Source organism: Planktothrix sp. PCC 11201 (assembly GCF_900009135.1).
Classification (GTDB): domain Bacteria; phylum Cyanobacteriota; class Cyanobacteriia; order Cyanobacteriales; family Microcoleaceae; genus Planktothrix.
In genome coordinates, this window is record NZ_LT797708.1 from 1 (window position 1) to 57,671 (window position 57,671).

A 57,671-nucleotide genomic window follows, 5' to 3' on the forward strand; every position below is an offset into this window, starting at 1 on the left:
CGCTATAGGTAAATACTTACTGTGAGCAGCTTTTAGCTTTCAAGAATGTCCTAATAGATGTGGCGACTGCTATATAGCAAGTCTAAATCAGTTGTATTAAGGGTTTAAAATTAATTCATCGTAGGGGCGAGGTCACCTCGCCCTTACAGGGGAATCTCGCCCTATTTTTAGAATGAATTGTCTTGACACTTTTTTGTATAATTCATTTAGACTTGCTATAGCAGTATATCCATAAACCGTTAATGTTAAGAATTAGTATTGAAAACGTAGGAGACAACTTGAAAGATCTTTTAGAAAGAGTAGCTCAAGGTGAAGAAATCATCTTAGACAAACTTTGGATGCTTTGCATTTAGCGATCGCATTTTATTATAAAATTTCTTTAATAACAGCAGATGAAGGTTTAGCTGCGAGTGCCAAGGTATCAGGAGTTCCAGTCCAAATTTTAAGACTTTAGCGGGATCACTTTTATTGTTTGAATACAGGTTAATAATAAAAATGTGATCGCATTTGCTAAATAATTAACAATTAAACCGTAGGGGCGGGTTCCAAGACCATCTGCAATTATCAGTAATTATCTCCCAAAACCCGCCCCTGCAATTTGTTTTAGATATGATCCGGTCTGTCTCTATCAGACTAGAGTTTGATTACCAAAGGTGGTAGTTCCAAAAACAACATAACTCTTGCCTATGGTATTATCAAATAAACTGCCTGGTGCGCCGATGAGGATATCGTTAACGCTATCTTGGTTAATATCCCCGGCACTGCTAACGGCAATTCCTGATAATTCATTTTCGGCAGTTCCATTTAAGAAAAAGCCCTTTTCACCATTTAAGTCTGAACTATTTAAACTAGCCGGAAATCCTTTCTGACTACCAAAAACTACATAGGTTTTTCCGGCGCTTTTAATTCCATTTGCAGTGGCTCCTGAAGCACCAATGATAAGATCATCAATCTTGTCTCCATTGATATCTCCCGCGCCTTTGACGGAACCTCCTAATAACTCATCGGGTTCTACTCCATTAATCACAAATCCGTTATTTCCATTCAAAGTAAATAGGTCTATTTGTTGAGTAAATCCGGCTTGAGTTCCAAATACAACATAGGCTTTCCCAGCATTGGTTTGATTGTTGCCTGGAGACTGAGAAACACCGATAATGATGTCTTTTAAACCATCAGCATTAATATCTCCTGCACCGCTAACGGATGAGACAGAATAGCCATCACCTTTGATTGTAAATCCATTAGTTCCGTCTAAGTTGGAAAGAGAAAATCCCTTTTGATATCCTCCATCTTTGCCAAACAAAACGTAGGTTTCTCCCGCTTTAGGATTGCCTTCAAGTGAGCCCTGTTCTGCACCGATAATTAAATCATCTATTTGATCTCCGTTGATATCCCCTGCGTTACTAACGGTGGTTCCTGCTAACCCGTTATTATGATTAATTACCATACCGTCGTCCCATTGTAAATCCGTTGGGTTGAAGGCGGGAGGAAAACTGTTAAGACGACCGTAGACAATATAAACTTTACCCAAAAAGGTATCAATTCCAGCCGGGGCAGCAACGGCTAAATCATCTAATCCATCATTGTTGAAATCTCCAGCACTACTGACAGCAAGACCAGAATAATCTAAGGGTTGATTACTGTTAATTACAAAGCCATTATTGCCATTGAGATTAGCCAGATTAAATCGAGTTGAGAAGGCTTGTTTTGAACCTAAAATAACGTAGGTTCGACCGGAATCATTAAGACTATTGGAATCCGAGGAAAAAGCACCAATGATTAAATCTTTTAGCCCATCCCCATTAATATCTCCGGCTGAACTAACAGCACCTCCACTAAAACTTTCAGTTTCAAATCCTTCGATAATAAATCCATTAGTACCGTTGAGGGTAGACAGGTCAAAGTTAGCTGGAAATCCTTGATTTGTTCCAAAGACAACATAACTTTCCCCCGTAGCATTAATATTATTAGGATCGGCTGCAAATCCTCCCACAATAAAGTCATCAATGGTATCTCCATTGAAGTCTCCAATATTACTGAGAGAACTGCCAGCAAAGTTCCCGGCTGCACCTGTTACAGTAAAACCATTGTTACCATTAAGAGCGTTAAGGTTTATGGCAGGAACAGTAACGGTGATAGTTCCTGTTGCGGTTTTTTGATCATCAGCAATGGTATAATTAATGGTATCAATGCCGACAAAATTAGTCGGGGGAGTATAGGTCAGTTGATCATCAGTTTTGTCATCGGGAGTACCGTTATTATCGAGTTGAATCGTGCCCCCTTTAGCGCTGGTTTGATCATACCCAGTTAAGGATAGGGGAATTCCGGTGGTAACGATATCGTTAGTGAGGGGATTAATTTTAACGGGGGTATTGGCAAAGGTACTGATAAAATCAGCTTTTGCTTCGGGGTCAACTCGAATAATTACGGAACTTTCTGGGGATGGAACATTGACGGTGGCTTCAATAATTTCGGGATCGAAATTGGTGAGAACTAAATCAATAATTGTGGATTCTCGGATGATGGGATCGGTAATGCGATCGCCAATTAATTCTTCTGCTTTTGCAACATCGGCGGGGGTTAAATCGGAGATTTTAACTTTCTGGCGAGGGTAATTTTGCAGGGTAAAGGTGTTGGTGTTTTCACCTGGTTGGTAGTCGAATAAAGACTCCGCTTGATTGACTCGCCAGCTATCAGCATATTCGCCATATAGTTGTTCTGGAGAAATAGGAGAAGTTAGGACAGTTCCGTCGGGTTTTGCTAGGTCATCTTTGGGGTTTTTGTTGAAATTTCCAAGTAGTCCTTTGACTTTGCCTTCGCGTTCATCTTTTAAGTAAACCTCGACATTGACGCGACTTCCTACCTTTGCAACTAATTGATCGCCTGTAGGATAAACAACGGTATAGGTATTTCCTTCACGATAGATGCGACCCTCTCCAATGGCAAGTGCATCGTCGTTGGCAATTTGGGTTGGTTGACCATCAATTAAAAGTCCTTGGTCTTTGTAAATTCCTATGCGTTTTCCGCCCAAAACTGTTGCTACGGCGGTGTTATCGGATACATTGCTGCGGGGGTTGTTGTTAATAGGTTGTTGTCGGACTTGAATTTTTAGGTCGCCAGTTGTTGATTCAATTAAGGTGAATTCTCCGGCGGCTTGGAAGTCGTGATATTGTTTGTCAATGGTGATGATGCGGGGGTCATTGTAGGTTTTGCCTCCATTTTTGGGCTGTTCGGGTTTTTGGTCGTTGTCGATGATGATCCCTGTTGCATCAATTGTAGACACAGTATCGTTTGTAGCAAAACTTGAACCATCAGATTTTTTCAGTTTAACTTTAAAAGTTTCGGTTGACTCTGGTTTGTCATCCCCGGTAGTTGGGACAGTAATATCAGCACTAACTTGTCCGGCTGGAATTGTTACTGATCTTTGACCAGGGAAATAGTCTTCACCTGCCTTTGCTGTGTCGTTTTCATATTCAAGTACCAAAAATACTGGCTCATTTGACGGTTCATTACGAGATACTGTGAATACTAGGTTTTCTCCCTCATCTGCACGCGCATCTGAGATGGAATATGGGAGGTTGTAAGGAATCTGATACTCAACCTCAATTTCTAAATCTTGGTTGGAATTTTGATCGTCATTCTTGCCATCTAATGATACGGTACGCAAAATCTTAAATAAAGGATCGGGTTCGTTAGGCTTGTTAGGATTAGGAGGACTGCCGACGAGAGCAAATGGGTCTGTTGCAAAACTATCTTTGGGTAACTTTCCTTGGAAAAGAGGACCTAGTGAAACCTGCCCCTTAAATCCTAGTGGATCTCCTGGTATTGGTACTTGACCCGCTACTGCTATCTGAAGAGCTTTATAATCAAAATAGGCTTGTCCAATAGGGCCAATGTTGTTTTTTGCTTCTCCGCTTAGCCTATACTTGGCTTTAACTTTTACGACTCCAGAACCCTGAGAAGGCGCTGTAAATTTAAATTCGTTATTTTCTTTGCCAGCAACTCCGTTTTGTTCCGGTTGCCCTTCCACTGACATCATTACTTGTACTTTGTTAGGATCAAAAGTAAAATCTTGCTGAAATCCGAACCCTGCATTGAATTTGAAATCAAAAAGATCGCCATTTGCTGAAGCTCTTACTCTTTCCGCATCTGCTAGTTTTTTTGAAACTTCTCCCATCCTTTCAAATAGTTGAGCAGAATTTTCTGTAGTGTTGGCTTCCTGTTGAGCTATTTCTGCTTCTTGTCGTGCTTGTTCTACTTGGGGAGCCAAAGTAAGACCTGATGTTTCTTGTAGTCTCTGTAACTTTTGCTGTGCTTCTTGCGATCTTTTTTGTGCTTGATTTGCTTTTTCGCGTGCTTGTTCTGCTCTCCCTTCTTCTTCAGCGGAACTAGGAAGATTAATCTCAAAACCGAGTCCTTTTAGTTCAATACCTAAAAGCTTTGCTTCTATCTGCGCCACCTTATATCCAGGAATCAATGACAAGGCTAAGTCATCTAAATCAAAGGCAGCATTCAAAAAATTATTTGTTTTCCCCTTGGCAGCAATATCAGGCAGTTCCACATCGCTAGTATCACGAGCTTCTACAGGTTTTATCTCTCCTGCTTCTATTGTCGGTTTTTCAACTTGGACATTACCTAAATTGAGAAGTTTAAGTAATCTATTACCCTCTGAAGAAGCCCAATTTAATACATCAATACTTAGCTCTGCTTTTCCAGGGCTAATATCTATACCATCTATTTTTTTAGGATTTTTTCCTGGTGATGCTAATGTGATGTCTTTGAGTTGAATTCCTCCTACATTCAACTCAAACTTAACTCCTGCATTTGGCAACTCAAACCCCTTAGTGGCAATTGAATCGAATGAAGCCGATGAATTCTTAATTACTGAAAATGGTGTAATTTTGATAGTTTCACCAGAGTCTACTTGCTTAGGTAATTGAGCCGTTAAATCGATGGGATATGTGAACTGGGCATCTCCGAAGGTATCCAATTTTGCAAAAATAGAAAAATCCAAACTGGATTTAACTTCACGAGTAAATTTCAAGAAGCCGAAATCTTCGGTTTTAGCTGGTAGATCGAAGTTGCCATCTTTTTGGCTATCAATGAATTTGTGTTCAAATTCTTTACCAAATATTCCCTCACCCCAATCTTTAATTCCCCCAGCAAAAAAATTAAGCGTGTCTTTTTGAGTCGTCATCTCAGCCTGCTCAATACTCACTCCTTCCCCACCCCAAACAACGATCGCACTATCATCCTCACCCCACAACGCCAATATTTCCGACTGACTCAACCCCTTACCCAGAACTAAATCAGCAAAAAGTTCTCCTTCATCCCCAGGAGAATCGATCGCATTGAGTTGAGCATCCAGATAATGACCATATTCTTCTAATAAAACCGATGCGATCGCCCCTACATTCCCAGTATTTTCATTCACTAACTCCTGGGATAAATAAATCGTATTCGTAGCAGCAGCAAAAGCACCTCTAGCATTATTAATTTCAGCAGCAGGACGAATTTCAATAGCCGGAAAATCAATTAAATCCGTTGTTTCCCAATTTCTCTGATTCCCTAATGCTATTTGCATCTGAGTCTTAAAATCCGCAGATGAAGCAAAATTATTGAGTTGATTTTTAGCAATTTGTAACGCTTGTTGTACCGGAGAAGTTTCCGTTATTTCCAAAGTGTTGAAAGTTTTCATAGTGTTAATGATGGTTAAGGGTTGATAGTGGGTCAGAAACCGGGTTTTTAACAAAAGTTGGTTTTCCACCCGTGAGCTTTGGGGAAAAACCTGGTTTCTTAGCTAGTTGCAGATTGTAAACCTCGCCTCTGTCTCAAAAAAACTCCACAGCATGGGTATTTTTTGCCAAAAGACAAAGACTCGGTGCGATGTCCAAAAGTCGAACTATTGTCGAACAAATTTGATCATGGCAACAGACTACCAGCCACTCAGGAAAAAAAAGTTGCCAAAAAGTGACGATTCTGTTGGAATAAAGTGACAAAAAGTGACAAAAGGTGAATCAAGCGGTCTAAATCCCGACACCAAGGGGAATAGACTCTGTTTCAATTCCTATTAATTAATTCCCTGTTATGCAATGGATCATGAAGAAATTGTTGCATCTATCAAGTTGATTGTTTATCATAAAAGAAGTGTTGAGGCGATCGCATTTAAGAGGGCGGGTTTAGATAGGTTATGGGTTAGAATTAAATATTATTGCGGAACCCGCCCCTACAGTTTGTTAAAAAAATGTGATCGCATTTGACAATAATTAACAATTCAATCGTAAGGGAGGGTTCTGAGATGATCTTTAATTATTAGTAATTATCTCCCTAAACCCGCCCAATTCCTTTGGAGTTATTACCGTTGGTTATAGAATTAATTGCCAAACATTATGCCAGGGCTTAAGATAAGATAAACTAGGATTAATATTCGAGACAAGACCCATTGAAACAGGAGTTTTGAATTCATGTGTGGAATTGTTGGTTATATTGGAACTCGAGTTGCCAGCGAAATTTTAATGGCTGGGTTAGAAAAATTGGAATATCGAGGTTATGATTCGGCCGGTTTAGCAACAATTTGGGAAGGGAATATTCATTCTGTTCGGGCTAAGGGAAAGCTCTATAACCTGCGGGAAAAATTAGCCCATGTTGAGATGCCCTCTACTATTGGTATTGGTCATACACGCTGGGCAACCCATGGCAAACCGGAAGAACGGAATGCCCATCCGCACCTCGATCCCAAAGAACGGGTAGCCGTTGTCCAAAACGGGATTGTGGAAAATTATCGGGAATTACGAGAAGAATTAAAAGCCAAAGGTTATGAGTTTAAATCCGATACGGATACGGAAGTGATTCCCCATTTGATTGCTGATTTTTTAGCGACTTCAACTACTAAAAAAATATCTTTTTTAGAGGCTGTGCGTCAAACGGTTAACCGTTTAGAAGGAGCCTTTGCGATCGCAGTTTTATGTGCAGATTCTCCCAATGAATTAATTGTTGCCCGTCAACAAGCTCCTTTATCCATTGGTTTAGGTCAAGGAGAATTTTTCTGTGCTTCCGACACCCCGGCTTTAGTTCCCTATACCCAGGCAATTTTAAGTTTAGAAAATGGCGAAATTGCTCGTTTAACCCATTTGGGTGTAGAGGTTTATAGTTTTGCGGGAGAGCGTTTACATAAAGTTCCTCGGATTCTTAATTTGAGTCCGACTTTAGTTGAGAAGCACGCCTTTAAACATTTTATGTTAAAAGAAATCCATGAACAACCGGGAGTTGTTCGGGATTGTTTACAAGCCTATTTAGATGCTGAATTGGAGTTGGAACCGGAAAAAATCACCGAAAAATCTAAAGCCAAAAAACGACCTTCACCCATTCATTTAAGTGTTCCCTCAAACTGGTATCAAGACTTAGAACAAATTGAAATTCTAGCCTGTGGAACCAGTTGGCACGCCAGTTTAGTTGGGAAATATTTGTTAGAACAAATTGCAAATATTCCTACGGTGGTACAGTACGCGTCCGAGGCTCGTTACGCACCGACTCCCCTGCGACCTAATACTTTAACTATTGGGGTTACGCAGTCAGGAGAAACGGCTGATACCTTAGCATCCTTGGCAATGGAACAACAACGGCGGATAAATGCCCCGGCAAAATACGCGCCTAAACTATTAGGAATTACCAACCGTCCTGAAAGTTCTTTAGCCCAATTAGTTCCCCATATTATTGATACCAGAGCCGGAATTGAAATTGGGGTGGCTGCAACCAAAACCTTTGTCGCTCAATTAGTTGCCTTTTATTTATTGGCTTTAGATATTGCTTGGCATCGTCAAAGTTTGCCCGAATCTCGCTTACTTGAAATTATCAAGGATTTGCGACAACTTCCGGCTCAAATGGAACAGTTGTTACAGGGTCAAGAAAAATATATTGAGGAGTTAGCCTCTGATTTTAATGAGACCCAAGACTTTATCTTTTTAGGGCGCGGAATTAATTTTCCCATTGCTTTAGAAGGGGCATTAAAATTAAAAGAAATTAGTTATATTCATGCGGAGGGATATCCGGCGGGAGAAATGAAACATGGCCCCATTGCCTTGTTAGATGAAAAAGTGCCCGTAGTGGCGATCGCAATGCCGGGAACTGTGTATGAAAAAGTGATTTCTAATGCCCAAGAAGCCAAGGCGCGAGATGCTCGTTTAATTGGGGTGATGCCCTCAGAAGAACTTGAAGCCAAGGAAACCTTTGATGATGTTCTAGCCGTTCCGATCGTGGATGAAATTTTATCCCCGATTCTAACCGTAATTCCTCTGCAATTATTAGCTTATTATATTGCAGCCCGACGGGGTTTAGATGTGGATCAGCCTCGGAATTTAGCCAAGTCAGTAACGGTTGAATAAAGCTCTATAGCAATCCTAAATCAATTGTGATAAAAATCTGTAGGGGTTGGGTCTCCCAACCCTCTTTGCGCCTGGGTTGGGAGACCCAACCCCTACGATAAAATGTTACAACCTATTTAGGATTGCTCTAGTGAGTCATCTGTGGATGTAAAAACCAAATAAAGTTCTATACCAGAAAATAATATTGTATACTTCTGGTATAGGGCTTTTCTGCCGATTGCTATAGTTTTTAACCCAAATCCTGGGTAATATTTTGAAATAACCAATAATCCTGATATTCTGATAAAATAAACTCCATAGCCTCCTCAAACTTGATCTCTAAATCATAATTTTGAATATCTAGGATCATTTGATAAAACAACTCAAATAAAACTCTATGGTCTGGATTCCAAAGCATTAGTTTTCCATTTTTAGAATGTTGAAGTTTTTCTAGCTCAAATAGGCTTTTCTCACCACTAATGGGATAATCGCTTTGATCTCGACATAGAATAAATTTAAAATTGGGTTTCAAAAGCAATAATTCATTCCAGTTTTTCATCCGATGAAAAAAGGGTGCTCCAGCTAAATGTAAAAATCCGACGACAAAACTATGGGTTTTAGTTTGAATAACTAAATGTTCAGGAATGACTCGTTTTCCTAAGTGTAAAATATCAAAACTCAAGGGAGAAATCACTAACATCAAGGCTTCTAAAATAGTTGTTAATTTCCCTAAATCATCACTATCAGCCAGGATTTTAGGCTTGGATAAATTGGCTTCTAAACAAATGCGTTGCGCCTTTAAATAGTTTTTGAGTTCACGTTTAGCAGCAGAATCAAAAGAAGGGACAAATCCAAATAATTCCCCATTAAATATTTCTAAATTTTGCTGATTTTTGTCTTCTAAAATCTTAACAATTTGTGTTATTCCGTGTTTCATTTGTTCTAGTTCAATTTCCAACTGTTTTAACCGTCTTTCCATCTCACCTTCATCGGTTTGTAATCCGGGAATCAGTTGATGTTTCGGCAGAGGAATTCCATCGACTTTATAGCGGTAATAATCCGCCGCCACATTTAAAACTGTCCGAATAGAAATATGATTTAAAATCGCAGTGATTTCGTCCCCTTCAAATAAATCATCCAGAGTCACATCTAACCCTTGTAATTTTAAATTTAATAACTGTTTTAACTCTTGATTGGAAGGACGGTTGAGAAACACCTGGGACTGGGATACCCGATCAATAATTGACCCGTCAAAAACCTGTTTAAATTGTTGCCAGCGATCGGGAAATAGGTTTAAAATAATTAAACTATTGGGAACATGGGTAAAAATCTCTTTAATCGCAGTTCCAAAACAGTGTAATAACCGTTCATTGTGTTTTAATCCTAATCCTTCTAACTGGTCAAAAACAATGATTAAAGGTTCATCTAAGAGGGATAAACACCCCAAAACCTTTAACGCCTCTAAAGACGCTTCCTCCCGACTCAATTCATCTTCCCAAGAGGGTAAACCCACCCGGTCTAATTCTTCTTGGGGGAGATTATTCATTGCTAACCATTGGGTAATAATTTGACGGCGATTAAAGTCCGTATAGCCACAAAATTTCACAATTCCCTGTAAAAATTTAGGGGCGTAACCCGCGGCGGAAAAGTTATTATTCCACCACTCCAAAGCCCGTTTTTCAATATGTTGCCAAAACTCCCGTTTTGTTTTAGTTTCCGCCTGGGATAAGTCGGTAAATAGCTTTAAATTTCCCCCTTGAATCAGTTGTAATATCTTTTCATCTTTTTGGGTTTTTGAGGTAAAATAGTTATCAGTAGATTTAATAATTTCGCCAAAACTATTGGCTAATAAATACTCAAGCTGGGTATGAATACTATTCGGAACAATTTGAATTAAGGATTCTAAAATTCGACTATAGGTATGGAATAAAACCGTATCAGGATTATTGGGTTGACGGATAAATAATAATCTATTTTTGGCTAATAAATCCTTGGCTAATCGCATCATCAGATGGGTTTTTCCCGACCCGGGTTCCCCAATCACAATTGCTCCTTTTGTTTGATGATTAAAGTCTAATTTAATATCCCCTAAAATGGCTTTTAAGCGATCGCATTCCTCCGCAAAAATCCCTCGAAAATCGGGGTGATCCTGAAAAGGAGTATCAACCCGACTGGTTCCAAAAGGATTGGGTTGGGTTTTTAATTCTTTTTTGAGAAATTCATTGACAATATGTTTATAAAGTTGATAGGTAAATAACGCATCATATTTGGCTCGATGGGCAGAATCTTTGATAAAAAATTGACCGTCTAATTTCAGTCTCAGATGTTTACTTAAAGCCTCTAAAGAATGACTATTTAATTGGGGTAAATAGCGTTGAGCCAGTTCAAAGCTACACTGAAAATCTAATTGAGGAGCAGAGATTCCCACGGCTTTAAACGTATTTCTCAATACTTCAATATCATGTTGAGCATAGTGACAAATAATAACTTGAGATTGGGCAATTTCCAGAAATTCTTTTAAAATTACTTTTAAAGGTTTAGTTAGATGGGCAATTTTAGGACTTTGGGGATGATTTTCCACAAAGGCTTCATACATTAATTCTCCTTGATCATTGACAATCGCTAATTCTCTTAAAATCGGCTGTCCTTCCGTATCAATAACAATAAAGTTTTTTGTAGTTTTCATAGTAATTCATCACAACAAATAGTTTGTACACAGAGAATCAAATGATCGAAATCACAAGATTTGCTTGATTTCCCTCACTCCCTTCTCTGTTCATTGTCACTCAAATTGAACGTTATTATCACAGAATTTTAGAGATGAGCGTCCCCGATTTAACTGGGAAAATACGGAATAATTAAATTATTGAGTTGATCTCTATTCTTTCCACCGTTAAGGATTTGGAGGGTGATTATGAAAGTTTATCCTAAACCTCTGCGCTCTAACCCCTACAATAGTTACCGCGACCCTAAAACGGGACGCTGGTTGGTTGTCAAACCCCTAGAGAATTCGGCTAAAATAGATTAAGTGTAACGTTTTGTAAATCCGTGAGTTCGACTAACTGACGGACTGCTAAAACGAACTTAACCCTTTAGACGGCCAATTCCCGTGACCCCAAAACGAATTTTAATCTGGTATCGAAACGATTTACGACTTCATGACCATCAACCCCTATCCTCAGCATTAAACACTCAAGCACAGATTATTCCTGTGTATTGTTTTGACCCCAGACAGTTTAAAAAAACCTCCTATGGATTCCCGAAAACCGGAGCTTTTCGCACTCAATTTTTATTAGAAAGCGTTGCAGATTTACGTCAATCTTTCAGGAAATTAGAAAGTGACTTAATCATTCGTCAAGGGAAGCCAGAAATCATTATTCCTGAATTAGTTAAAATCCTCAATATTGATACGGTCTATTATGATCAAGAAGCCACTTCCGAAGAATTAACCGTAGAACAAAATTTAAAAACTGCCTTAGCTGCTTTCGGGGTTACCGTTAAATCCTACTGGGGTGCAACCCTTTATTCTATCTGTGACTTACCCTTTTCTATTCCTCAACTTCCAGAAATTTTTACTCAATTTAGAAAGCAAGTTGAATCTAAATCAATTATCAATACTCCGTTTTCTTCCCCCCAACAATTACCCCCTTTACCCGAAATTGAATTAGGAGAATTACCCACAATTCAAGATTTAGGTTTAGAAATGCCTGTTTTTGATCCTCGGGCAGTGATGGAATTTCAAGGCGGAGAAACCGCAGGATTAAACCGTTTAAAAGATTATATTTGGGAACAGGATTATCTCAAAACCTATAAAGAAACCCGCAATGGAATGTTAGGGGCAAATTATTCTTCTAAGTTTTCCCCCTGGTTAGCTTTAGGCTGTTTATCTCCCCGACTAATTTATAATACGGTTCAAACCTATGAAAAAGAACGGATCAAAAACGATTCAACTTACTGGTTGATTTTTGAATTATTATGGCGAGATTATTTTAAATTTATTGCTTTAAAACATGGAAATAAAATATTTTATCCTCAAGGTCTACAAGGAATTTCTATTCCTTGGAAAGACAATCCCAAACAGTTTGAACAATGGCAACGGGGAATCACAGGTTTTCCCTTAGTAGATGCGAATATGCGAGAATTATTAACCACAGGATTTATGTCAAACCGAGGGCGGCAAAATGTAGCCAGTTTCCTAACTAAAAATTTAGGAATTAATTGGCAAAGGGGAGCAGAATGGTTTGAATCTTTGTTAATTGATTATGATGTGTGTAGCAATTGGGGCAACTGGAATTATACCGCCGGAGTGGGTAATGATGCCCGAGGATTCCGTTATTTTAATATTCTCAAACAATCCCAAGATTATGACCCCCATGGAGATTATGTTAAACACTGGCTCCCCGAATTAAGGGATTTACCGCCCTCAAAAGTTCATCAACCTGGGAAATTATTACCCGTTGAACAAAAACGCTTTGGGGTAATTTTAGGTGTTGACTATCCTCAGCCCATCGTTGATTTAGAAAAATCCGTTAAAGTGAATCAATTGATTTATGAAATTGCTCTGGGAAAATAATTATTTCACATCGAAGAATAAGCAATCGATACAGTATTACAATCTATTGAGGATTGCTACGGATCGAAGAATAACTCAAAAGTTAGTCTAAGATCAAGTGAGAAGTAATATTTATGATTTTGATGTTCCGTGCAATAGCTTAAATTCAAAGCCCAACTATTGCAAAATTTAAACTTATGCCTGATTCTATTTCCCCATTTGTTGTCCAAGAAAACCAAGGTTTCCAGGCACTTTTTACCGCGTCCCTGGATGCCTTATTGATCGTTGACGATCAAGGGTATTATCTCGATGCTAACCCGGCCGCCTGTGAACTTTTGGGGGTGTCTCGTCAAAAGCTGATCGGATCTGAGATCCGGGATTGTGCAAAACTGGGGTTAGATTTCAGTCCAGCTTGGCAAAAGTCCCTTGAAACCCGACAGGATAAAACACAGGGCGAATTTTCCCTGCTCCGGCCCGATGGATTGGTACGACAAGTCAAATATGCGATTACGATTAACTTTATTCCCCATTTTCACCTGTTGACATTTCGGGATATGACGGCACGCCAATACCGCCGTAGCCCAGGTAAAAGTGTCAGAAAAACCCCTCTGAAACCTCCAACGGAGAGAGAAAAGCCCCACAGTCAGTCAGGGATACAGACCATCGATGAGGAGGAGTCTCGGTTACAAAAAATTGCTCATCATATCCCTGGGGCAATTTATCAATTTTGTCTGCATCCCGATGGCCGATCCCATTTTCCCTATGCCAGTGAAGGGATGCGGGCAATTTATGGGCTTTCCCCAGAAATGGTGCGGGAAGACGCTAATGAGGTTTTTAAAACCATCCATCCTGAAGACCTAGAGCGGGTGAGTCAGTCCATTATTGATTCGGCTAAGGATCTGATCCCCTGGTGTTGCGAATATCGCATTTTTCATCCCCAGGGAAAATTATTATGGGTGATGGGTCATGCCACCCCCCGACGGGAAGCGAATGGCAGCACGACATGGTATGGCTATATTCAAGATATTACGGCCCAAAAAGCCACAGAGCAGGCACTCCGCCTGAGTGAAAGCAAGTTTCGTAATTTAATCGATAACCTCAATGATATGGTGTTTATCGCCGATCTTGATGGCACTTTCAGCTATATCAGCCCCACGTTTAAAGGAGTGATGGGCTACTCAACGGCCCAACTGTTGAATCGCTCCTTTTCGGATGTCATACATCCCGAAGATTTGCCGATTTGTTTAGATGTCTTCCAACGCTCTTTACAAGGGGAAAAATCCCGGGGGGCTGAATATCGAGCTTTACATCAAGATGGGAATTATTATTGGCATTCGGCTAATGTGTCGAGCCTCACTAATGACCAAGGACAGGTGATCGGGTGTTTGGGGATTGCCCGATATATTCACGATCGCAAACAAGCGGAAATCACGGTACATGAAAATCATGTCCGCTTACAACTGGCTTTAGAGGCAGCCAGTATCGGGACGTGGGACTGGAATCTACAAACCAATCAGTTAGTCTTTTCTAAGCAATGGAAAGCCATGTTGGGCTATGGAGTAGATGAATTTGAAAATTCCCTAAAAGCCTGGGAAACCCGAGTACATCCAGAGGATCTAGGGTCAGCTTGTGATTTGATTGACCAACATATCCAAGGCAAAACCCCGATTTATGAAATTGAATATCGCCTACGGTGTAAAGATGACAACTATAAATGGATATTAGACCGGGGACAGATCATCGAATGGGATAAACAGGGTAAGCCCGTGCGTTTTATTGGGATTCATTATGATATCACTGAACGCAAAGCCCATGAACTAGCCCTACAAGAAGTCGCCAAGCAACTGCAAAAAGCCCAACAAGTGGCTCATCTGGGTAACTGGTCTATAAATGTGACTACAAATCAACTCAATTGGTCAGAGGAGGTATTCCGCATCTTTGGTATGACTCGGGATCAAGGAGAACCCTGTTTTCACGACCATCTGCAACAATTTCACCCGGATGATCGCGCCTTCTTGGAAGCACGAATCACCGAAGCCCAGCAAGGCATTCCTCAAAACTTTGATATTCGCATCCTCCGCCCCGATGGAGAAATCCGCCATATCAACACCCGGGCAGAATTGGAGTTTCAGGAGGGGGAATTGGTGCAGATGTTTGGGACGGTGATGGATATTACCGAACGCAAGCAGGCTGAAGCCCTACAAGCCGACCTACTCAATCGCACCCAACTCTTAAATGACATTAGCAGCGAAATTCGGAACTCCTTGGATTTGGATACGATTTTAGAAAGTGCGGTTCATGCTATTTTTGCAGAACTCAAGGTAGATATTTGTACCTTTGGTTGGTATCGCCCTGATTTTGACCCCCCGACCTGGGAAGTGGTGCGGCAACAAAAAACCCCAGAATTTAAAAACTGCCTTGGCTCCCATCCCTTGAATCAGTTTCCTCAACTGTTTGAGCGGATTTTTAGTGAACAACTCTATCATTTTGATATCAGGGTTTTAGGGGATGGAGAACTTACTGCCTTTTGTCAGTCCATGGGAATTACCCTCTATTTAGCCTTACCGATCCATAGTCGCGGTAAAGTGGGGGCTTTTGAGTTAGGACGGTGTACGGGTGATTGCCCTTGGCAGGATAATGAAATTGAGTTGTTACAGAGTATTGCCAATCAGGTGGCGATCGCCATTGACCAAGCCCAACTCTACCAGGAATCACAAACGAAAAGCCGAGAACTTCAGAAAGCCTATCGGGAATTACAAGATACTCAAGTTCAGTTAATTCAAGCGGAAAAAATGTCGAGTTTGGGGCTATTGGTGGCCGGGGTTGCCCATGAGATTAATAACCCCGTTAACTTTATTTATGGTAACTTAATTTATACTTCAGAATATACCGAGCATTTATTATCACTAATTCAACTTTACCAAAAGTTCTATCCCCATCCCCCAGAAAAGATTAGGGATTTTATTGAAGATATCGACTTAGATTTCCTAATTGAAGACTTTCCAAAAACTATCCATTCTATGAAAACCGGAGCCTCGCGGATTCGGGATATTGTCAAGTCTCTGCGAACTTTTTCTCGGTTAGACGAAGCGGACTTAAAAGCCGTAGACCTGCACGAAAATATCGATAGCACTCTGGTTATTTTACAAAATCGCTTGAATGGTCGGGCGGGAAATCCCGAGATCAAAGTGATCAAAAATTATCAGGACTTACCCCTGGTTGAATGTTATATTGGTTTGTTGAATCAGGTGTTTATGAATCTGTTTGTCAATGCGATTCAAGCTATTGAGGAGCGACAACACAGTGAAATGAATTCGGATTATTATGGCATCATTACAGTCACCACCAGGATTGAACCTTTGAATCGGGTATTTATTTCGATTCGAGATAACGGTATCGGCATGAGCAAAAGAGTTCAAGAGCAGATTTTTAATCCCTTTTTTACGACCAAATCCGTGGGTAAAGGCACAGGAATGGGATTACCGACTAGCTATCAAATTGTCACTAAAAATCACGGTGGGGAGTTAAATTTTACTTCGATTTTGGGAGAGGGAACGGAGTTTTTTCTGCGGTTGCCTTTACGAGAAACAAAAGCACAACCAGATAAAAACAGTTAATGGGACTTAAAAAAAAGTAAGGAGCTAAAATTGTGATAGATTAATCGGTGCTGGATCTGATCAAAATTATGGTTTGTTCCTTTACCCAACCCCAAAATATTTTTACTAACTCTGTACAACGTTTCCAACGCTATTGGTGGAGGACGTTGCTCATTTGGTTTTGTCTGGTCGCCCCAGCCCAAGCCCAACTCTTATTAAGGGTCGCCATCGAAGACGGTGCAAATCAGGTTAAAGTCGGCAGCACCACCCAGGCTGTTGTCCGAGATGGCAATGGTAAAGTCCTAGGGGAGTTGGCGGCGATGGGAGGGGGTGTCGCCCAAGCCAAATCGGGAAATGTAGCCCTGGGAAACTGGCAAGGATCTCAACTCTGGGTTGATCCCAGCAATGGGGGTAATGTTTGGATAGGTAATGGTTGGTATCGAGGGCGGGTATTACTAGTGCCTCGGAATGGCGGTTTAACAGCGATTAATTACGTTGATTTAGAGCAATATCTCTATAGTGTTCTGGGGGCGGAAATGGATGGCGGATGGCCCCAGGAAGCCCTGAAAGCTCAAGCTGTTGCAGCGAGAACCTACGCTCTCTACAAACGTCAGCGTAGTAATGGGGTTTTTGATGTCGGAGATGATCAAAATTCGCAGGTCTATAAAGGTTTAATTACTGAATCCACGGGAACCCTGGCGGCGGTGAATGCCACCCGGGGACAGGTTTTGACCTATAACGGTCAAGCCATTTTAGCAGCCTTTCATTCTGCTTCTGGGGGACATACCGAAAACGTTGAGGATGTGTGGAATGAACCCTTACCCTATTTACGGGGAGTCCCTGACTTTGACCAAGGAACTCCGGTGTTTGAATGGACAAAAACCTTTTCTCAGGGAGATTTAAGTAAACGGATTTCTGGTGTCGGGAATATTACAACGATGACTCCGCAACGGACTTCAGCCTATGGTAGTATTCTGGCGATGAAAGTAGTTGGCGACAAAGGGACGCGAATCATAAGTGGAGATGATATCGCCTCAGCTTTAGGACTTCGCAGTACCCGGTTTCAAGTCAATCGCAAAAGTGGGACAACTAGTTTTCAGGTCACGGGTCGTGGCTTTGGTCATGGGGTGGGTTTGAGTCAATGGGGAGCCTATAACTTAGCTCGGGGTGGATATGGTTATCAACAAATTCTAGCCCACTATTATCGCAATACGACCTTAGCAAAAATCGATGTTCGTTAACCGTAGTGAGTCCTTCAGGACTCTCTGATCATATTTAGAGATATCGTAGTGAGTCCTTCAGGACTCTCTGATCATATTTAGAGATAGGGAAGAAGCCCTGAAGGGCTTACTACGGGACGAGGGTTTCCGTAACTGCTAAAATTTGATCAAATTGAAATTCGTTAGCCAATTTTTTCAGGGTAAAGGCTAAAGCTGAATAAGGTTCAGGGATTTGCTGAATTAACTCAAAAATCCGTTTTTCTTTGGTACAGAGTACCGCTTCATGAAATTCTTGAATCCAAGCTGGAGGCATTAATAATAAAGCATCTAAGGTCAGATTAGAAGGGTCAGAGATTTCCGGCAAATTGGCTCTTAAATTTTCTGAATGGTCTGATTCTGCATATTCATATTCTAATCCTAAATAAGTCGCCATTTTTTCAAAAATAATAGAATCTCGGAAGGGTTTACTCACAAAATCATCACATCCAGCTTGCAAAACCTGGGCGCGTTCTTCTTCAAAAGCATTGGCGGTTAAGGCGATAATAATGGGGGAATTTTTATCGGTTGAATGAACTCGAATGCGCCGAGTTGCTTCCATCCCATCCATCACCGGCATTCGCATATCCATCCAAATTAAATGGGGTTGCCAACTTGACCACAATTCTATCGCTTCTTGACCGTTAATTGCTTCTTGAACTTCAAACCCTGTCATCGATAATAACTGCACTAAAACTTGACGATTTTCGATCGCATCTTCCACCACTAAAATCCGATATTTAGGTTGTTCTGGAGCTAAACGAATCACAGATTTTTTAGAGGGTTGGGGTTGAATATCTCCGCTTTTTGCTAAACCCGCTTGAACAAAAAATTTCACGATTGTTCCTTGTCCTAAAATACTATTAACAGTAATATCTCCTCCCATCATTTGTACAAATTGTTGACTGATGGGTAACCCTAAGCCCGTCCCTTCCTTAGACTTTCTACCTGTTTCTGTTTGTCCAAAGGCTTCAAATAATAATTCAATTTCGTCGGCAGCAATACCCGGGCCAGTATCCTCCACTTCAAAAGTAATCATCACAGGTTTTTCCGTAGATAATATCTTGATTTCTTGCTTGACCCGCAAAATTACAGAACCAGATTCAGTAAATTTAATCGCATTTCCCAGTAAGTTAATTAAGACTTGGCGCAGTTTACTTTCGTCTAATTTTAAATATTGAGATCCGGTTTGATCTCGTTCAAAAATCAATTTTAATCCTTTGGTTTCTGCTTTTAATTCTAGCATTTCTTCCAAATTATTTAATAAATGATAAAGATCGAAAGTGGTCTCATTTAATGTCAGTCGTCCCGCTTCAATTTTTGACATTTCTAAAACATCATTAATTAAATCAAGTAAATGTTCTCCACTGCGTTCAATAATCCTCAAAGATTCCCGTTGTACAGAACTCAATTGATGATTTTTAGCTAAAATTTGTGTAAAGCCTAAAATTGCATTTAAAGGGGTTCTTAATTCATGACTCATATTCGCTAAAAATTCACTTTTAGCCTGGTTAGCAGCATCGGCGGTTTCCTTGGCTTCCTGAAGTTGAGCTAGGAGTTTAGCCTGTTGAATGGCAACCCCTAACTGATTGGCAACTTGGGTTAAAAGACTTACTTCTCGCAATTCCCAATGACGGGAGTTATTATGTTGATAAGCTCCTAATAATCCCCAGAGAATTTCCCCGACAAAAACTGGCACTAAGATATAAGCCTGAATCTGAAATCCTTCTAAAACCCGCAGATGAGATGGGGATAAAGCGGCTAGAACAATATCATCAATAATTAAAGGTTCGTGGTTTTGATATTGACCAATTTGGGGATATTGCAAATGGGTATCTAACCAGAGATTTCTATGTTCTGCTTCTTCTAATGGAATCCCCCCAGAAAGTTTAGACTCAAAGATAAATTCTGCACGGCGTTCTGAGATAAAATGATAGACGACAACCCGATCGCACTGAAGAATTTGTCGGACTTCTTGGGTGGTGGAACTAAAAATAGTATCAATATCTAAGGTTTGGCGAATTCGATCAATTACCCGTGCTAAAGCTCGTTCTTGCTCGGCAACTTTTGCCTGTTCTTCTGAACGTTTTTGAGCTTGGGTGAGGAGTTCTGCCTGTTGCAAGGCTACTCCTAATTGTACAGCAATTTTCTGCACAAATTCAATTTCTTTTGTCTGCCATTCCCGAGGTTCTGAACATTGATGAATACATAATAACCCCCATAATTCATCGCCTTTGAGTAACGCCACAACTAAATTAGCCTGAATTTCAAATTGAGATAAAAGCTGTACATAACAATTGCTTAATCCCTCCTGATAAATATTGGGTAAAACCTGAACATGACCCAAGGGATAATTCTGAGCAAATTTTTCCCCAAAACAGTGATCTTCTATATGAGTTTCTAATACCGAACAAAAGGGAGATAACACATTTTCCGAGACAAATTTTCCTAGATTCCAATGGGAATGGGGTTTAAATTTAAACACCGCTACTCGATCCGCATTTAAGAGTTGACGCACTTCCGCCGTTGCCGTTTCAAAAATCGTATTAATATCTAAAGTCCGGCGAATTTTATCAATCACTTGTGCTAAAGCTCTTTCTCGTTCTGCTTCTTCAATTAAACTTTCCGATTGACGATGGAGTTCGGCTTCTAATATGGTTTCTAAATCTCGTTTTTGCTGTTCCGTTTGGGCGAGTAATTCCGCTTGTTGAATTGCGACTCCTAATTGTCCGCCAATTTGAATTAAAAAATTAATTTCTGATTTTTGCCAATTTCGCGGGCTTTGATTTTGATAAGCTGCCAATAGACCCCATAATGTTTTTCCTTGATAAATGGCAATAATCGCATAGGATTTAGCTTCATACTTTTCTAAGGTTTGAATATAACAGGGGGAAAAATTGGCTTGATAAATATCATTACAAACCCTAAATATTTCTCCTCTGGTAAAATCTCCCCCTTGGGTTTCCTGTAAATAGCTATCGGTGATGGAGAGATGGGATAAATATTTGATACTACATTCACTCACATTGCGTTTAAATTCTGGATCATATTGTTGTTTTTCAATTAAAGATTTCCATTCTTCTGTTTTTGATTCCACTAAAAATTCTCCCGTCCAATCGGGATTAAATCGATAAATTACCACCCGATCTGCTTTTAAAAGTTGACAAACTTCTTGGGTTGTTGTGGTAAAAATTGTATTCAGTTGCAAGGATTGACGAATTTTATTAATAATTGCAGCTACGGCTTTTTCTCGTTCAACGGCCTGATTAACTGCTTGGGTTAAATATTCGGACTGCATTTGTAACTGTTTCACAAATTCAGCGTGTTGTAAGGCGATTCCTAAATGGGTGGCAATTTGGCGAACAAATTCTATTTCCGACTCTTTCCAGACCCGGGAGCCAGAACATTGATGAATGCACAATAATCCCCATAATTTTTCCCCTTTGAGTAGGGGGGCAACGAGATTTGCTCTAATTTGAAATTGGGATAACATTTGTACATAACAACGGGGTAATTTTAAAGTATAAATGTCATCGGATACCCAAATTCTACCCTGAGTATAATAATTAATATAATGTTCCCCAAAACAATGATCTTTGATTTTTGCAGATAAAGCTGCACGGAAATGAGGTAAAACGTCCTCAGAAACAAATTCTCCCCATTCATATTTAGAATCAAAGTCAAACTTGTACATTCCTACACGATCGGCATTTAAAAGTTGACGAACTTCAATGGCTGTGGACTTAAAAATACTATCTAAATCTAAGGATTCTCTAATTTTACTGATGACAGCAAATAAGGCTTTTTGTTGTGCTACTTGATAGGGTTCTGTACTCTTATTTTTTTCGAGTTCTATGACTTGTTTTTGTAGACTGATAACTTCTTCAATTAATTGTTCTTGGGTTGCGGTACTAATGGAAATAGATGGATTTTCAGACATAGCTTTCCTCAAGTAATATAATAATACAATTTCGCCCTTGTTTTTTGGCTTGATAGAGAGCGCGATCTGCCAATTCAATCAATAATGATGGACTGGAATCTAGCCGAGGAACGAGACAGGTTATGCCTAAACTTAAAGTAATATAAGAACTAGCTTTAGATCCGGCATGAACCAGTTGTAAATTTCCTACTTTTTCTTGGATATTTTGAGCGATCATTTGGGCTTCTGATATTTGGGTTTCAGGTAAAATAATCCCAAATTCTTCCCCCCCATAACGGGCAACTAAACCGGGAGAACCGTAGATGGCTTGACTAATGGCTTGGGCGATCGCTCGTAAACAATCATCCCCCGCTTGGTGACCATAGGTATCATTATAGGACTTAAAATAATCGACGTCACACATAATCAAAGACAGGGGTTTTTGTTGAGCAATGAGCCGCTCCCATTCCTGTTGTAAATAGTGATCAAATTGCCGTCGGTTCGCCGTTTGAGTTAGTCCATCTAAATGGGCTAATCGATCTAATTCTTGGTTGAGTTTTTGCAATTCCAGTTGAGATTTTTGTAAGGCAGCTTCAATTTCTTTGCGAGCTTGAATTTCCTGTTGTAACCGTTCATTTTGGGCGATGAGTTGTTGATGTTGGGTTCGTAAAGTCAGATGATTTTTTACTCTCACTAATACTTCTTCCACCTGAAATGGCTTAGTAATATAATCAACTCCTCCCACACTAAAAGCTTTAACCTTATCTAAAACATTATCTAAAGCACTAATAAAAATAATCGGAATTTCCGCCGTCATCGGATCGGATTTGAGGGATTCACAGACCTGATATCCGTCAATATCGGGTAACTTAATATCCAGAACAATCAAATCTGGAGGTGCTGCTTTGGCTGTTTTTAATGCCATGACTCCTTTTGTCACCCGCCTGACCTCATATTGATGTTCCATTAACATGGTGGATAATAGTCTTAAATTATCAGGTTTGTCATCAACTAATAAAATACTTCCCAAGGGAGATTCTGAATTTGCAAAATCAATCATTATCAATATTGGGGAAAAGGTTAAAATGAACTATGAATAAATTAATGTCTAAATTTTGATGATTTAAAAAATCAAAAAATCTGATCTTTAACTATTCAGATGATTTTATCAGAATTATACGCTGTTTATTGACAGATTAATGTTTCTAATTATATCAAGGATAAACCCGAATACAGCCAAGACTAAATCGACTAACCCTAGTAGTTTGTGATAAATTAAACCCATAATCCGTAAAATTACTTAATTCTGCTCCCTACTAAAATCTTCATCTCCTTGTCATATCTTTGCCACAGCAACGTCATATTCAACCTGTAACTTCAAGAATATCGGGGTAAAGCACTGAAAAGTTCTATCCCCTTAAATCCTTATAGATAGAGGTATTACAATGAAATCTGATTTTGATGCTTTAAATTCTCCCCTAGAGTCCCCTCGGTTGGAATGGACGGAAACACCCCGTCCAACTCAACGTCCGAGAACCCAATCTTTAACATCTTTATCTTTAGTTTTATTAGGGGTAGGCGCAGGAATCGCTGGGATGTCTATTCTGCCTCAACTCCAACGCCCTCAACCCACCATCCCGACGGCGATATCCCCCGTACCCCCGACCGCCCTCCCCGCCCCGGTCAGTGCCAACCCTGGGACAATTGCCACTCCTGACCTGGTGGCTTCCGTGGTACAGCGTTTTGGGCCAGCCGTTGTCCGAATCAACGCGACCAAAACCGTTGAAAATCAGATGCCACAACAGTCTAATGATCCCTTTTTTGAGCGCTTCTTTGGTTCTCAAATGCCCAATGCGCCTCAACAGGAAATTGTTCGGGGTTCCGGGTCAGGATTTATTGTTAATTCCAATGGTCGAATTATTACCAATGCTCACGTTGTTGATGGGGCAACAAAGGTATCGGTTGTCTTAAAAGATGGTCGTCAATTTGAAGGAAAAGTGGTTGGCACTGACCCTGTAACTGATGTTGCCGTGATTCAAATTCAAGCTAATAATTTACCGACCCTGACCATAGGTAATTCTGAGGCTTTACAACCAGGGGAATTAGCGATCGCTATTGGCAACCCATTAGGATTAGATAATACCGTAACTGTGGGTATTATTAGTGCCACTGGTCGTTCGGGAAGTGAAGTTGGCATTCCTGATAAACGAGTCAGTTTTATTCAAACCGATGCTGCTATTAATCCTGGTAATTCTGGTGGGCCGTTACTCAATCAAAAGGGTGAAGTAATTGGGATGAATACCGCGATTATTCAAGGTGCCCAGGGTTTAGGATTTGCGATTCCGATTAATCAGGTTCAACACATTGCCGATCAAATTTCCACCACGGGAAAAGTTGAACATCCCTATTTAGGAATTCAAATGGTCACGCTTTCTCCTGAAGTCAAAGAAAGTTTAAATCAAGATCCCAATAGTCCAATTAGTGTCAATGAAGATCAAGGGGTTTTGATTGCCCGAGTCGTGCCCAATTCTCCCGCCCATAAATCTGGACTACGCGCTGGAGATGTGATTATTCAAGTGGATAATATCACCGTCACTAAAGCCGATGAAATCCAACAAATTGTTGAGAATGTAACGGTAGGAAGTCAGTTAAAAATGCAAATCAAACGTCAAGGTCAACCCTTCAATTTAGACGTAAAAACCGGAGCTATCCCCATTAATCAGTAATCAGTAATCAGTTATCAGTTTTGAGTTATCAGTTAATAGTTTGATATCCCATTCGTCGTAGGGGCGAGGAAATTAAGTTGACACCCATGGGTGCGCCTTACCCCCACAGCAGAATATAGATATTTTTGGAGATGACTGATGACTGATGACTGATGACTAATAGACATCTCCGAAAATCCTCAAATGCCCTCTATCGCTACTTTTTGAGTCTCTAGCACTCCTGTGCCGGTTTCTCCTAAAGTAACGGATTCATAGGCTTTTTCAGTTACATTAATAATAATTAATGAATTTTATTTCTGATATTCAATCATTTTTCAAAAGTATTCTGGGCAATTCTTAGATGATAATACAATCGCTCCTATTCGCCATCTTATTAGTCCACATACTGTCAAGATTACTGCTTCATAATTTTGGCTCTTTAACCGAAATCTTTCTGAAGCAACTCGATAAATTTTTATCAGTCTTATTAAATGTTCGACTACAATCCTTTGTTTGGCTTTTAACCGATTTTCTTCTCGATTTTCAAGGGATATTTCTTGATTCCTCGGTTTCTTATGTGGTGTATTAATTGCTGTTTCCCCTACATAAGCTTTATCCCCCCTGTATTTTTGATGATTCCCCAATTCCTCCCTTCTTTCTCTCCACAATTTCAGATCGCTTGTTGCTCCGGTATAACCCACAGCTACATCCACTATTTCTTTCCCGCTCGGCATGACAATGACTTGATTTTTAAAGGTATGTGTTTTTTTCTTTCCTGAGTAATATTTTTTCTGCTCTTCATTGTCTGTTGGTCTTTGCATGGGCTGTTCATAGCTATCTACTACTAACTCATATTCCAGCAGAATTTTTTCTACCCACTCCCAATCACTCTCGTTTTTTTTTACTTGCTCAAGTAAACTGGCTGGCAGTAATTCTCTCAATATTTTTATCCCGTTATGGAAAATATCATTCGCTGTTGATTCACTCACTTCAAACTGTAACCCTAACATTTGAAATGTGGGCATCTGATGCAGATAAATTAGAGTTAGTAAGATTTGTTCCTCCACAGATAATTTCTGGTGACGACCCCCACCTGCTTTAATCAACCTGATCTTAGCTTTTTCTCGTTCTTGTCGTTTTTCTTGTTCTAATAACTCCGCGGCTTGAATTAGTTCTATCAACTGTTCATATTCCATCCCTAATAGCCTTTTTGTTTGCTGGGGATTCTTGTCCAGATAGCCTCTTAATTTAGTCATCTCTCCTTGGGGTAAAATCAAATTTTACCATCTTGCTATCCCTCCCCATTTTTATTTCGGAGATGTCTAATGACTAATTGCTGATAGGATCATGAACCGTAACTAATTTTGTCCCATCGAGAAAGGTAGCTTCTACCTGTACATCATGAATCATTTCGGGAATACCATCCATAACATCTTCCCGCTTTAAAACTGTTTTTCCATAACTCATTAACTCCGATACAGTTTGCCCTTCCCTAGCCCCCTCTAAAATAGCAGCCGTAATATAAGCAACGGCTTCAGGATAGTTTAATTTTAGTCCTTTTGCTTTCCTTCTTTCTGCTAATAAAGCAGCCGTAAAAATTAATAACTTATCTTTTTCTTGCGGGGATAATTGCATAAACTTTTCTGAATAATTTTTAAGAGATTAAAGTTGCCAGACACGAGGTTTGACGATTGATTTTCCCGTATAATTTTGACGGAGCAACTGCCAAACATCCGTAAACCAGTTTATCACCTCTTGGGTCGAATTTCCCCGATAGCGACAGAGCAATCCAGATATTAATTGGGTCACTCCAGCTTGACTAGAAGCTTCTCGCTGTGACCACAATTGTCTTATACTATTAACAATATCTTCAGAAACAGGTTGTCCCACCCAAATTAAGCTGGCAATTACAGATTTTCCTGCCAGACTATGGGGACTATTCAATATTTCTTCATTTGCGATAAACCCCTGTCGATCAATCCAAACCGGACAGCCATTCTGCCAGATTTCTGTACAGGATTTCCACTGTCCTTGATTGAATATTTCTCCCCTGGCTGTGCGTCCAAATCGGGTGATTTCCCATCCCAAATAACAAGCATCGGGAGCTAAATTAACTCGGAGATCTTGACTAAAAATAGCTCCATTAAAAATAATTATTTCCCGGGGAATAAATTCTAAATAGGCTTTTTCTTGGACTTCAATTTTAATATGATTATGGGCAGTTTCTCCCGAACTTCGATAAATTTTACTGGCTGCGGGAGTGGTTAATACTACTTGGGTTTTTGGTTGTAAATTAATGGTTTGAGATAGGCGATCGCCCCCTACCATTCCTCCGGCGGTATGTAGTATAATACTATGGCAGATCTCCTGACCTTCAGGATAAAAGGAACGTTGAATTTTTAATGGAGCTTGACTATAGGCTTTTACTAACTGAGTGGAATTGTTGATTTTTTGATAATCTAAATCTAATATTCCTTGCCATTGCGAGGCATTGATTTCTAAATTTTTCATAAAAGTAGTAAGCCCTTCAGGGCTTCTTCAGGTTGTTATCATTGCTAAACTAATCATTGTACATCGTTATTAATAGTAGTAAGCCCTTCAGGGCTTCTTCAAGTTTTTATCATTGCTAAACCAATAATTATACATCGTTATTAATGTTGGTTTTTACTATAACTCTAGGGAACAAAGAAAGCCCTGAAGGGCTTACTACGGGATTAAGTGGGATTTAATAAATTTAATGATAGCATCTAATCCTTGTTGAGTTTTTAAATTGGTAAATACAAAGGGTTTGTTTCCTCGCATTTTTTTCGCGTCCCTTTCCATAATTCCTAAATCTGCACCGACTAAGGGCGCGAGATCAATTTTATTAATCACTAATAAATCGGATTTTGTAATTCCTGGCCCACCTTTGCGGGGAATTTTATCTCCGGCGGCTACATCAATAACGTAAATGGTAATATCCACTAATTCCGGGCTAAAGGTAGCCGCTAAATTATCCCCACCACTTTCTACAAATAACAGATCTAAATTATTAAATTTGGTTTCTAATTGTTCAATTGCGGCTAAATTTAATGAAGCATCTTCTCTAATCGCTGTATGGGGACAACCTCCGGTTTCTACTCCTAAAATGCGATCGCTTTCTAAGGCTTGGGAATTAACCAAAAATTGAGCATCTTCTTGAGTATAAATATCGTTTGTAACCACCGCTAATTGATAGTCGGTGCGCATTTGCTTACACAAAACATCAACTAAGGCTGTTTTTCCTGAACCCACTGGCCCGGCAATTCCAATTCTTAAACCAGACATAAAATTAAGAGAAAAACTATCTAAGTTAATTATACCATAAATTGATATAATTAACTTCTAAATAATCGACTATATTGGGTTTCATGGGCCATACTTGCTAAAGCCAACCCCCAATTACAACTGACTAAATCCTCATCTTCTAATTGTAAAATAGCCGTAGCTGTTGATTCTATTTCTGGGTGTAATTGTAAGAGTAAAGTTTGACCCATGGTTTGACCTAGGGGAATTAGTTTTACCCCAGCATTAATTAAATTAGTCGCCCAACTATAGAGATATCCCAGTAGGGCATTTTTGAGATCAAGATCCCAATAAACTGCACCTAGTCCAAATGCGATCGCATAATTACAAGGTTTGCCCACTTTTTCCGTCCAATCTTTCAAAGGAGGTAACTCTAAATCTGTTTTTTTTACCTTTTCCAAATTAACTAAAAGCTGGATTAAAGTGTTCCCCATCTGCCAACTTTGTTGTCGCAATTCGGCCGTTTCTTTCGCCGCCGTTGACCATTGATTCCAATAACTAAATTGGTTATAATCTTGATTAATCACACAGCGATAAGCCCGAACCATTAAGGCAGCTTCCAGTCGAATTGCCCCATAATTCAGGTCTTGAATTAACCACTGTAATAAACTAGAATGATCAGTAATAATTTCAGTTTCAACTAAAGTTTCTAAACCCTCTGAATAACTATAAGCACCCAAGGGTAAAGCTGGACTGGAAAGTTGTAATAAATTTAAAATCATTAAAAAAAAGCCAAGATATAGAATCTTTAATATACTACCTCAAATCAGAAACTATAATAATTATTGGCATCAATATATTATACTCCCTATTACCCATTACCCATCACGAATTTAATAGGATTACGCATTAACGCAAATTAAAATCCGTGAAATCCGTGAAATCCTCTTAAATCCGTGATCCGCATTACCCAATTATTAATGATCATGTCCATAAGCTCCCCTTTCAGGATAAAAAGGAGCAATTTCTTCTTGAATTGTTAATCCTTGATGCAATAACATTGAAGATAATACAGGATCGGGGGAAAATCGTAAATAGTCGGCGGTAATTTCTAACTGAACATGACGATTTCCTAAATGATAAGCCGCTTTTAATAAATCGAGGGAATGGTTAGCCCTGACCGTAATAATAGGTTCGGGTTTAGCAACAACTTTTGCCCAAATATCTTGAGCATCAGAGGTTAATAAATCCCCCGCCTTTAAAACTATTCCCCTGGGAAGACGAAGATAATAGGTTTCACCCTCTAAAGTTTCAATATATTGACGGGTTTTTGTGCGTTCTTCTGCGGTTAGAGCGAGATGAACTGTAACCTTTTGATTCTCTTTCTCTGGAACTAATTGCGTAAAAATAATCATAATTGCAGATGATTAGAACTAATCGAATAAAGTTTAACTGAATCTATTAATAAATTCCTTGTTGTTGTGCTTGTACACTGATTTCAAGAAGGGCTAAAGCCCAACAACTTTTAGATCAAAATAGGTTATTCCTTCAGATAGATGAATTTAACCCATAATTTTAGGTAAATTTAACCTAATTATCTCATCTAAATCAATTCGTTTTTAGTTGAGATGAACCTTGGGAAAAACCTATGAATAATCAACCTCGAAATCAGCCCCATTCTAATCAGGAGACTCCTGACCCCGTAAGGGATGAATCTATTCGTCAAAATGAAAGAACTAAAGTTAATAATGATATAGCTTGGAGTACATTAATTGGTATAGGAATTGCTGTATTATTATCATTAGGAATTGGTTTTGTAGTTTGGCCGAGTTTATTTAAACCCGATGACTCCAAGGCTCCAACCGTAGGGCCGGGACAATCGGAATCTAATACTCCCAAAACTCAAGCTCCAGGGCGAGATACAGTGATTATTGAGAGAAATCGAACTCAAGTTGTTCCTGTTCCCGTACAAGTCCCCCAACCTAAGCCCAATGTTAACGTAACGGTTCCCCCTGTGGCTCCTCAATCCGCTCCCAATGTTAACGTAACAGTTCCCCCTGTGGCTCCCCAACCCGCTCCCAATGTTAACGTAACAGTTCCCCCTGCGGCTCCCCAACCCGCTCCCAATGTTAACGTAACAGTGCCTCCGGCGGCTCCTCAAGCTCAACCAACAAAGGACGAAGTATTACCAGAAACCAATTCTAGTCCCACTTCTGAGCCATCTCCCCCAGCGTCTGGGGACACCAATGGGTCTGGAAATTAAAACCCTATTCCCTGTTCCGGTGTTCCGGTGTTCCCTGCTATACAATTAAAGATTGTCTAAATTCAATCAGATTTAATGAGTCCAGTAATGGTTAATACGGGTTTGTCTCCGATTCGGGTGGGAATTTTGGGATTTGGCGGGCTAGGACAGGCAGCAACACGGGTTTTAGCCCCAAAACAGCAAATGCAGTGGGTAGCTGTGGCCGATCAAAAGGGTTATGCTTATGATGGGGAGGGACTGAACCCGAATCGCTGTATTGAGATCTATCAAGCTCAAGGGTCGGTGGGATATTTAGAACCCCATGGGGTTTTGAGTAATCAGAGTATTGAAGAATTAGTGAAAACCGCCCCAGGGGTTGAGGGGTATTTTCTGGCTTTGCCGAATTTACCCAATGATTTTATGGCCAGTGTGGCTAAAACCTTTATTCAGTTGGGATGGCGAGGGGTATTAGTCGATGCGATTAAACGGACGAGTGCCGTGGAATTATTATTAGAACTCAAGGACGAGTTACAAGCCGCTGGAATTACCTATATGACCGGATGTGGAGCCACTCCCGGGTTATTAACCGCCGCGGCGGCTCTGGCGGCCCAAAGTTATACGGAAATTCATAGCGTTAAAATTACTTTTGGGGTCGGTATCGCCAACTGGGAAGCCTATCGCGCTACCATTCGAGAGGATATTGGTCATTTACCCGGATATACCGTTGAACAAGCTAGAGCGATGACCGATGCCGAGGTAGAAGCCTTATTAGCAGAAACAGGCGGGTTACTGACCTTAGAAAATATGGAACACGCCGATGATATTATGTTAGAGTTGGCGGGTATTTGTTCACGCGATCGCGTTACTGTCGGTGGAATTGTGGATACTCGCAACCCGAAAAAACCCTTGAGTACAAATGTTCAAATTACAGGCCGAACCTTTGAAGGGAAAGTTTCAACCCATACCTTTACTTTAGGGGATGAAACCAGTATGGCGGCTAATGTTTGTGGGCCAGCTTTCGGCTATTTAAAAGCAGGAATTCAACTGCATCGTCGAGGGATTCACGGTTTATTTACGGCGGCAGAAATTATGCCTCAATTTGTTAGATAGTAGGGGATAGGGAACAAACCAATCCAGGTTTTAAGGGTTATTAAAAAAACTCAGGGAGATTAAAATTCTACCTGAGTTAAAACTGTATTTTTTAATGTTTATTATATGTTGATTAATAGATAAATGCACCCTGTAATCTGATTTTGATAGTAGTTTTATTGTTGGGATATGCAATTGATTAAATCTTGTAAATACAGCCTGAATTGGAGTTATCTACTTCTCAAATAAAGTAGCGGCATGATGAGTACCGCTACTATTTGGATAAGATGAAGGCTGAGGATCTCAACAGTGTGAGACAGATATTAACGTCATTTCTGAGGAGTGTGGGATGATTAATTTAATCATCGCTTTCCTAGTTAGATTGACGACGACGGGAAGCCAGCATTCCACCGAAGGCTAAACCTAAACCAACTAATGTGGTGGGTTCGGGAACTTCAACGGGTGCGGGGGGTTTGGGAGGTGCAACATAGCTGGCAAAAGTGTCACTTTTGCCATAAATTCCTTGAACGTGCATTCCAACTTTTAACTGATTAGAATTCAACTTACTAATCACTTTGTCAAAGCTACCGTCGAACAGCAAACCCAACTTTTCTGTCTGGTCAATTCCGTCTCTATTAGCACCTTGCTGGATTGAATTAAAACCAATGCTGTCATTGCTTTGCCAACCTGTAATCAGGTTAGATTGAGCCAAGTTTGTATCATTTAGATCTTTTTCAAAACCAACAATTCCTTTATTGTAAAAAGATGCGATAGCAGAGATCCCAAATAAATTATTAATTGAATCACTACTGGTATCAGAGAATTTAATCTGGCTAATAAATGCACTTGATACTGCACCTGTATTTTCAAACTGGAACAAAACTTGATTGGTATTAGTTTTGCTAACATTAAACTTAAATTGGCCAACAAGACCATCTCCAACTGTGTCGCCACCGAAGATGTTGCTAAATCCAAAGGTTGTTGTATCGTATATCCCCAAATCTGAAGCATTAACAGGAATGGCAGCCGGATTTGGTGGGGGAGGGGGTTTTGGGCCAGCGTATGCAGGTGCCGTAACCAGGGAAACCGCAACTCCAGTAGTTAATATAGCAGAACCGATAATTTTAGATAGTGTGGTTTTCATCTGATCAGCCTCATCTTTTATATTTTATAGCCTGGGGTAGAAACAAGGGGATTGAACTGTGCCGTTCTTTGTCTCTTTGTCCTACCCTGTTACCAATATTACCCAATATACTTGGGGGTTGTCTATAGATTTTAGTAAATATTGGTTATTTTTACCGAAGGTTTACAATAGGTCGATACAAATATAAAGGGATGATGAAATTAGCTAAAAAAACCTTTCTATCGGATGTGTGGACTTTATATCTACCTAAAATAAAAATGAATGTTTGGGGATCAAAGCTGTGAGTTTGATCACAAGATCCCGTATAAATATCTCCGTATATAGGTGGTAAATCATACTTGATCCTCTGCCATATCCGCAAAAAAACGCAGATCAGCATCAAGTTTTTGACCGTCGGAGCTTTTTTGAGCCTTAAATGGGAAAACTCAACCCTTGAAGGGGAATCTGTTGTTGAGAGGGGCTTAATTTAGATTGTAGAAGGACGCCAAAGTTGCCTAAACCCATCGGATCAATTAAAGAGTGTAAGCATTCTCGTCGTTGTAATACTTCTGAAATAGAATAGTCTGAAGGTTGGGATAGAGCGGCGATGCGATCGCCTAACCCTAAAGCCATTAAAAATAAAGCCTGTTGTGTAAACCCAACGGCATCAATTCCCCAGTCTTTCCCATAAAGTTGTAAGGCGGTAAAGTTAACATGGGCGGTGATATCCTGGCGACCAATATTCAGATAGGGATCGTTATGATGACGATGTTGATAATAACATTGTAGAGTTCCTTCTGTGCGACTGGGAAGATAATATCGTTGGGCGGTATAACCATAATCAATGGTTAGAATAAAACCTTGATTCAGTTTAGTAGAGAGGGTTTTCATCCAGTCTAGGGCGACTAAATTAATCTCAGTTCGATATCCTTCTGGGTAAATATTAGAGCATAAATTAATATCGATTAATTTAAAATAGTCTGTAATTTTTTCGGTAGAAAGTTCGGCAATAATTTCTTTAAATTTAACCTCTGAATCTAAGGTAATATAAATTTCTTGAAGTTGTTTGTTTTGGACAATAACTTGATGGACGGGAAAGGCATCGACTAATTCATTAGAGAAAAAACAACCGATAATATTATTATTGGGAATATCCTCCAGGTCACACCATTGAATTGATATTATATTGGAGAGAGTTTTTTTGAGTTGGTGTTGTTGTTGCGCTTTGAGAAAGTTAGATTTCTCGATAATAATATAATTTAAACTTTTGAAAAATGCAGGATATTTTTTTTGTAAATATAACAGAATATCGCTGGCTAATATTCCCTGTCCCGCACCCATTTCTACTAAAGTAAAGGCGTTAGGAAAATCCAAAATTTCCCACATTTGGAAAAATTGTTCCGCTAACATTTCCCCAAAATCCGATCCTAAATAGGGAGAAGTCACGAAATCCCCTTCCGCGCCTAATTTGGGTTTATTGATGCTATAATATCCATATTCTGGGTGATATAAAACCCAGTTCATATAATCAGCAAAAGTAATTCTATTTTGAGGATTATCCTTGATTTTTTGAGCAATAAAATCCCATAAATTTAGATTGTTTTCATGATCCATATTCAATAATTATTTATAATATTAATACAGTCCCCGTTGTTGTGCTTGGGCACTTCTTGAAAGAGGGGCTAAAGCCCAACAACGGCTTAACAACGGCTTAGGGTTGATACCGAATATTAGCATCTTTTAAGCGGTTTAAGGCTTCTCCCAAGCGATCGCAATCTGCAATTAAACTAATTCTAAAATAGCCCTCTCCCCCCATACCAAAGGCATTTCCTGGGGTAAAAACCACACCCGTTTGTTGTAAGACCGTCAGGGCAAAATCCGTGGAATTCATCCCCGGAGGACAGGGAACCCATAAATACATGGTAGCTAAGGTTTTAGGCACAGTCCAGCCCAATTCTGCTAACCCTTTAATCAGAAAATCTCGCCGGGTACAATAGCGTTCTTGAACTTCTTTCAGGTAAGAATCCGGCAAACTTAAAGCCGTTTCTGCGGCCGCCTGTAGAGCCGAAAATACTCCATAATCTAAATTAGTTTTTAAGGTTCTTAACCCCTGTAAAACCTTAGAATTGCCCACCGCAAATCCCACCCGCCAACCCGCCATATTATAGGTTTTAGACATAGTGTGGAATTCCACCCCAATTTCCTTTCCCCCAGGAATTTCTAATAAACTGGTCGGTTGATAACCGTCAAAGGCTAATTCGGCATAACATAAATCGTGAACCAGCAGAATTTGATATTTATGGGCAAAGGCAACAATTTCTTCAAAAAATTCTCGAGGGGCGGTTGCACCCGTGGGGTTACTGGGATAATTAAAATAGAGAATTTTAGCTTGTTCAGCCACAGAATCAGGAATCGAACCTAAATCAATTAACCAGTTATTTTCCGGCTTCAAAATAATAGAGTGAACCTTCCCCCCGGCAATAATCGGCCCGCGAAAATGTACGGGATAGGAAGGACTCGGGACTAAGACTAAATCCCCCGGATTAATATAAGCTAAAGCCAAATGACCTAATCCTTCCTTTGACCCTAATAGGGGTAAGGCTTCGCCATTGGGGTCGAGGGAAACACCATAACGACGGTGATACCAATTGGTAATTGCGAGTCTAAAATTAGCTGTCCCTTCAAAGGGTGGATAGCCATGATTTGCCGGATTTTGTAGGGCTTGAATTGCAGCTTCAACCACCGGTTGCGGGGTAGCCCCGTCGGGGTTTCCCATACCCAAATCAATGAGATCTAAGCCCTGTTGACGGGCTCGGGCTTTCAATTCATCTAAACGGGCAAAAACATAGGGAGGTAAGGCTTGTATCCGGTCAGCAGGGCTAATCCAATCTAATGTCATTGGTCGATAATGTGAGGTTAAAACTATAGGTTCTGTTACGGAAAAAAATCCCTTCTCAATTTAAGGTTGGGAAAATGAATCAAAATAATTCAATCTCTAGCCCTAATGGGTAGTTCTTTATTGTCCCCTAATCGGGTCTACTTTTTTCCTTCCCGTCTCAATTCTTAATTCTGATATCGCAATTTGTCTAGGACTCAGGGTAGGGGTCTTTAGTATTTCCCCATTCCCTGTTCCCTGTTCCCTGTTCCCTCTTTCCTAATATAGAGTTAAGGAGTTGAATTCTTCAGCTTGACTTCAACTATTGGGGCTGTAGTTGATACCATAGCGGCCATTAACTGTTCGGGAACCACTTTAAAGGGTAAACGGTGAATATCAGAACGCTCATTACAGGCAACATCGGCGGCTTGTCGCAGTTGGGCTAAGGTGATTTCTCCCATCCCCAAATCATTCAGGGTTTGGGGTAAACCTAAATCGGTGTAAAACTTTAATAATTGTTGTCTAGCAGTGGCCGCGAGTTGGTTGCCCTGTACCATTTCCTCTAAACGCAGTTGTACTAAAATCCCAAAGGCGACTTTTTCCCCGTGTAAAGTCCCATGACTGGCTGCCACATGGGTTAAGCCATTATGAACCGCATGGGCGGCTACGGTGCGACATTGAGCACCCCCAATACCGCCAATTACTCCGGCGAGTAATACCGTTGCATCAACAACTTCCCGCCAGGTTTCGCCCCCCGGTTCATGTAGGGCGGTTAGGGATTTTTGTAATAGAATATCTCGCAGGACTCGCGCCTGTTGTACCGCAGCAATCATGAAGGTTTGATCGGAATGTCCACTGCTGACGGAGGCTTCATACCATTTAGCGATCGCATCTCCAATGCCTGCGACTAACATCCGTTTAGGGGCAGTCTGAATTAGGGTATAGTCCAAAATCAATAAATCGGGACAACGGGCTAAACTCACATCATATAAAAACGCCCCATCCTCGGAATAGACATTAGAGAGGGCTGTCCAAGCGGCGCAGGTTGCCCCAGAAGTAGGAATAGTGACGATAGGGAGATGGCATTGATGGGCGATCAGTTTAGCCGCATCTAGGGCTTTTCCGCCTCCCGTCCCAATAATAAAATCGGCTTTATGGTTACTAACGGCTTGACGTAGGGCGGTTAGGCTGGTTTCGCTACAGTCAGCGCCGTAGGAGACTTGAGAATATTGGAGTTGATGACGCTCTAAAATCGGTTGTAGGGCTTGAATGGTGAGGGGTAAGGAACGATCGCCCCCAATGATTAAGGGTCGTTGACCAAAGCCTGCGATCGCCTCTCCTGCTTGTGTTAAGGCGTTATTGCCGCGCAAAACTTGGGCTGGGGCAATATTTAAACTCACAACCGAAGTGGATATTAGATTCTGGGTTGAGGAAGTTTGAGGCATGGCAAGTTTAGTCAGTGGTGCTAAATCCTTTACTTTATCGCATTAATCCCAGATTTGACTAAATAGTTACCAATTTTGTAGACCGTTTTTGATTATAGATTCCTTCCCCACTCCAAATTTCATCTTGATTTCATTCTGCTAAGTTAAGCTGGAAACCAAGCAATTACCCTATATTAAATATGTATTTAATCAACCGTCGCCAGTTTCTCTTTCTTAGCACTGGCACAGCGATCGCCGCATTAACCCAGTGCAGCCACAATACCAATTCGGTGTCGTCCATTCAACCCGCTAATCTCACTGCGCTGACAACCAGCAGTAACGGACTATTAGAGACAGCATTAGAAGCACGTCCTGGTTTAATCAGACTGGGACAGCAACAGGGAAACCTATTGACTTACAACGGCCAAATTCCTGGCCCACGCCTAGAAGCCAAGCCTGGAGACACCGTAAAAATCCATTTTACCAATAAGCTCTCCCAGGCCACAAATCTCCACTATCACGGTCTGCATATTCCCCAAACCGGAAATGCGGACAATATCTTTCTCAGCGTCCCTCCAGGCGAAACCCAAACCTACGAATTCACCTTACCGAAAAATCATCCATCTGGTACCTTTTACTACCATCCCCATCTGCATGAATTGGTCGCAGAGCAGGTGTTTGGAGGGTTAGGTGGCATCTTTATCGTGCGCGGCGAATTAGATGATATTCCAGAAATTAGGGCGGCTAGGGAGGAATTTCTATTTTTGAAAGACTTTGCTCTGGATGCCAATGGACAAATTCCCGCCCCCGGTCACATGGAATTGATGCGTGGGCGCGAAGGAGCGATTCTGACTGTCAATGGTCAGGTGAACCCAACATTTACCATACCCTCTGGTGGACTGTTGCGATTTCGGATTGTGAATGCTTCCACTTCCCGGTTTTATCGTCTCAGTTTGGAAGATCATCCGTTTTACTTAATTGCGACCGATGGGGGCAGTATCGCCAAACCTGTGGAACTGCGCGAACTGTTGTTATCTCCGGGTGAACGGGCGGAAGTATTGGTTCAGGGCAAGCGTCCACCAGGACGGTATCGTTTACTCAGCCTGCCCTACGATCGCGGTGGCGGCATGGGAATGATGGGTGGTGGGATGATGGGTGGGATGGGGATGATGGGTAGTTCAGCGCCCATATCCAATCAGCCTGATCTGATTGCGACCTTGACCTATAAAGATGCGATCGCCACACCACTCCCCTTACCCGAAAAACTGATTCCGGTTGAAACATTGCCCCAACCTAGCAAAACTCGCCGCATTGAACTATCAATGTTGATGGGGATGGGAAATGGCATGGTAATGCAAATGGCTTTTCTATTCAATAATAAAACCTTTGACATGAATCGAGTTGATGCCACTGTCAAGTTAGGAACAATTGAAGATTGGGAGCTTGTGAATGTCGATCCCGATGGTATGGAACATTCTTTTCACCTACATACTAATCCCTTTCAAGTGATTAGCCGCAATGGTAAACCCGATCCTTATCAGGCATGGGAAGATACGCTACGAATTCGTGCCAATGAAACCGTTCAGATTCGGATTCCCTTCCGCGATTTTACTGGGAAAACTGTATATCACTGCCATGTTCTTGATCACGAAGATCTTGGCATGATGGGAATTGTGGCAGTTGAAGCCTAGTAATAAATGTCAGTTCGTTGATAGACTCCCTGTGTTATACGAAGATTAACACCGGGAGTCTATCAATAAATTTTAAGCTATTCTATAATCAGTAACAGGGAAAGAACAAAATGACAATCTTTCAACCCCGATCAGAAACTCCTCCTCTCTCTAGTTTGTATGAGCAAGATTTTTATTTATGGATAGAAAAAACGATTCAATTATTAAATGCAGAAAAACTTTTAGAACTGGATCGAGATAATTTAATTGCAGAATTAGAGAGTATGGGGAGGAGTGAGAAACGAGCGATCGAGAGTAATTTACGAGTTTTGTTAATGCACTTACTCAAATATCAATATCAACCTGAACGCCGTTCTAATAGTTGGCTATCTACGATTATAGAACATCGGATTAGAATTAGTAAAGAGTTGAAAGCTAGTCCCAGTTTAAAGGGATATTTTGAACAAATTTTTGATGAAACCTATCAAGATGCTAGAATATTAGCATCCGTTGAAACGGGTTTATCATTAGATGTTTTTTCGTTAACTTGTCCCTTGACTTCTGAACAGGTACTTGAGCGTGATTTTTTGCCTGAAAGTTAAGCGATCGCTCTCTTATCGAGATACAGGTTTAACCTGCTCTAACAATTGTTGTAATTCATCCCCTTCAATAACTTCGGTTTCTAACACTTTTTGAGCAATTTTTGTTAACAAGTCTCGGTTATAATTCAAAATAGCTAAGGCTTTTTCGTGAGCATTATTAACAATATCCTTGACTTCATCATCAATGGCTTCGGCGGTTTTTTCACTCATGGGACGGCGAAGATTAGCGTCTGAATTGCCTAAAAAATTATTCACTTTGGCTTTTTCATAGGCTAAGGGCCCCAAAGCTTTACTCATCCCATAATTGAGTACCATTCTTTCAGCTAATTCCGTTGCTCGTTGCAGGTCATCTGAAGCGCCATTAGTCACATTTCCAAAAACTAATTCTTCAGCAGACCGTCCGCCTAATAGCATGGCAATTTGTTCGCGAAATTCGATTTCATCCATTAAAAAACGGTCTTCCGTTGGCATTCTCAGGGTATATCCTAAAGCGGACATTCCCCGCGGCACAATCGAAATTTTAGTCACCTTTCCACCTCCGGGCATTAACGCTCCGACAATGGCATGACCGACTTCATGATAGGCGACAATTTTTTTCTCTTTTTCATTTAACACGCGACTGCGTTTTTCTAACCCGGCAACCACCCGTTCAATGGCTTCATAAAAGTCCTCTTGTTTAACTAATTTGCGTTGATTTCTAGCCGCTAATAGGGCAGCTTCATTAACTAAATTGGCTAATTCTGCCCCACCAAAACCCGGAGTTCTAGTCGCAACGGTGTGTAAATCAACATGATCTTCTAATTTAACTTTTTTAGCATAAATTTCTAATACCGCTTTACGTCCAGCCAGGTCGGGTCTATCCACTAAGACCTGTCTATCAAAGCGTCCGGGGCGTAATAAGGCCGCGTCTAAAGATTCCGGGCGGTTGGTGGCGGCTAATACAATTACCGTCGCATCTCCGACCCCAAACCCATCCATTTCAGTTAATAATTGATTCAGGGTTTGTTCTCGTTCATCGTTACTGCCACTTTGGAAACTTCCACTACTTCTGGACTTCCCAATAGCATCTAATTCATCAATAAAAATAATACAGGGGGCTTTCTTTTTCGCCTGTTCAAATAAATCGCGTACCCGGGCGGCTCCGGTTCCGACAAATAATTCTATAAATTCTGAACCAGATATACTAAAAAAGGGAACTCCCGCTTCTCCAGCTACGGCTTTTCCTAATAGGGTTTTTCCCGTTCCTGGGGGGCCGACTAATAACACGCCTTTGGGAATTTTTGCCCCAATTTCGGTGAACCTTTCGGGACTTTTCAGGAAATCAACAATTTCGGCTAATTCGGTTTTGGCTTCATCAACTCCCGCCACATCTGCGAAGGTAATATTATCGGTTTGACCTTTAACAAAAACTTTGGCTTTACTTTTATTAATGGATAATGCCCCTTGGGGATCTCGTTTCATGAAATATTGAAACGCCACGACTAGAATTAAGGGCGGAATTACCCAATTTAAGAGCACATTCACCCAACTTTGTTTGGGAGGAGGAGAGGCTCCAAATTCAATGCCTTTAGCTTCTAAGCGTTTGGGAAGTTCTAAATCAAAAATTGGGGTTGTGGATAAAATTCTTTCCGGTTGTTCATTTTGTGCTTTAATTTGGTAAAGAATTTCGTTTTCTCCGACTAAAACTTTGGAGACTTTACCATCTTCAATTTGTTGGATAAAAAAACTATAGGGAACTTTAGGCAAACGAGGGCGAGTCAGTTGAGGAAACAACCAATTTCCGATTAATATGACTCCGGCTGAGATTAATATAATTTGGGTAATTTTTTGAGAACTAGGTAATTTAGGTCTTTTTTTAATACTCATAAAATTTGGCTGGTGGTTTGCTCTCGTTAACCTCGGCTCTGCCTCTGATGGTCATTCCCTGGTAGAACCAGGGAACCAGAGGGGGATAGATTAATTATGTGATCGCCGTGGCAACTTTAGCCTGATATTTAACTTGATTTAACAACTGTTGCAGATTTTCTCCTTCAATCACTTCTGTTTCTAATATTTGTTGGGCAATTTGCTCCATTAAATCCTTATTTTGGTTGAGAATATCTAGGGCAATTTCATGGGCATTTTCCACCAATTGTTTCACCTCATCATCAATGGCTTTTGCGGTTTCATCACTGACATAACGGCGAGGATTCATCATCATATTATCGCCAAGAAAGGTATTTTGTTGACCCTTTTCATAGGCCAAGGGCCCCAATACTTTACTCATCCCATAACTGGTGACCATGCGTTCAGCTAAATCCGTTGCCCGTTGTAGGTCATTTGTTGCCCCGGTGGTAATACTTCCAAACACCACTTCTTCCGCCGAACGTCCCCCTAATAAGGTGGCAATTTCGCCTTTAATTTCTTCTTCACTGAGTAGGAAACGGTCTTCGGTGGGCAGTTGTAAAGTATATCCTAATGCTGCCATTCCTCGTGGCACAATCGAGATTTTGGCAACTTTATTTTGACCGGAAACTACTGACCCAACAATGGCATGACCGACTTCATGATAGGCGACAATTTTTTTCTCTTTTTCGTTGAGAACTCGGGATTTTTTTTCTAACCCGGCAATGACCCGTTCAATGGCTTCGGCAAAGTCGGCTTGACTGACGGTTTCCCGTTTATTTCTCGCCGCTAATAAAGCCGCTTCATTAACTAAATTGGCTAAATCTGCGCCCGCAAAACCAGGGGTACGAGTGGCGATCGCTTTTAACTCCACATCGGGCCCAATTTTAACTTTTTTAGCATAGATTTCTAGGATCATTAAACGACCGGATAAATCGGGACGATCCACTAAAACTTGGCGATCAAATCGACCGGGACGCAGTAACGCCGGGTCTAAGGTTTCCGGTCGGTTAGTAGCAGCTAAAACGATCACCGTGGCTTGTCCGGCGGCAAACCCATCCATCTCGGTTAATAACTGGTTTAGGGTTTGTTCTCGTTCATCATTTCCCCCGTACATTCCGCCACTGGAACGGGATTTTCCAATGGCATCTAATTCGTCAATAAAGATAATACAAGGGGCTTTCTTTTTGGCTTGTTCAAATAAATCTCGCACCCGCGCCGCCCCGGCACCGACGAACAATTCTACGAATTCCGAACCAGAAATGCTAAAGAATGGAACCCCTGCTTCTCCGGCTACGGCTTTAGCTAATAGGGTTTTTCCTGTTCCTGGAGGGCCGACTAATAACACCCCTTTAGGAATTCGAGCTCCGATTTGTAAAAATCGTTGGGGAGTCTTTAAGAATTCCACCACTTCTTCTAATTCGGTTTTGGCTTCTTCTACCCCGGCTACATCTGCAAAGGTGACTTTAGTTGCTTCATTCTCGACATAAACCTTGGCTTTACTCTTACTAATAGAAAGTGCCCCCTGTGGCCCTCCTAATCCTCCGCCTCGACTTTGCATAAATTGTCCGACGGCGACCCAAATTCCCACAAAAATTAAGGGGGGAATCACCCAACCGAGTAAACTGGAAAACCAAGTATTTTTAGGCGGTGCGGCGGCGGCAAATTCCACCCCTTTGGCTTCTAAACGTTTGGGTAAATCCATATCAAAAATTGGAGTAGTTGATAGGATTTGTCCGGCTTCTTCCTGTTCTCCTTTGACTAAATAGCGGATTTGATCTTGGCTAAGATAAACTTGGGACACTTGTCCGTCTTCGACTTGTTTAATGAATAAACTATAGGGAACCTGGGGAATTTGTGGCCCGAATAATCCAGGTAAGGTGAGGTTAGCAATTAAAAAGATAATTCCTAACCAAAATAAAATACTTCCGATGGGAAGATTACGGGGAAATTTAGGTTTGTCTTTTACACTCATTGTATTTGGTTAAAGGTTGACTGCTAAGGGGTAATTACGAATTACGAATTGGTAATAAGTAATGGGTAATGAACTTTTAGTGATTTTATCAAAGTCTGAAATTGTTAGAATTTATTTGGGATTCCTATATTATATAACAATTTCAAATTGGTTGTATAACACAAAACCCTTGACTTTTGGCTACAAACCTTCTCTGATTAGGGTTTCTGAATGATTATTTCGATGACTCGCCGCTTGGCAATGGGATCAATTCCTAATAAACGAATATAATCCTGGGGATGTTCGGTTAAACAGGCTTCAATTCCTTGAATAATAGTGGCTTTTGATTCATTACTGTTTAACCCACAACTATTCCATGACCCGGTTTTGAATCGACGTTGATCAGCAGATTCTAGGCTAACCCGATAGCCACTAGATAAAATATAATCGATTTTTTCTAGCACTTCAAGGGGTAATTTACTACTCTGGGTATTCGGTTCAACTGGACTCCGAAAACTCACGGGATTTTCAGAATTTACCGGGATTGTGGAGGCTCCAAATTGACTATTAAATGTCCGAAATTGATTATATTCTTCTACTAATCGCATATCTTGAATGCGTTTTTGTTCCCCGACCATCAATTTACCCATTTCAATTAAATGGGATAATTTAAAATTGGGGTTCTGGAATTCGGGGGGTTTTTCCGTACTATTAACAATCCGTTTAGAAATGCTTTCTACTCCCAATTTATGAATAAAGTCACGAATTTGTTCATCATAAATCCGCGATCGCACGGCACTAAAAAAGTCCAGGGATTGTTCAGGAAAAGTATCTACTAATTCGGTAATATCCTGTTGGGATAGTTCCCCCGTGGGAAAAATTCCCCGTAACACACCAATGCGTTCTTCTCTCGTCGGTTCCCAATAAAATTTTTCCATCCTTCCATCCCGAATTAAAGGCGCATATAAGGTGGAAAAATCATTTCCTGTAACGATAATTGGAATCCGATTTAAGGGCGTTGCATCATAACTTCCGGGTAATTGTACATTAGTGGGATTATCCGCTATATTCATTAATGTAGCGTTGACTAATTGAGTATTAACGGTATATTGAGTTCCCGAATCAAACCGTCCCGCACCCGCATCCAAATCATTAATAAATAAGGCGCACATTTGCCCCCGAACCTTCACTTGTTCCGAGGCTTCCCGATACCTTAATCGAATTAACCGGGCTGGATCTCCCGCATCGGGACTTTCTAATTCTCCACCGGAGATCATCACGGGTTCAAACCCCATTTTCTCAAAAACTAATTCACACTGAAAGGTTTTTCCTTCTCCCTTGCGTCCGTGAATTCCTAAGATCAAAGGAACTCGCACCCCAGGCAATTGTAAGAAATTTTTGGTGATATGAACAGCTAGTTTATCGAGAAAACGAGGCGAGACATAATAAGACATATTGAATCAGTCATCAGTCATCAGTTATCAGTTATCAGTGTAAGAGTTATCAGTTGTCAGTGCAAGAGTTAATTTATTACTGGAAAAATAAATCACTATTACCCATTACTTATTACCTATTACCCATTCCCTATTGCCGATCTAACCAATCTAATAGGCGTTTTGAGACTTTTAATTGATTGTTGAGAATTTCATCCGATGCCACAACCACACCTAAAATGATAACTAAAGAAATAATATCCATAAGTGCGCCCTCATGCGGATTTATTAGACGGTATAGTCTTGTTCTTAAACTATCATAGACTGTACGGTCTAGTTTTGTAAATCATTGAGCTACAAAATAGTTTCAATTATACTACATTTTGCTCAAGGGACTCGACTTGACCGCCGTGGAATTATTTGTCAAGGTGAAGGACGATATGGATACAAGGAGGGAGAAAAATTGCCGACACTGGGAGTCAATATTGACCATATAGGTGCGATTCGTTTAACCTAAAATAAGCTGGAAAGCTTGTGGGACGGTTAACCCAGTTAATGAAACTGGTGATAACTGATTACATTTATGGGTGAGTAAAGAAATATCACAAAACCTCTAAAGTAACGAAATGTTACGAAATTCAGAGATAAGTAATAAAAATTTACAAGTCCCATCTCTCAAGTGCTGAGGTGAAAGCATAACCCCTAGTTTGACTGGATAGCAACCAACAGGCTAAAGCGGGGTTAAAAGGTAGAACTACTGGTAGCCAAAACTGGTAACTATCGAGCAAGAAGTCCATGCGTAGCAAAAACAAAGATGTGTCTGAACCATCGTAATCAATGATGGTGCAATGGCTAAATCAAGATTAAACCCGATGAAAAATACGGTAAAAGACTGATTAGCACCAAGCCAAAAGGCAAGGATAGGGCATAAGCGATTCTATATCCGACTTATAAGCACTGCCCAATAAACCCGGTGGAGAGCATCACGCTAAAGACTTCAAACAAATGTGTAATCGGAACGAAGTAATCCCCATATATCTCTGGATAGGTCGAAATCCAGTAAGTAGCTAACGAATGATATATGGGGAAGGGATGGTATCAAAAGCGAATGCCTTGCTGTAATAACAAGGATATGCTGACAGATACTCGGTAATTCCAAAGAAATAGAACAAGTAGCAATGAATATATCTAAAACGCTGAACAATCAGACGGTGGAGTGGAAAGACCTTAACTGGCGCAAGTTAGAAAAGGTAACTTTTAAGTTGCAAAAGCGAATATTTCAAGCGAGTGAACGAGGCGATGTTAAAGCAGTTCGTAAACTTCAAAAGACCCTGATTAATTCCTGGAGTGCTAAATGTATCGCGGTTCGCAGGGTAACACAAAATAACCAAGGAAAAAATACAGCCGGAGTGGATGGAATTAAATCTCTGACCCCAAAGCAACGTATGAACTTGGTAGGACGATTAAAGTTAACCAATAAGGTAAAACCAACTCGTAGAGTTAATATTCCCAAACCTGGTTCAATCGAAACCCGTCCATTAGGGATACCCACAATTAACGACCGCGCATTGCAAGCGTTAGTAAAAATAGCGTTAGAACCAGAATGGGAGGCCAAATTTGAGCCAAACAGTTATGGTTTCAGACCAGGACGCTCATGCCATGATGCGATTGATGCAATATACATAAGTATCAACAAAAAGCAAAAATATGTGCTGGATGCTGATATTGCCAAATGCTTCGACCGCATAGACCACAAAGCGTTAATCTCCAAGATACACACATACCCTACATTAAGCCGCCTAATAAAGACATGGCTCAAAGCAGGGTACATGGACGGAAAAGAACTTTTTCCTACCAATGATGGTACACCACAAGGAGGAGTAATTTCACCCCTACTTGCGAATATTGCCCTACATGGTATGGAAGAAAGAGTTAAGCAATACGCTGAAACTCTAAAAGGAAGCAAACGGCCTAACCGTGAATCCCTGAGTTTAATCCGTTACGCTGATGACTTTGTGATAATCCATGAGGATTTAAACGTAGTCAAAAAGTGTCAAGAGATAATTGCTGATTGGTTAACTGACATGGGATTGGAATTAAAATCAAGTAAAACAAAATTAACCCACACTCTCAATAAAATTGAAGAAAATGTTGGGTTTGAGTTCTTAGGGTTCCACATTCAACAACACAAATCGGGTATCTACCGTTGTGCAAAAACCACAAATGGAACACCGCTAGGTTTTAATACATTAATCACACCCTCAAAATCCAAAATCAAAACTCATCTTGTCAAAATAGCTGAAGTAATAGATTCCCATAAGACTGCCCCACAAGCTGCCTTAATTAGTAAGCTGAATCCAATTATTAGAGGCTGGTCAAACTATTACTCAACAGTGGTTAGTAAAAAAACTTTTTCAAAAGCAGATAAACTAACCTATAACAAGTTGAGAACATGGGCAAGAACGAGGGGAAAAGGGAACATCAATAAAGACAAATACTGGAGAACAGTAGGCAACAGAAATTGGTGTTTCAGTACAGAAGATGGATTAGAATTATTCACCCATAACAGTACGCCAATCGTAAGGCATACAAAGATTAAGGGTAAAGCTAGTCCGTACGATGGTAACTGGATTTACTGGAGTAAACGACGAGGCGAATATCCTGAGACTCCTAAAAGAGTGGCAACACTTATTAAGAAACAAAAGGGTATTTGTCCTCACTGTGGTCTGTATTTTACAAGTACAGACATTGTGGAAGTTGACCATATTAAACCAACATCGTTAGGTGGAAAAGACATCTACGAAAACCTTCAACTTCTACACAAACATTGTCACGACACAAAGACGGCTAATGATGGTTCTTCAACTAAAAGTAACCAATTACCAATAGTTGAGAATTATGAAAATAACCCGTTTTGAATCGTATCCGTAACAAGGATGGAGTTATCAAGGAGCCGTGTGAGGCGAAAGTTTCATGCACGGTTCTGAAGGAGAGGTAGGAGTGGTAACGCTCCTATCGACTCTAACCCACGATTCGCCAAGCCCGTCGTACCGTTGAACCCGATCCCGTAGCGGGGGCTGTGCTTGCGGAATTAGCGGGGGCTGATGGGATTACGGTGCATTTGCGCGAAGATCGACGCCATATTCAAGATCGGGATGTGCGACTATTGCGCCAAACGGTGAGAACCCATCTGAATTTAGAAATGGCGGCGACCGATGAAATGGTAGCGATCGCCTTAGAAATCAAACCCGACTATATAACCCTGGTTCCCGAACGTCGGGAAGAAATTACCACCGAAGGGGGGTTAGAGATCGCTGGACAAATTCCTCGGATGACCGATGTAGTAACCACCCTACAGGAAGCCGGAATTCCGGTGAGTTTATTTATCAATGCTAACCCCGAACAAATTGCAGCCTCGGCTCAAGTGGGGGCTAAATTCATCGAACTGCATACGGGATGCTATGCAGAAGCCACAGGGGAAGACCAGGTTAGGGAACTGGGGATTTTAGCCGAGGGGTGTCAACGGGCCTTAGAAGCCGGACTACGGGTGAATGCCGGACATGGGTTAACCTACTGGAATGTTTATCCCGTTGCCGCCCTCGAAGGGATGGAAGAACTCAACATTGGTCATACAATAATAAGTCGGGCAGTTCTCGTCGGTTTAGAGCGAGCCGTCCGAGAAATGAAACAAGCGATTCTTGGGCAACTTTAAGCCAGAAATCGTCCCATAATAGAATTTACAACGATTAACCATGCAGACTTATTACTACGTTTTAGGCAGTCACAAGTTTTTACTTGAGGAAGAACCCTTAGAAGAAGTGTTGCGCGAACGCGAACGCAACTATCAGGAACAGGAAAAGGAAATTGATTTTTGGTTGGTGCAGCAACCGGCTTTTTTAGAAGCGCCGGAAATGGCTGATATTAAAGCCAGATGCCCTCAACCGGCGGTGGCGATTATTTCCACCAATAAACAAGTGGTGGTCTGGTTAAAATTGCGTTTGGAGTATGTGCTTACTGGAGAATTTCAAGCCCCGACCGCTAGTATTCCTGATGCTTTAAAGTCTTTAGCAACGGCGGTTTGAAAATCCCGATCCAATAGTTGACCGTGATCAGTACAATGAAAGCTGTTGCTTAATTGTTGTCAACTGCGGTGTTTATGCGTCAAAGTGGTGTCAAAAGGTTATCTGCCATCTGGGTTTCTAGTCTGCTTACGGCCACCAGTTGGGGTTTAGCAGTCCAAACCAGTTCAGCCCAGGAAACGTGTGCCGCACCAAAGCCTGGAGAATATTTGTTATTAATTGTCAGTAACACTTCAGAGGAACAAAAATTGGTGCAGCGCACGTTACCCAATGACATCAATAGTGAGGTTTGTCGCTATTTGACAAATTTAGTGACCCGGGTGGGAGGATTTAGTGATCCTTTAATTGCCGAGGATTGGGCTACCTATCTACAGGATAAGGTTAAGTTACCCGCCTATGTGGTGAAACAGGAGGTCACGGCTATACCCCGTCCGAGTCCTAATTCTAGTCTTGGCCAGACTCCAATTGTTCGAGAAACCCCGCCAACCCCTAGGATAGAGTTAGCACCTAATCCTCAAACATTGGGGTCGGGTTATGCAGTTTTAGTGGATTATTTGAATCAGCCGGAATTAGTTCAAAAGTTAAGAACCCTAGTCGGTGAGAATGTGGGTTTGGTTTCCTATGGTCAGCGACCCTATTTATTAGTAGAATATACGACGGATTCCGAACGAGCAACAGCAACTTTAAAGAAGTTAAGCAGTCGGGGCTTTTGGTCAATATTAGTGGATAGTAACCGGGTAACAGTAGTTAGTCCGACGGTTAAACCTTAGCTTTAGGAGGGAACAGGGAATAGGGAATAGGGAATGGGGAAGAAAAAACTTTACTGCAAACGGTTTGCTGCATTAGTCTTCGTGCTAACTGTTGGGCGCGATTCCTCTGGTACCTATGGGCATGGGAAAACCAGGTTTTTATAGAGAAGTTTGGACAAGATGCACGGGCCAAGTTATCTCGGCAATTGATGCAATAGCAATCCCCAACCCTAAACCCACAATCACTTGAAAGGGGGTATGACCTAATAATTCAATTAATCTTTCTTCGCTTAATTGTTTATTTTCTTCAAAGACTTCATCAATAATTTGATTTAAAATTCGGGCTTGTTTTCCGGCGGCCTGTCGAACTCCGGCGGCATCGTACATCACAATAAACGCAAAAACAACAGCAATGGCAAAATCAGGACTTCCCCACCCCATGGTTTTGCCAACTCCCGTTGCTAAAGCCCCCACAAAAGCCGAATGGGAACTGGGCATTCCTCCGGTTGTCACCAACACCCGCAGATTAATTTTGCCATGTTGGACTAGCTCCACCGCTAATTTAGAAAGTTGAGCCAGAATACAGGCTAACAGGGCAACCCATAACACTTGGTTATTGAGGATTTGAGAAAAGTCTTGCATATAATATAGATAAATAGCTTTAGTGAGTGCGATTAGTGATAAAATCTGCGATCGCTAACAGAGGAATAGCCCGGTCTCCATAGTGAGATAATTCAGCTTTTGCCGCTTCAATTAAGTTTTGGGCCTGACGTCGGGATTCATCTATGCCCCATAAACTGGGATAGGTGACTTTTTTAGCCGTTAAATCCTTACCTGCGGTTTTTCCTAACTCCTCCTGGGTTGCCGTAATATCGAGAATATCATCCACAATCTGAAACGCCAAACCAATATTACGGGCATAACGAGATAACCCGGCAATTTCCGTTTCCTTCGCTCCTCCTAAAATCGCCCCACAGACCACACAGGCCTCTAATAATGCCCCGGTTTTATGGGTATGAATAAAAGTTAGGGTTTCTTCGGAAACATCCGTAAGTCCTTCGGAATCTAAATCCACCACCTGGCCCCCCACCAAGCCAGCAGCCCCCACCGCCCGACCTAAACGAGCAATTACCTGTAAAACTTGATGGGCCGGAACATTGGAGGTTTGGGTGGCCACAAATTCAAAGGCATAACTGAGTAAACCATCCCCAGCTAAAATCGCAATATCCTCTCCATAAACCTTATGATTGGTCAGTTTTCCCCGACGGTAATCATCATTATCCATGGCCGGGAGGTCGTCGTGAATTAAGGACATGGTGTGAATCATTTCCAGGGCGCAAGCGGTGGGCATAGCCATTTCTACAGTCCCGCCGACCAACTCACAGGTTGCCAGACACAAAATCGGTCGCAAACGCTTGCCTCCCGCCAGCAGAGAATAGCGCATTGACTCATAGATTTTTTCAGGGTAGATTAGGGGGAGAGACTCATCTAAAGCCTTTTCTACTAGGGTCTGTCGTTGGTTCATGTAGGCGGATAAGTCAAACTGAGGGTTTTCCAACGGTGAGTTAATTTCGCTTACCAATACCATGACGAGTGCTTGTTTATAATAGGGGTAATGTTAACAAAAGTTGACTCCTGGAGACTTAATTTTTCCCTTCATCGCAGGAGCCAAATTTTAACTCCACCATTTTACCAAAAAAATGGGTCTAAAACCCCTCCCTTACTTAGATTTTCTATCGATTGATAACTATTTACTAATTACTGATGACTGCACCTTTTCCAAATAACTCCAGAAGGTGTTTTGCAATAACATCGCCACGGTCATCGGGCCAATACCCCCTGGAACTGGGGTAATATATTGGGCGATGGGTTGAACACTCTCGAAATCCACATCCCCGACTAGGCGAGATTTGCCATTATTATCCGTAATTTTATTAATTCCGACATCAATCACAATAGCGCCAGGTTTCACAAAATCCGACGTAATCATTTGCGGACGTCCGATAGCCGCCACCACAATATCCGCATCCCGGCTAACTTTAGCTAAATCTTGAGTTTTAGAATGGGCAATAGTTACGGTACAATCAGCTTCTAATAGCATTAAAGCCATCGGTTTCCCAACTAAAATACTGCGACCTAAAACGACGGCGTGTTTTCCTTTTAGCTCAATATTATATTCCTGAAATAGTCGCATCACTCCGGCGGGGGTACAACTTCTTAATCCCTTTTCCCCCCTCGCTAACCGTCCTAAATTTTCCGGGTGCAAACCATCAGCATCTTTCTTGGGATCAATTTCATATAGTAACCCAACGGAGTCCAGATGCGCGGGAAGGGGTAACTGAACTAAAATTCCATCCACTTGTTCATTTTTGTTCAGTTCATGGATAATACGAGTGAGTTCTTCTTGGCTTGTTTCTGCGGGGAAATGTTGACCAAAAGATGTAATTCCCACCTTAGCACAGGCTTGTTCTTTATTCCGAACATATACCGTACTGGCCGGATTATCCCCCACCATAATCACCGCTAAACCGGGCGGACGTCCAACTTTAGCTTGCCATATTTCTACCTGCTCTTGTAGTTGGGCTTGAATCTTTTTGGCTGTAGATTTACCGTCTAATAGATTATCCATAATTCGCTCTCTCTTTTGTCAATTAATATATTCAGCGACTCTATGACCTTTTCATTTTCACAGAAGTTCACCAAAACCTGGCAAATTAGTATTGTATTACTATTTGTGACCGGATTAGTCGGTTGTCAGAGTATTTCCCAGTCGCAAAGTTGGATTAATTTTAATACCGCTAAAATTGAACTGCTACAACAAAAACAGAAAATAGGTGCTAAAGTTTATCTCCGAGGTAAAGTCAAAAGTCATGCACCCTTTTTAGGGGCAGGTGCTTATCAACTCCAAGATGATACAGGTTCAATTTGGGTATTTACCACTCAACCTTTACCACCCCTCGGACAAGACCTATTAATTCAAGGAAAAGTAGAATATAAAAGTATTTTAATTAAGGAGATGAAAGGAAAAGATATTGGAGATGTTTATGTCAAAGAAATTAAACGGGAACAGGGAACAGGTAATGGGTAATGGGTAACAAATTATGATTCAAGTTGCTATAGCAATTCTTTATCGAGATGGAAAGTTTTTATTGCAGTTACGAGATAATATTCCTAATATTGTTCATCCTGGGGTTTGGGGATTATTTGGGGGACATTTAGAACCCGGAGAAACCCCAGAAACGGCTTTCAAACGGGAATTACTCGAAGAAATTGGTTACAATGTTCTCGATTTTTTCCTATTCAATTACTATGCAGATTCCCTGGTAAATCGGATTGTTTTTTATGCCCCTTTAACGGTTGATTTGAGTCAATTAGTCTTACATGAAGGCTGGGATATGGGATTATTAACACCCGAGGATATTCAAGCTGGAGAATGTTATTCCCAAAAGGCAGGAATGGTCAGATTAATAGGGACTCTGCATAGAAAGATTTTATTAGATTTCATGGCTCAAAAGTTAGTTTAAGCCACAATAGGAACACTACCATCATCGGGTAAAATAGAACGGGGATCAACCTTTTCCCCATCGGGTTTATGCACTTCAAAATGTAGATGAATAGAATATCCTCCCCCATCAATTTCTAATCCTTCATACCCAAAACCCGAACCGCCTCGCACCCCGATAAATTGACCTTTGGTGACGGTTTGACCCACTTTAACCCCAATAGATTGTAAATGAAAATAAACGTGTTCCCAACCATTAGAACGTTTAATATAAATCGCCCGACCTTCTGCACCGCTGGGATCATTTTTAATATAATCAACCACTCCATCACTCGCCGCATAACATTCATCGGGAGTATATCCCCCAATATCAACACCTGCATGAAGTCTCCCTCTCGCGTAACCAAATTCAGCCCTTGAACCCATACTGGTTCCCGTCATTGGCCATATCCATTCTGCATTAGATACCGCAAAGGAAGCCGAAGAAACGGAACGGGAGGCGGTTAATTCTTCATCGGTTTCTAAGAGTTTAACTTGATGAGCCGGAACAAACCAAGTCGTCATATTCTTGGGTTTAGGAGATAGGAAATTAACCTGTAAATGGTTATCTTCTGCTTGGGAATAACTTTCTATTTCAAATATTGTATCACGATAAACGGATATTTTTTCATTATAAGCAACAGCTTCGGCTGCAACCGGATGCAGCTTAAAAATCGTATGTTCTAAAACTTGTAATTTCACGGTTATCTCCTGATTTAATTTATGGTTTTTAGGAATTGTGTTAAAGCCGGAATTAAATATTGAGTTAATGTATAGGCATCAACCCCTAATTCCGTGCGTTCTCTTGCCGCTAGAATCCCGGCTTGGGAATGCCACCAAACCGCCGTATTTACTATTGATTGTACAGGTTTTTCCGCGAGAATCACAGGGGGTAATAGCCCCCCTAATAATCCCGTTAAAACATCCCCGCTTCCCCCACGACCTAAAGCTGGGGTACTATGGGGATTAATCCAAACGGTTTTAGGGGTAGCAACACAGGTTCTAGCCCCTTTTAAAACAATAATAGCACCCGTTAATTCGGCGGCTTGTTTGGCTAATATTATTTGATTGTTTTCTAATGCTATTAATTCCGGGAATAGCCGTTTAAATTCTCCTAAATGGGGGGTGATAATTGTGGGGAATTTACGAGAAGATAGGGTAAAAAATGGATTCAACTTAGCTAAAATATTTAAAGCATCCGCATCTAAAATAATCGGACAGTTTGCTGGTAATATTCTTTCCACAATAGCCTGAGCTTCGGTCGTTAATCCAGGGCCACAAATAATCGTTTGATAGCGTCTTAAATCCAGATCTTCTGGAAGTTCAAGAATCGCTCCATTTTCAGTTTCTAAACAGCCTATAATTAGGGCTTCTGGTAATTGTAAACTTAACCAGGGTTTAATCGAATTGGGAACGGCAATAGATAGCATTCCCACACCGCTTGCTCTGGCTCCTAATCCAGCTAAAATGGCGGCTCCTGTATATTGTTTGGAACCTGCTATAATTAGTAAATGACCGTTTTTATATTTATGATGATTAGCGGGACGGGGCAAGGGTAAACTATTAATTGCAGTATCCTGAGTGATGCGATTTAGGATAGGAGATTCTCCGATAATAGCATTAATATCCATCAAAGGAATATCAAAATCAATCAATTCGGCTCTGCCTATATAATCTAATCCGGTATCTTGTAAAAAGGCTTGTTTCCATAATCCCAAACAGAGGGTTAGATTAGCTCGAATTGCTGTTCCTAATATTTCCCCTGTATCGGTATGAATTCCCGATGGTAAATCAATACTAATGACAAGTTTATTCCAATTATTAATTATATTGATAGTATTGGCAAGTTCTCCGGCAATTTCTCGCTCTAAACCAAATCCAAATAACCCATCAATCAAAATATCACAGTCATATAATTCCTTGATATTAGAACTAAAATTAATTCCCAAACTAATAGCATATTTGGCATGGGATTCCGTTAATTCTTTGCGCTTTGAAAAGGGACTATAAATTACAATATTATAGCCGAGAAAATAGAGTTCCCTAGCTACCACTAATCCATCACCGCCATTATGTCCTGGCCCTACTAATATACCGATTTTATCAGCCGAGGTAATTGATTTTTCTAAGAATAAAGTCCGTAACCTGTGGGTAATTTTTCCGGCAACTTTTTCCATTAAAGCCGCCACGGGTATCCCGGCGTAAAAGATACGTTCTTCAATATTTCGCATCTGTTCAGAGGTAACAACAATTTGTTGGATTTTTTCGGCTCTAATTTTATGATTCATGATGAGATCCAATAACTATATGAACATTATGAGTCACCATAAAAACACGCTCCCTGCTGATGGTGATAACATTTGTGATCGCTATTTATTTTAACATCAATTTTCGGGATAAAAAACTGGGTTTCTGGCTGTTGTCTGTTTCCAGAAACCCAATTGAAGTATGATCAAATTGATGGAAGGGTTAATCACTGATTTTGCTTATGCCGACTAAACCAGAAAGTTTGCAAAAATTTGTTAATTATTGTCAACAGTATATCATTGGGGATAAAAAGGGACAGGCACAAATCTTTTTAGATCGTTTTTTTCAGGCTTTTGAATATGAAGGTGCATTACAAGCGGGTGCAACTTTTGAACAACGGATCGCAAAAGCTGGGAAATCAGGAAACATGGGGTTTGCTGATTTATTGTGGAAAAATCGTGTTTTAATTGAGATGAAAAAACGGGGAAGCAATCTTCAAGATCGAGATTATCGTACCCAAGCTGAACGATATTATATTAGAATTAAAAAAAGCGATCGCCCTCGTTATGTTATTTTATGTAATTTTGATGAATTTCATATTTATGATTTTGATCATCAACCCGATGACCCAGTTGATATTATAGCGTTAGAAGATTTACCAAAACGCATTCGGGCTTTTAGTTTTTTGGAGGCGAAAAATCTCCGCCCTCAGTTTAAAAATAATCAAGTTGAAATTACAGAAAAAGCAGCCAGACGCTTAGGAGATGTTTTACATTCTTTATTAGAAAGAGGTGAAAGAAATAATTTTAGAAAATACACTCCTCTCCAAGCCCAACACTTTATTTTACAGTGTGTTTTAGCGATGTATGCGGAAGATATTGGTTTACTTCCTGCGGCAATGTTTACTCGTTGTTTACAAGATTGTATCGAAAATCAAGGCAATTCCTCTGATATTTTAGGTGGACTGTTTCAAGCAATGAATCAACCTGGGGTTGTCCTTGATGGACGCTATGTAGGAGTCGAATATCTTAATAGTAGATTATTGGATAAATTTTATCCCATTCAGTTAGAATGTGGGGAGTTAAATCTATTATTGGCTTGTGCGGGGCAAGATTGGAGTAAAGTTCGTCCTTCTATTTTTGGAAATTTGTTTGAAGGTGCTTTGAGTTATGCTGATAAAAATAAAGATAAATCAAAACAACAACGTCATGCTTATGGCATTCATTTTACCTCGGAAGCTGATATTAGAAGTATTGTATTACCGACCATTCGGGAATATTGGGAAGATAGAATTAGTGCAGCTAATACCTTAAAAGAGTTACAATTATTATATCATGAATTAATCAATTATAAAGTCCTTGATCCGGCTTGTGGTTCGGGAAATTTTCTCTATGTAGCCTATCAAGAGTTAAAATATATTGAAAAAATACTGTTAGAGAAAATAGCTAATTTTGAGGATATTTCTGTTTATACTCAAAAGGTCAGTCCTCGACAATTTTATGGCATGGATATTAACGCCTTTGCTGTGGAATTGGCGAAAGTTACGTTAATGATTGGCAGAAAAATTGCTATTAATCAATTAGGGTTAAATGAGTCCTGTTTACCCTTAGATACTTTAGATAAAAATATCATTTGTGCGGATGCTTTATTTACCAATTGGGTACAAGCGGACGTGATTATTGGAAATCCTCCTTTTTTGGGGAGTAAACACATTCGCTTAACGTTAGGAGATGAATATGTTAATCAACTATTTAAGCGTTTTCCAGGGATTAGAGATGTTGATTTTTGCGCCTATTGGTTTAGATTAACCCATGATCATTTAGGGGATCATGGAAGATCGGGTTTAGTGGCGACGAATTCTATTAGTCAAGGTAAAAGTAGGGCGGTTTCTTTAGATTATATTACGGAAAATGGCGGTTATATTTATCAGGCTATTTCTTCTCAGCCATGGTCGGGAGATGCTAAAGTTCATGTTAGTATTGTCAATTGGTCAAAGCAGAAACCTAATCAATATATTTTAGATGGACAAGAAGTTACTTTTATTAATTCTTCCTTACAGTCCACGGTAAAGGTTTCCCAGGCGGTGAGACTGAAGGCAAATTTAAACCAATGTTTTCAAGGTGTAATTCCTTTGGGGATGGGTTTTATTATTACGGCAGAAATTGCTGAAGACTGGATAAATAGAGATCAAAATAATCGACCTATTTTAAAGTTGTTTTCCATGGGGGCAAATTTAGCTCAAAAACCTTTAGGAAAACCGGAAAGATGGATTATTGATTTTAATGAAATGACCTTAGAAGACTGTCATCAGTATCCCTTACCGTTTGAGCAAATTAAAAATTATGTTAAACCAGAAAGATTGAATAATCGAGCTAAAAAAGCTCGGGAATATTGGTGGCAGTTTTTCGCAACTCGACCGGGAATGAGAGCGGCGATCGCTAATTTATCTTATTATTTTACAGTCCCTCGATTATCAAAATGGGCAATTTTTCTTCCCGCATCTGTTGAATGGTTAGCGGGAGATCAATCGGTAGTAGTCGCAACGGAAGACTATTATATCTTAGGAATTTTGTTATCTGATACCCATAGAATTTGGGTGAAAGCGCAAAGTTCAACCTTAAAAGGGGATACCCGATATACCCACACCACTTGTTTTGAAACCTTCCCCTTTCCTCAAACCCCTAGAAAAAATACAATTGAAAATATTAGGAAAATTACAATCGAGTTACACGAGTATCGCAGTCAAGAAATGATTAAAAAAGGCTGGGGAATTACTCAACTCTATAATAAATATTACCATGAACCGACCTCAAAACTCTATAAATTTCATCGAAAACTCGATCAGTTAGTCAGGGAAGCATATCATTTTAAATCCCAGGATAATATTTTAGAAAAACTCTTAGAATTAAATCAGGACTGTGCGAGAAAAGAAAGTCGGGGAGAGGTTATTATGGGTGCTGTTGCTCGGTGATTTTTGCAGTCACCACAAAGGCACTAAGACACTGATGATTTTGAAATTGATTTATCACAAATTTATGAACATTTTGTAACGGAATTGTTAATCTATCTTTTTCTTCTAAAACCTGTTTTGCTTGGTGAAAAGCTGC

At 40.5% G+C, this 57,671-nt stretch carries 40 protein-coding genes (1 of these 40 running past the window's edge); 17 read left to right on the forward strand and 23 right to left on the reverse strand.

Going from position 1 to position 57,671, the window contains the following annotated elements; all coding sequences use genetic code 11:
- Nucleotides 1-628: 628 nt before the first annotated feature.
- Nucleotides 629-5,698 (reverse strand): VWD domain-containing protein, encoded by a 5,070-nt coding sequence (locus tag PL11201_RS18340; protein ID WP_144017820.1) that lies wholly within the window; start codon nt 5,696-5,698, stop codon nt 629-631.
- A gap of 394 nt (nt 5,699-6,092) precedes the next feature.
- On the opposite strand from PL11201_RS18340, the gene PL11201_RS27165 reads away from it, so the two are divergent.
- Nucleotides 6,093-6,260: a hypothetical protein gene (locus PL11201_RS27165; RefSeq protein WP_234996766.1), complete on the forward strand. Its 168-nt coding sequence runs from the start codon at nt 6,093-6,095 to the stop codon at nt 6,258-6,260.
- Nucleotides 6,261-6,464: 204 nt separating this feature from the next.
- Nucleotides 6,465-8,381, forward strand: coding sequence for a glutamine--fructose-6-phosphate transaminase (isomerizing) (glmS, locus tag PL11201_RS18345; RefSeq protein ID WP_079680343.1), 1,917 nt, complete (start codon nt 6,465-6,467; stop codon nt 8,379-8,381).
- Nucleotides 8,382-8,610: 229 nt separating this feature from the next.
- On the opposite strand, the gene PL11201_RS18350 is transcribed toward glmS, so the two are convergent.
- Nucleotides 8,611-11,046, reverse strand: coding sequence for an exonuclease domain-containing protein (locus tag PL11201_RS18350; protein ID WP_079680344.1), 2,436 nt, complete (start codon nt 11,044-11,046; stop codon nt 8,611-8,613).
- 423 nt (nt 11,047-11,469) lie between these two features.
- Between PL11201_RS18350 and PL11201_RS18355 the strand changes: the two genes are divergently transcribed.
- From PL11201_RS18355 to PL11201_RS18365, 3 genes are all read left to right on the forward strand, one after another.
- Complete coding sequence (locus PL11201_RS18355; RefSeq protein WP_079680345.1) at nt 11,470-12,933, forward strand: DASH family cryptochrome; 1,464 nt, start codon at nt 11,470-11,472, stop codon at nt 12,931-12,933.
- A 176-nt stretch (nt 12,934-13,109) separates the two neighbouring features.
- On the forward strand, nt 13,110-16,529 hold the full coding sequence (locus PL11201_RS18360) for a PAS domain-containing protein (RefSeq protein ID WP_079680346.1): 3,420 nt from the start codon (nt 13,110-13,112) through the stop codon (nt 16,527-16,529).
- A gap of 68 nt (nt 16,530-16,597) precedes the next feature.
- On the forward strand, nt 16,598-17,749 hold the full coding sequence (locus PL11201_RS18365; protein ID WP_079680391.1) for a SpoIID/LytB domain-containing protein: 1,152 nt from the start codon (nt 16,598-16,600) through the stop codon (nt 17,747-17,749).
- 109 nt (nt 17,750-17,858) lie between these two features.
- Here PL11201_RS18365 and PL11201_RS18370 read toward each other — a convergent pair whose 3' ends face one another.
- Both PL11201_RS18370 and PL11201_RS18375 read right to left on the reverse strand, forming a co-directional pair.
- Nucleotides 17,859-21,704 (reverse strand): GAF domain-containing protein, encoded by a 3,846-nt coding sequence (locus PL11201_RS18370; RefSeq protein WP_079680347.1) that lies wholly within the window; start codon nt 21,702-21,704, stop codon nt 17,859-17,861.
- Entirely contained in the window at nt 21,697-22,743 is a 1,047-nt protein-coding gene (locus tag PL11201_RS18375; protein ID WP_079680348.1) for a diguanylate cyclase domain-containing protein, read from the reverse strand. The genes PL11201_RS18370 and PL11201_RS18375 overlap by 8 nt, the downstream gene beginning before the upstream one ends.
- Before the next feature lie 385 nt (nt 22,744-23,128).
- On the opposite strand from PL11201_RS18375, the gene PL11201_RS18380 reads away from it, so the two are divergent.
- Complete coding sequence (locus PL11201_RS18380) at nt 23,129-24,409, forward strand: HhoA/HhoB/HtrA family serine endopeptidase (protein WP_079680349.1); 1,281 nt, start codon at nt 23,129-23,131, stop codon at nt 24,407-24,409.
- Nucleotides 24,410-24,723: 314 nt separating this feature from the next.
- On the opposite strand, the gene PL11201_RS18385 is transcribed toward PL11201_RS18380, so the two are convergent.
- The 6 genes from PL11201_RS18385 to ureE all read right to left on the reverse strand — a co-directional run bounded on the left by PL11201_RS18385 (nt 24,724) and on the right by ureE (nt 29,067).
- A complete protein-coding gene (locus PL11201_RS18385; protein ID WP_079676644.1) occupies nt 24,724-25,644 on the reverse strand; it encodes a transposase family protein in 921 nt (306 codons plus the stop codon).
- Nucleotides 25,645-25,717: 73 nt separating this feature from the next.
- The gene (ureA, locus tag PL11201_RS18390) at nt 25,718-26,023 is read right to left on the reverse strand and encodes an urease subunit gamma (protein WP_079680350.1); all 306 of its coding nucleotides are present in this window, start codon (nt 26,021-26,023) and stop codon (nt 25,718-25,720) included.
- Between the two features lie 27 nt (nt 26,024-26,050).
- On the reverse strand, nt 26,051-26,899 hold the full coding sequence (locus PL11201_RS18395; RefSeq protein ID WP_079680351.1) for an urease accessory protein UreD: 849 nt from the start codon (nt 26,897-26,899) through the stop codon (nt 26,051-26,053).
- Between the two features lie 195 nt (nt 26,900-27,094).
- A complete protein-coding gene (gene ureG / locus PL11201_RS18400; protein WP_079680352.1) occupies nt 27,095-27,694 on the reverse strand; it encodes an urease accessory protein UreG in 600 nt (199 codons plus the stop codon).
- A gap of 50 nt (nt 27,695-27,744) precedes the next feature.
- Nucleotides 27,745-28,434, reverse strand: coding sequence for an urease accessory protein UreF (locus PL11201_RS18405; protein WP_079680353.1), 690 nt, complete (start codon nt 28,432-28,434; stop codon nt 27,745-27,747).
- A 195-nt stretch (nt 28,435-28,629) separates the two neighbouring features.
- Nucleotides 28,630-29,067, reverse strand: coding sequence for an urease accessory protein UreE (gene ureE / locus PL11201_RS18410; RefSeq protein WP_079680354.1), 438 nt, complete (start codon nt 29,065-29,067; stop codon nt 28,630-28,632).
- Between the two features lie 233 nt (nt 29,068-29,300).
- Between ureE and PL11201_RS18415 the strand changes: the two genes are divergently transcribed.
- Together PL11201_RS18415 and PL11201_RS18420 are read left to right on the forward strand one after the other, a co-directional pair.
- Nucleotides 29,301-29,915 (forward strand): hypothetical protein, encoded by a 615-nt coding sequence (locus tag PL11201_RS18415; RefSeq protein ID WP_079680355.1) that lies wholly within the window; start codon nt 29,301-29,303, stop codon nt 29,913-29,915.
- A 75-nt stretch (nt 29,916-29,990) separates the two neighbouring features.
- Nucleotides 29,991-31,004 carry a (S)-8-amino-7-oxononanoate synthase BioU gene (locus tag PL11201_RS18420; protein WP_079680356.1) on the forward strand — a complete coding sequence of 338 codons (1,014 nt, stop codon included), beginning with the start codon at nt 29,991-29,993 and terminating at the stop codon, nt 31,002-31,004.
- Nucleotides 31,005-31,356: 352 nt separating this feature from the next.
- Here PL11201_RS18420 and PL11201_RS18425 read toward each other — a convergent pair whose 3' ends face one another.
- The 4 genes from PL11201_RS18425 to PL11201_RS18440 all read right to left on the reverse strand — a co-directional run bounded on the left by PL11201_RS18425 (nt 31,357) and on the right by PL11201_RS18440 (nt 36,426).
- The gene (locus tag PL11201_RS18425) at nt 31,357-32,127 is read right to left on the reverse strand and encodes a PEP-CTERM sorting domain-containing protein (RefSeq protein WP_079680357.1); all 771 of its coding nucleotides are present in this window, start codon (nt 32,125-32,127) and stop codon (nt 31,357-31,359) included.
- A 411-nt stretch (nt 32,128-32,538) separates the two neighbouring features.
- A complete protein-coding gene (locus tag PL11201_RS18430) occupies nt 32,539-33,720 on the reverse strand; it encodes a class I SAM-dependent methyltransferase (protein ID WP_079680358.1) in 1,182 nt (393 codons plus the stop codon).
- A 97-nt stretch (nt 33,721-33,817) separates the two neighbouring features.
- Nucleotides 33,818-35,005: an aspartate aminotransferase gene (locus PL11201_RS18435; RefSeq protein WP_079680359.1), complete on the reverse strand. Its 1,188-nt coding sequence runs from the start codon at nt 35,003-35,005 to the stop codon at nt 33,818-33,820.
- Nucleotides 35,006-35,271: 266 nt separating this feature from the next.
- On the reverse strand, nt 35,272-36,426 hold the full coding sequence (locus PL11201_RS18440) for an iron-containing alcohol dehydrogenase family protein (RefSeq protein WP_079680360.1): 1,155 nt from the start codon (nt 36,424-36,426) through the stop codon (nt 35,272-35,274).
- A 179-nt stretch (nt 36,427-36,605) separates the two neighbouring features.
- On the opposite strand from PL11201_RS18440, the gene PL11201_RS18445 reads away from it, so the two are divergent.
- Both PL11201_RS18445 and PL11201_RS18450 read left to right on the forward strand, forming a co-directional pair.
- Nucleotides 36,606-38,096 (forward strand): multicopper oxidase family protein, encoded by a 1,491-nt coding sequence (locus PL11201_RS18445; protein WP_079680361.1) that lies wholly within the window; start codon nt 36,606-36,608, stop codon nt 38,094-38,096.
- 110 nt (nt 38,097-38,206) lie between these two features.
- Nucleotides 38,207-38,677, forward strand: coding sequence for a DUF29 domain-containing protein (locus PL11201_RS18450; RefSeq protein ID WP_079680362.1), 471 nt, complete (start codon nt 38,207-38,209; stop codon nt 38,675-38,677).
- 12 nt (nt 38,678-38,689) lie between these two features.
- On the opposite strand, the gene ftsH is transcribed toward PL11201_RS18450, so the two are convergent.
- From ftsH to PL11201_RS18465, 3 genes are all read right to left on the reverse strand, one after another.
- Complete coding sequence (gene ftsH / locus PL11201_RS18455; RefSeq protein WP_079680363.1) at nt 38,690-40,543, reverse strand: ATP-dependent zinc metalloprotease FtsH; 1,854 nt, start codon at nt 40,541-40,543, stop codon at nt 38,690-38,692.
- A gap of 94 nt (nt 40,544-40,637) precedes the next feature.
- Nucleotides 40,638-42,536 (reverse strand): ATP-dependent zinc metalloprotease FtsH, encoded by a 1,899-nt coding sequence (gene ftsH4, locus PL11201_RS18460; protein WP_079680364.1) that lies wholly within the window; start codon nt 42,534-42,536, stop codon nt 40,638-40,640.
- A 197-nt stretch (nt 42,537-42,733) separates the two neighbouring features.
- Nucleotides 42,734-43,969 (reverse strand): ribulose bisphosphate carboxylase small subunit, encoded by a 1,236-nt coding sequence (locus tag PL11201_RS18465; protein ID WP_079680365.1) that lies wholly within the window; start codon nt 43,967-43,969, stop codon nt 42,734-42,736.
- A 1,157-nt stretch (nt 43,970-45,126) separates the two neighbouring features.
- Here PL11201_RS18465 and ltrA point away from each other — a divergent pair.
- From ltrA to PL11201_RS18485, 4 genes are all read left to right on the forward strand, one after another.
- Nucleotides 45,127-46,866 (forward strand): group II intron reverse transcriptase/maturase, encoded by a 1,740-nt coding sequence (ltrA, locus tag PL11201_RS18470; protein ID WP_079680366.1) that lies wholly within the window; start codon nt 45,127-45,129, stop codon nt 46,864-46,866.
- Between the two features lie 113 nt (nt 46,867-46,979).
- Nucleotides 46,980-47,660: a pyridoxine 5'-phosphate synthase gene (locus PL11201_RS18475; protein WP_079680367.1), complete on the forward strand. Its 681-nt coding sequence runs from the start codon at nt 46,980-46,982 to the stop codon at nt 47,658-47,660.
- Nucleotides 47,661-47,700: 40 nt separating this feature from the next.
- Nucleotides 47,701-48,030 carry an MgPME-cyclase complex family protein gene (locus tag PL11201_RS18480; RefSeq protein WP_079680368.1) on the forward strand — a complete coding sequence of 110 codons (330 nt, stop codon included), beginning with the start codon at nt 47,701-47,703 and terminating at the stop codon, nt 48,028-48,030.
- A 74-nt stretch (nt 48,031-48,104) separates the two neighbouring features.
- Nucleotides 48,105-48,797 (forward strand): hypothetical protein, encoded by a 693-nt coding sequence (locus PL11201_RS18485; protein WP_079680369.1) that lies wholly within the window; start codon nt 48,105-48,107, stop codon nt 48,795-48,797.
- Between the two features lie 138 nt (nt 48,798-48,935).
- Here PL11201_RS18485 and PL11201_RS18490 read toward each other — a convergent pair whose 3' ends face one another.
- From PL11201_RS18490 to folD, 3 genes are all read right to left on the reverse strand, one after another.
- Nucleotides 48,936-49,418 carry a divergent PAP2 family protein gene (locus PL11201_RS18490; protein WP_079680370.1) on the reverse strand — a complete coding sequence of 161 codons (483 nt, stop codon included), beginning with the start codon at nt 49,416-49,418 and terminating at the stop codon, nt 48,936-48,938.
- A 19-nt stretch (nt 49,419-49,437) separates the two neighbouring features.
- Nucleotides 49,438-50,364, reverse strand: a complete 927-nt coding sequence (gene crtE, locus PL11201_RS18495; RefSeq protein ID WP_079680371.1) for a geranylgeranyl diphosphate synthase CrtE — start codon at nt 50,362-50,364, stop codon at nt 49,438-49,440.
- A gap of 159 nt (nt 50,365-50,523) precedes the next feature.
- Nucleotides 50,524-51,405, reverse strand: coding sequence for a bifunctional methylenetetrahydrofolate dehydrogenase/methenyltetrahydrofolate cyclohydrolase FolD (folD, locus tag PL11201_RS18500; RefSeq protein WP_079680372.1), 882 nt, complete (start codon nt 51,403-51,405; stop codon nt 50,524-50,526).
- 42 nt (nt 51,406-51,447) lie between these two features.
- Here folD and PL11201_RS18505 point away from each other — a divergent pair, with 42 nt between their 5' ends.
- Nucleotides 51,448-51,864 (forward strand): hypothetical protein, encoded by a 417-nt coding sequence (locus PL11201_RS18505; protein WP_079680373.1) that lies wholly within the window; start codon nt 51,448-51,450, stop codon nt 51,862-51,864.
- A 13-nt stretch (nt 51,865-51,877) separates the two neighbouring features.
- Nucleotides 51,878-52,300: an NUDIX hydrolase gene (locus tag PL11201_RS18510; protein ID WP_079680374.1), complete on the forward strand. Its 423-nt coding sequence runs from the start codon at nt 51,878-51,880 to the stop codon at nt 52,298-52,300.
- On the opposite strand, the gene PL11201_RS18515 is transcribed toward PL11201_RS18510, so the two are convergent.
- Entirely contained in the window at nt 52,297-53,019 is a 723-nt protein-coding gene (locus tag PL11201_RS18515; RefSeq protein WP_079680375.1) for a M23 family metallopeptidase, read from the reverse strand. The genes PL11201_RS18510 and PL11201_RS18515 overlap by 4 nt on opposite strands.
- Before the next feature lie 14 nt (nt 53,020-53,033).
- On the reverse strand, nt 53,034-54,605 hold the full coding sequence (locus PL11201_RS18520) for an NAD(P)H-hydrate dehydratase (RefSeq protein ID WP_079680376.1): 1,572 nt from the start codon (nt 54,603-54,605) through the stop codon (nt 53,034-53,036).
- Between the two features lie 200 nt (nt 54,606-54,805).
- Between PL11201_RS18520 and PL11201_RS18525 the strand changes: the two genes are divergently transcribed.
- Nucleotides 54,806-57,535 carry a class I SAM-dependent DNA methyltransferase gene (locus PL11201_RS18525; RefSeq protein ID WP_079680377.1) on the forward strand — a complete coding sequence of 910 codons (2,730 nt, stop codon included), beginning with the start codon at nt 54,806-54,808 and terminating at the stop codon, nt 57,533-57,535.
- Here the strand turns inward: PL11201_RS18525 and PL11201_RS18530 are convergent.
- Nucleotides 57,513-57,671, reverse strand: partial view of a hypothetical protein gene (locus PL11201_RS18530; RefSeq protein WP_079680378.1) — the 3' portion only. Its footprint extends 111 nt past the window's final position; the window shows 159 of its 270 coding nt (coding positions 112-270); its start codon lies off the right edge, out of view; its stop codon occupies nt 57,513-57,515. The two genes, PL11201_RS18525 and PL11201_RS18530, sit on opposite strands and share 23 nt — an antisense overlap.

Coding starts and splice junctions, on each gene's coding strand:
- PL11201_RS18340 (WP_144017820.1), bottom strand. CDS start 5,698: ATGAAAACTTTCAACACTTTGGAAATAACGGAAACTTCTCCGGTACAA.
- PL11201_RS27165 (WP_234996766.1), top strand. CDS start 6,093: ATGGATCATGAAGAAATTGTTGCATCTATCAAGTTGATTGTTTATCAT.
- glmS (WP_079680343.1), top strand. CDS start 6,465: ATGTGTGGAATTGTTGGTTATATTGGAACTCGAGTTGCCAGCGAAATT.
- PL11201_RS18350 (WP_079680344.1), bottom strand. CDS start 11,046: ATGAAAACTACAAAAAACTTTATTGTTATTGATACGGAAGGACAGCCG.
- PL11201_RS18360 (WP_079680346.1), top strand. CDS start 13,110: ATGCCTGATTCTATTTCCCCATTTGTTGTCCAAGAAAACCAAGGTTTC.
- PL11201_RS18365 (WP_079680391.1), top strand. CDS start 16,598: ATGGTTTGTTCCTTTACCCAACCCCAAAATATTTTTACTAACTCTGTA.
- PL11201_RS18370 (WP_079680347.1), bottom strand. CDS start 21,704: ATGTCTGAAAATCCATCTATTTCCATTAGTACCGCAACCCAAGAACAA.
- PL11201_RS18375 (WP_079680348.1), bottom strand. CDS start 22,743: ATGATTGATTTTGCAAATTCAGAATCTCCCTTGGGAAGTATTTTATTA.
- PL11201_RS18380 (WP_079680349.1), top strand. CDS start 23,129: ATGAAATCTGATTTTGATGCTTTAAATTCTCCCCTAGAGTCCCCTCGG.
- PL11201_RS18385 (WP_079676644.1), bottom strand. CDS start 25,644: ATGACTAAATTAAGAGGCTATCTGGACAAGAATCCCCAGCAAACAAAA.
- ureA (WP_079680350.1), bottom strand. CDS start 26,023: ATGCAATTATCCCCGCAAGAAAAAGATAAGTTATTAATTTTTACGGCT.
- PL11201_RS18395 (WP_079680351.1), bottom strand. CDS start 26,899: ATGAAAAATTTAGAAATCAATGCCTCGCAATGGCAAGGAATATTAGAT.
- ureG (WP_079680352.1), bottom strand. CDS start 27,694: ATGTCTGGTTTAAGAATTGGAATTGCCGGGCCAGTGGGTTCAGGAAAA.
- PL11201_RS18405 (WP_079680353.1), bottom strand. CDS start 28,434: ATGATTTTAAATTTATTACAACTTTCCAGTCCAGCTTTACCCTTGGGT.
- ureE (WP_079680354.1), bottom strand. CDS start 29,067: ATGATTATTTTTACGCAATTAGTTCCAGAGAAAGAGAATCAAAAGGTT.
- PL11201_RS18415 (WP_079680355.1), top strand. CDS start 29,301: ATGAATAATCAACCTCGAAATCAGCCCCATTCTAATCAGGAGACTCCT.
- PL11201_RS18420 (WP_079680356.1), top strand. CDS start 29,991: ATGAGTCCAGTAATGGTTAATACGGGTTTGTCTCCGATTCGGGTGGGA.
- PL11201_RS18425 (WP_079680357.1), bottom strand. CDS start 32,127: ATGAAAACCACACTATCTAAAATTATCGGTTCTGCTATATTAACTACT.
- PL11201_RS18430 (WP_079680358.1), bottom strand. CDS start 33,720: ATGGATCATGAAAACAATCTAAATTTATGGGATTTTATTGCTCAAAAA.
- PL11201_RS18435 (WP_079680359.1), bottom strand. CDS start 35,005: ATGACATTAGATTGGATTAGCCCTGCTGACCGGATACAAGCCTTACCT.
- PL11201_RS18440 (WP_079680360.1), bottom strand. CDS start 36,426: ATGCCTCAAACTTCCTCAACCCAGAATCTAATATCCACTTCGGTTGTG.
- PL11201_RS18445 (WP_079680361.1), top strand. CDS start 36,606: ATGTATTTAATCAACCGTCGCCAGTTTCTCTTTCTTAGCACTGGCACA.
- PL11201_RS18450 (WP_079680362.1), top strand. CDS start 38,207: ATGACAATCTTTCAACCCCGATCAGAAACTCCTCCTCTCTCTAGTTTG.
- ftsH (WP_079680363.1), bottom strand. CDS start 40,543: ATGAGTATTAAAAAAAGACCTAAATTACCTAGTTCTCAAAAAATTACC.
- ftsH4 (WP_079680364.1), bottom strand. CDS start 42,536: ATGAGTGTAAAAGACAAACCTAAATTTCCCCGTAATCTTCCCATCGGA.
- PL11201_RS18465 (WP_079680365.1), bottom strand. CDS start 43,969: ATGTCTTATTATGTCTCGCCTCGTTTTCTCGATAAACTAGCTGTTCAT.
- ltrA (WP_079680366.1), top strand. CDS start 45,127: ATGAATATATCTAAAACGCTGAACAATCAGACGGTGGAGTGGAAAGAC.
- PL11201_RS18480 (WP_079680368.1), top strand. CDS start 47,701: ATGCAGACTTATTACTACGTTTTAGGCAGTCACAAGTTTTTACTTGAG.
- PL11201_RS18485 (WP_079680369.1), top strand. CDS start 48,105: ATGCGTCAAAGTGGTGTCAAAAGGTTATCTGCCATCTGGGTTTCTAGT.
- PL11201_RS18490 (WP_079680370.1), bottom strand. CDS start 49,418: ATGCAAGACTTTTCTCAAATCCTCAATAACCAAGTGTTATGGGTTGCC.
- crtE (WP_079680371.1), bottom strand. CDS start 50,364: ATGGTATTGGTAAGCGAAATTAACTCACCGTTGGAAAACCCTCAGTTT.
- folD (WP_079680372.1), bottom strand. CDS start 51,405: ATGGATAATCTATTAGACGGTAAATCTACAGCCAAAAAGATTCAAGCC.
- PL11201_RS18505 (WP_079680373.1), top strand. CDS start 51,448: ATGACCTTTTCATTTTCACAGAAGTTCACCAAAACCTGGCAAATTAGT.
- PL11201_RS18510 (WP_079680374.1), top strand. CDS start 51,878: ATGATTCAAGTTGCTATAGCAATTCTTTATCGAGATGGAAAGTTTTTA.
- PL11201_RS18520 (WP_079680376.1), bottom strand. CDS start 54,605: ATGAATCATAAAATTAGAGCCGAAAAAATCCAACAAATTGTTGTTACC.
- PL11201_RS18525 (WP_079680377.1), top strand. CDS start 54,806: ATGCCGACTAAACCAGAAAGTTTGCAAAAATTTGTTAATTATTGTCAA.